General features: G+C 61.8%; 54 protein-coding genes (2 of these 54 cut by a window edge). 27 read left to right on the plus strand and 27 right to left on the minus strand.

Annotation, left to right across the window (positions count from 1 at the left end; all coding sequences use genetic code 11):
* The 3 genes in view from FHT28_RS21845 to FHT28_RS21855 are tightly spaced (at most 53 nt apart) and all read right to left on the minus strand, a layout consistent with a single transcriptional unit that may run on beyond the window.
* Positions 1-628 carry the 5' portion of an ABC transporter permease gene (locus FHT28_RS21845; protein ID WP_037192342.1) on the minus strand. Its footprint begins 236 nt before the window's first position, so only the first 628 of its 864 coding nucleotides appear in the window; it begins with the start codon at positions 626-628; its stop codon lies beyond the left edge, outside the window.
* 4 nt (positions 629-632) lie between these two features.
* A complete protein-coding gene (locus FHT28_RS21850; RefSeq protein WP_051963302.1) occupies positions 633-1448 on the minus strand; it encodes an ABC transporter ATP-binding protein in 816 nt (271 codons plus the stop codon).
* A 53-nt stretch (positions 1449-1501) separates the two neighbouring features.
* Positions 1502-2506: an ABC transporter substrate-binding protein gene (locus FHT28_RS21855; protein WP_037192340.1), complete on the minus strand. Its 1005-nt coding sequence runs from the start codon at positions 2504-2506 to the stop codon at positions 1502-1504.
* A gap of 130 nt (positions 2507-2636) precedes the next feature.
* On the opposite strand from FHT28_RS21855, the gene FHT28_RS21860 reads away from it, so the two are divergent.
* The 5 genes from FHT28_RS21860 to nadC all read left to right on the plus strand — a co-directional run bounded on the left by FHT28_RS21860 (position 2637) and on the right by nadC (position 7784).
* A complete protein-coding gene (locus FHT28_RS21860; RefSeq protein WP_047554718.1) occupies positions 2637-3329 on the plus strand; it encodes a GntR family transcriptional regulator in 693 nt (230 codons plus the stop codon).
* Between the two features lie 114 nt (positions 3330-3443).
* Complete coding sequence (locus FHT28_RS21865) at positions 3444-4346, plus strand: membrane protein (protein WP_037192336.1); 903 nt, start codon at positions 3444-3446, stop codon at positions 4344-4346.
* 69 nt (positions 4347-4415) lie between these two features.
* Positions 4416-5387: a quinolinate synthase NadA gene (gene nadA, locus FHT28_RS21870; RefSeq protein WP_168597343.1), complete on the plus strand. Its 972-nt coding sequence runs from the start codon at positions 4416-4418 to the stop codon at positions 5385-5387.
* Entirely contained in the window at positions 5384-6925 is a 1542-nt protein-coding gene (locus FHT28_RS21875; protein ID WP_168597344.1) for an L-aspartate oxidase, read from the plus strand. The genes nadA and FHT28_RS21875 overlap by 4 nt, the downstream gene beginning before the upstream one ends.
* Before the next feature lies 1 nt (position 6926).
* The gene (gene nadC / locus FHT28_RS21880) at positions 6927-7784 is read left to right on the plus strand and encodes a carboxylating nicotinate-nucleotide diphosphorylase (RefSeq protein WP_210255825.1); all 858 of its coding nucleotides are present in this window, start codon (positions 6927-6929) and stop codon (positions 7782-7784) included.
* A gap of 17 nt (positions 7785-7801) precedes the next feature.
* Here the strand turns inward: nadC and FHT28_RS21885 are convergent, their stop codons facing one another.
* Positions 7802-8578 carry an SDR family oxidoreductase gene (locus FHT28_RS21885; RefSeq protein WP_168597345.1) on the minus strand — a complete coding sequence of 259 codons (777 nt, stop codon included), beginning with the start codon at positions 8576-8578 and terminating at the stop codon, positions 7802-7804.
* Between the two features lie 97 nt (positions 8579-8675).
* Positions 8676-9536 carry a MurR/RpiR family transcriptional regulator gene (locus FHT28_RS21890; protein ID WP_037192326.1) on the minus strand — a complete coding sequence of 287 codons (861 nt, stop codon included), beginning with the start codon at positions 9534-9536 and terminating at the stop codon, positions 8676-8678.
* Between the two features lie 228 nt (positions 9537-9764).
* Here FHT28_RS21890 and murA point away from each other — a divergent pair, with 228 nt between their 5' ends.
* From murA to FHT28_RS21945, 11 genes are all read left to right on the plus strand, one after another.
* Positions 9765-11021, plus strand: a complete 1257-nt coding sequence (gene murA / locus FHT28_RS21895) for a UDP-N-acetylglucosamine 1-carboxyvinyltransferase (RefSeq protein ID WP_168597346.1) — start codon at positions 9765-9767, stop codon at positions 11019-11021.
* Positions 11018-11908 (plus strand): N-acetylglucosamine kinase, encoded by an 891-nt coding sequence (locus FHT28_RS21900; RefSeq protein WP_168597347.1) that lies wholly within the window; start codon positions 11018-11020, stop codon positions 11906-11908. The genes murA and FHT28_RS21900 overlap by 4 nt, the downstream gene beginning before the upstream one ends.
* A gap of 274 nt (positions 11909-12182) precedes the next feature.
* On the plus strand, positions 12183-13106 hold the full coding sequence (murQ, locus tag FHT28_RS21905) for an N-acetylmuramic acid 6-phosphate etherase (protein WP_037192321.1): 924 nt from the start codon (positions 12183-12185) through the stop codon (positions 13104-13106).
* Between the two features lie 80 nt (positions 13107-13186).
* On the plus strand, positions 13187-14707 hold the full coding sequence (locus FHT28_RS21910; RefSeq protein ID WP_168597348.1) for an ABC transporter substrate-binding protein: 1521 nt from the start codon (positions 13187-13189) through the stop codon (positions 14705-14707).
* Between the two features lie 27 nt (positions 14708-14734).
* Entirely contained in the window at positions 14735-15694 is a 960-nt protein-coding gene (locus FHT28_RS21915; RefSeq protein ID WP_168597349.1) for an ABC transporter permease, read from the plus strand.
* Positions 15694-16533 carry an ABC transporter permease gene (locus FHT28_RS21920; protein WP_168597350.1) on the plus strand — a complete coding sequence of 280 codons (840 nt, stop codon included), beginning with the start codon at positions 15694-15696 and terminating at the stop codon, positions 16531-16533. The genes FHT28_RS21915 and FHT28_RS21920 overlap by 1 nt, the downstream gene beginning before the upstream one ends.
* On the plus strand, positions 16530-18269 hold the full coding sequence (locus FHT28_RS21925) for an ABC transporter ATP-binding protein (RefSeq protein ID WP_168597351.1): 1740 nt from the start codon (positions 16530-16532) through the stop codon (positions 18267-18269). The genes FHT28_RS21920 and FHT28_RS21925 overlap by 4 nt, the downstream gene beginning before the upstream one ends.
* A gap of 24 nt (positions 18270-18293) precedes the next feature.
* Complete coding sequence (locus FHT28_RS21930) at positions 18294-19310, plus strand: serine hydrolase domain-containing protein (RefSeq protein ID WP_168597352.1); 1017 nt, start codon at positions 18294-18296, stop codon at positions 19308-19310.
* A gap of 10 nt (positions 19311-19320) precedes the next feature.
* The gene (locus tag FHT28_RS21935) at positions 19321-20436 is read left to right on the plus strand and encodes an anhydro-N-acetylmuramic acid kinase (RefSeq protein WP_168597353.1); all 1116 of its coding nucleotides are present in this window, start codon (positions 19321-19323) and stop codon (positions 20434-20436) included.
* A gap of 106 nt (positions 20437-20542) precedes the next feature.
* Entirely contained in the window at positions 20543-21493 is a 951-nt protein-coding gene (locus FHT28_RS21940; RefSeq protein WP_168597354.1) for a lytic transglycosylase domain-containing protein, read from the plus strand.
* A gap of 176 nt (positions 21494-21669) precedes the next feature.
* On the plus strand, positions 21670-23940 hold the full coding sequence (locus FHT28_RS21945; RefSeq protein WP_168597355.1) for an FdhF/YdeP family oxidoreductase: 2271 nt from the start codon (positions 21670-21672) through the stop codon (positions 23938-23940).
* 22 nt (positions 23941-23962) lie between these two features.
* Here the strand turns inward: FHT28_RS21945 and guaD are convergent, their stop codons facing one another.
* The 6 genes from guaD to FHT28_RS21975 all read right to left on the minus strand — a co-directional run bounded on the left by guaD (position 23963) and on the right by FHT28_RS21975 (position 30992).
* A complete protein-coding gene (guaD, locus tag FHT28_RS21950) occupies positions 23963-25321 on the minus strand; it encodes a guanine deaminase (RefSeq protein WP_047638487.1) in 1359 nt (452 codons plus the stop codon).
* A gap of 14 nt (positions 25322-25335) precedes the next feature.
* Positions 25336-26193, minus strand: a complete 858-nt coding sequence (locus tag FHT28_RS21955; protein ID WP_037192298.1) for an aromatic ring-hydroxylating dioxygenase subunit alpha — start codon at positions 26191-26193, stop codon at positions 25336-25338.
* A gap of 33 nt (positions 26194-26226) precedes the next feature.
* Complete coding sequence (locus tag FHT28_RS21960; protein WP_168597356.1) at positions 26227-27162, minus strand: ABC transporter permease; 936 nt, start codon at positions 27160-27162, stop codon at positions 26227-26229.
* A gap of 14 nt (positions 27163-27176) precedes the next feature.
* Entirely contained in the window at positions 27177-28220 is a 1044-nt protein-coding gene (locus FHT28_RS21965; RefSeq protein ID WP_210255826.1) for an ABC transporter permease, read from the minus strand.
* Position 28221: 1 nt separating this feature from the next.
* A complete protein-coding gene (locus FHT28_RS21970) occupies positions 28222-29796 on the minus strand; it encodes an ABC transporter ATP-binding protein (RefSeq protein ID WP_112440400.1) in 1575 nt (524 codons plus the stop codon).
* 74 nt (positions 29797-29870) lie between these two features.
* Positions 29871-30992, minus strand: a complete 1122-nt coding sequence (locus tag FHT28_RS21975; RefSeq protein WP_047554750.1) for a BMP family ABC transporter substrate-binding protein — start codon at positions 30990-30992, stop codon at positions 29871-29873.
* Between the two features lie 248 nt (positions 30993-31240).
* Between FHT28_RS21975 and FHT28_RS21980 the strand changes: the two genes are divergently transcribed.
* From FHT28_RS21980 to FHT28_RS22005, 6 genes are all read left to right on the plus strand, one after another.
* On the plus strand, positions 31241-31477 hold the full coding sequence (locus FHT28_RS21980) for a hypothetical protein (RefSeq protein WP_244655266.1): 237 nt from the start codon (positions 31241-31243) through the stop codon (positions 31475-31477).
* Positions 31474-32136, plus strand: coding sequence for a Rieske 2Fe-2S domain-containing protein (locus FHT28_RS21985; protein ID WP_168597357.1), 663 nt, complete (start codon positions 31474-31476; stop codon positions 32134-32136). The genes FHT28_RS21980 and FHT28_RS21985 overlap by 4 nt, the downstream gene beginning before the upstream one ends.
* A complete protein-coding gene (locus FHT28_RS21990; RefSeq protein ID WP_168597358.1) occupies positions 32136-32768 on the plus strand; it encodes a glutathione S-transferase family protein in 633 nt (210 codons plus the stop codon). The genes FHT28_RS21985 and FHT28_RS21990 overlap by 1 nt, the downstream gene beginning before the upstream one ends.
* An 18-nt stretch (positions 32769-32786) precedes the next feature.
* Positions 32787-34586, plus strand: a complete 1800-nt coding sequence (locus FHT28_RS21995; protein ID WP_168597359.1) for an adenine deaminase C-terminal domain-containing protein — start codon at positions 32787-32789, stop codon at positions 34584-34586.
* A gap of 89 nt (positions 34587-34675) precedes the next feature.
* Positions 34676-34924: a plasmid stabilization protein gene (locus FHT28_RS22000; RefSeq protein ID WP_168597360.1), complete on the plus strand. Its 249-nt coding sequence runs from the start codon at positions 34676-34678 to the stop codon at positions 34922-34924.
* Complete coding sequence (locus tag FHT28_RS22005; RefSeq protein ID WP_047638493.1) at positions 34921-35334, plus strand: type II toxin-antitoxin system VapC family toxin; 414 nt, start codon at positions 34921-34923, stop codon at positions 35332-35334. Before FHT28_RS22000 ends, FHT28_RS22005 begins: the two co-directional genes overlap by 4 nt.
* Before the next feature lie 13 nt (positions 35335-35347).
* On the opposite strand, the gene FHT28_RS22010 is transcribed toward FHT28_RS22005, so the two are convergent.
* The 8 genes from FHT28_RS22010 to putA form a co-directional block, all read right to left on the minus strand.
* Positions 35348-36964, minus strand: coding sequence for a GMC family oxidoreductase N-terminal domain-containing protein (locus FHT28_RS22010; protein ID WP_168597361.1), 1617 nt, complete (start codon positions 36962-36964; stop codon positions 35348-35350).
* 136 nt (positions 36965-37100) lie between these two features.
* A complete protein-coding gene (gene ugpC, locus FHT28_RS22015) occupies positions 37101-38174 on the minus strand; it encodes a sn-glycerol-3-phosphate ABC transporter ATP-binding protein UgpC (RefSeq protein ID WP_168597362.1) in 1074 nt (357 codons plus the stop codon).
* Position 38175: 1 nt separating this feature from the next.
* Positions 38176-40104, minus strand: a complete 1929-nt coding sequence (locus FHT28_RS22020) for a glycoside hydrolase family 127 protein (protein WP_168597363.1) — start codon at positions 40102-40104, stop codon at positions 38176-38178.
* Between the two features lie 26 nt (positions 40105-40130).
* Entirely contained in the window at positions 40131-40994 is an 864-nt protein-coding gene (locus FHT28_RS22025; RefSeq protein ID WP_168597364.1) for a carbohydrate ABC transporter permease, read from the minus strand.
* On the minus strand, positions 40991-41908 hold the full coding sequence (locus FHT28_RS22030; RefSeq protein WP_168597365.1) for a sugar ABC transporter permease: 918 nt from the start codon (positions 41906-41908) through the stop codon (positions 40991-40993). The genes FHT28_RS22025 and FHT28_RS22030 overlap by 4 nt, the downstream gene beginning before the upstream one ends.
* A 69-nt stretch (positions 41909-41977) precedes the next feature.
* Positions 41978-43213 carry a sugar ABC transporter substrate-binding protein gene (locus FHT28_RS22035; RefSeq protein ID WP_047554765.1) on the minus strand — a complete coding sequence of 412 codons (1236 nt, stop codon included), beginning with the start codon at positions 43211-43213 and terminating at the stop codon, positions 41978-41980.
* Between the two features lie 46 nt (positions 43214-43259).
* Positions 43260-44279: a LacI family DNA-binding transcriptional regulator gene (locus FHT28_RS22040; RefSeq protein WP_168597424.1), complete on the minus strand. Its 1020-nt coding sequence runs from the start codon at positions 44277-44279 to the stop codon at positions 43260-43262.
* 249 nt (positions 44280-44528) lie between these two features.
* Positions 44529-48224: a trifunctional transcriptional regulator/proline dehydrogenase/L-glutamate gamma-semialdehyde dehydrogenase gene (gene putA, locus FHT28_RS22045; RefSeq protein WP_168597366.1), complete on the minus strand. Its 3696-nt coding sequence runs from the start codon at positions 48222-48224 to the stop codon at positions 44529-44531.
* Positions 48225-48408: 184 nt separating this feature from the next.
* Here putA and FHT28_RS22050 point away from each other — a divergent pair, with 184 nt between their 5' ends.
* Together FHT28_RS22050 and FHT28_RS22055 are read left to right on the plus strand one after the other, a co-directional pair.
* Positions 48409-48870: an Lrp/AsnC family transcriptional regulator gene (locus FHT28_RS22050; RefSeq protein WP_034506732.1), complete on the plus strand. Its 462-nt coding sequence runs from the start codon at positions 48409-48411 to the stop codon at positions 48868-48870.
* Between the two features lie 141 nt (positions 48871-49011).
* A complete protein-coding gene (locus FHT28_RS22055) occupies positions 49012-49278 on the plus strand; it encodes a hypothetical protein (RefSeq protein ID WP_037192275.1) in 267 nt (88 codons plus the stop codon).
* 46 nt (positions 49279-49324) lie between these two features.
* On the opposite strand, the gene FHT28_RS22060 is transcribed toward FHT28_RS22055, so the two are convergent.
* Positions 49325-49510 carry a 4-oxalocrotonate tautomerase gene (locus FHT28_RS22060; protein WP_037192273.1) on the minus strand — a complete coding sequence of 62 codons (186 nt, stop codon included), beginning with the start codon at positions 49508-49510 and terminating at the stop codon, positions 49325-49327.
* 115 nt (positions 49511-49625) lie between these two features.
* On the opposite strand from FHT28_RS22060, the gene FHT28_RS22065 reads away from it, so the two are divergent.
* Together FHT28_RS22065 and FHT28_RS22070 are read left to right on the plus strand one after the other, a co-directional pair.
* Positions 49626-50510, plus strand: coding sequence for a LysR family transcriptional regulator (locus FHT28_RS22065; protein WP_037193143.1), 885 nt, complete (start codon positions 49626-49628; stop codon positions 50508-50510).
* Positions 50511-50565: 55 nt separating this feature from the next.
* Entirely contained in the window at positions 50566-51591 is a 1026-nt protein-coding gene (locus FHT28_RS22070) for a LacI family DNA-binding transcriptional regulator (protein ID WP_174157161.1), read from the plus strand.
* 50 nt (positions 51592-51641) lie between these two features.
* Here FHT28_RS22070 and FHT28_RS22075 read toward each other — a convergent pair whose 3' ends face one another.
* Positions 51642-52526, minus strand: coding sequence for a LysR substrate-binding domain-containing protein (locus FHT28_RS22075; RefSeq protein WP_168597367.1), 885 nt, complete (start codon positions 52524-52526; stop codon positions 51642-51644).
* A gap of 159 nt (positions 52527-52685) precedes the next feature.
* On the opposite strand from FHT28_RS22075, the gene FHT28_RS22080 reads away from it, so the two are divergent.
* Positions 52686-53546, plus strand: a complete 861-nt coding sequence (locus FHT28_RS22080; protein WP_168597425.1) for a DUF1989 domain-containing protein — start codon at positions 52686-52688, stop codon at positions 53544-53546.
* A gap of 121 nt (positions 53547-53667) precedes the next feature.
* Here the strand turns inward: FHT28_RS22080 and FHT28_RS22085 are convergent, their stop codons facing one another.
* The 6 genes from FHT28_RS22085 to thiC form a co-directional block, all read right to left on the minus strand.
* On the minus strand, positions 53668-54015 hold the full coding sequence (locus FHT28_RS22085) for a hypothetical protein (protein ID WP_037192265.1): 348 nt from the start codon (positions 54013-54015) through the stop codon (positions 53668-53670).
* 156 nt (positions 54016-54171) lie between these two features.
* Positions 54172-54786: a thiamine phosphate synthase gene (locus tag FHT28_RS22090; RefSeq protein WP_037192263.1), complete on the minus strand. Its 615-nt coding sequence runs from the start codon at positions 54784-54786 to the stop codon at positions 54172-54174.
* A complete protein-coding gene (locus tag FHT28_RS22095) occupies positions 54783-55556 on the minus strand; it encodes a thiazole synthase (RefSeq protein ID WP_168597368.1) in 774 nt (257 codons plus the stop codon). Before FHT28_RS22095 ends, FHT28_RS22090 begins: the two co-directional genes overlap by 4 nt.
* Before the next feature lie 3 nt (positions 55557-55559).
* Positions 55560-55757 (minus strand): sulfur carrier protein ThiS, encoded by a 198-nt coding sequence (thiS, locus tag FHT28_RS22100; RefSeq protein WP_037192258.1) that lies wholly within the window; start codon positions 55755-55757, stop codon positions 55560-55562.
* On the minus strand, positions 55748-56728 hold the full coding sequence (gene thiO, locus FHT28_RS22105) for a glycine oxidase ThiO (RefSeq protein ID WP_168597369.1): 981 nt from the start codon (positions 56726-56728) through the stop codon (positions 55748-55750). Before thiO ends, thiS begins: the two co-directional genes overlap by 10 nt.
* Before the next feature lies 1 nt (position 56729).
* On the minus strand, positions 56730-57671 hold the 3' portion of the coding sequence (gene thiC, locus FHT28_RS22110) for a phosphomethylpyrimidine synthase ThiC (RefSeq protein WP_168597370.1). 885 nt of this gene lie beyond the right edge of the window; the window shows 942 of its 1827 coding nt (coding positions 886-1827); the start codon falls outside the window, past its right edge; it ends in the stop codon at positions 56730-56732.

Here is a 57671-nt window from a genome sequence, read left to right on the forward strand (position 1 = left end):
GTCCGGTCAGGATCGAGGGGAAGGCGGCCGGGATCAATATGCGGAAGACATAGGAAAGTCCGGTCAGCCCATAATTGGCGCCGACCATACGCAGCGTGCGCGAGACGCCGAGGAAACCGGCATGAGTGTTGAGCGCGACAGCCCAAAGTACTGAATGTATGAGTACGAAGACGAGGCTTGCCGGTCCGAGACCGAACCAGATGAGGGCGAGCGGCAGCAGCGAAATTGCCGGCAGCGGGTTGAACATCGCCGTCATGGTTTCAAGAAAATCGGTGCCGATGCGGGTATTGATCGCGACGACCGTGAGGATGGCGGCAAGCACCGTTCCCGAGACGTAACCCGTCACCAGCACCTTCAAGGTGGTCCAGATGCGGGCTGGCAGGACGCCGTCGGCGAACCGATCGTAGAGCGCCGTCAGCGTGTCGCTGAGCGTCGGGAACAGGAGGGGATTGTCGAGATGCCGGGCATAGGTCTCCCAGATGATGGCAAGGGCGACGATCAGCAGTGATTTGCGAAAGAGACCGGATTGCCAGAGGAGCTCCAGCGGGCCGAGCTTCTGTTCGACGGCGGCGATATGGCCGACCGTTTCGGCCGTCTCGGGGGCAAGGATGATCTGCGGTGCGCTCATGGTCTCACTCCCTGTGTCCCTGTTCGGCAAACAGCATGTGATGGATTTCCTGCTCCAGCTTCGCGGCGGCCGCGGCGTCATTGCGGACCGATTCCACATCGCGTACTTCGGCCTTGACGCGGCCCGGATGCGGCGACAGCAGCAGGATGCGGTTGGAAATCTTGATCGCCTCGGCGATCGAATGGGTAACGAAGATGACGGTGAAGCGGGTATCTTCCCAGAGCTGCAGCAGCTCATCCTGCATCTGGCGGCGGGTCAGCGCATCGAGTGCGGCAAAGGGCTCGTCCATCAGCAGGATATCGGGCTGCATGGCCATGCCGCGGGCGATTGCGACACGCTGCTTCATGCCGCCGGAAAGCATATGCGGATAGGTGTCCACAGCGCGTGTCAGTTTCACCTTCTCGATATAGTCGCGGGCGATGGCCTCGGCTTCCCTGCGTGGCAGGCGGCGTGCCGTCGTCAGCGGAAACATGACGTTTTCGAGCACTGTCTTCCACGGCAGCAACTGGTCGAATTCCTGGAAGACCATCATGCGGTCGGCGCCGGGCTTCTTGACCGGCTGTCCCTTGATTTCGATCCGGCCCGCCGTTGGCGTCATATAGCCACCGATGGCCTTCAGCAGGGTCGATTTTCCGCAGCCCGAGGGTCCGAGGAGAACGAAGCGATCGGACTGGGCAACCGAGAAGCTGACGTTTTCCGTCGCGGTGATGAGGAGATTCGGCGTCTTGTAGCGCAGCGTCACCTTATCGACATTCAACAGCGGCTTTGCGGTTGCCGTTTCTGTTGTGGGCTTGTCGGCGGCAATTTTTGTCTGAAGCATGAGGGCTCCTCCACGAAATGGCTTGAAGGCGGCATTCGCGCTGCCCGCAGGCGTCAGTTGCCGTTGAGATCGGCTGCTTCCGGCAGGTAGTAGTCGGTCCAGGCCTTGGGCATCGTCTTCAGTGTGCCGGTCTTGTAGAGATGGGCTGCGAACTTCATGGTTCCCTGTGGGTCCATGCGGAATTCCATCATGTGCGGCTCATTGAGGATCGCCAGCAGGTCGTCGACACCAGTTTTGTCGCCGCTGACCGTCTTATAGGCTTCCACCGCCGATTTCGGGTCCTTTTTGATGAAATCGATCGCTTCCGCCGTCGCCTCGCGCACCGCCTTGATGATCGTCGGGTTGGCGCTGGCAAACTGGGTCGTGGTGAAGAAGGTGCCCTGGGTCAGCTCGCCGCCGATGATGTCGCGGGAATCGATGACCTTATGAACGCCCGGTTGCTTCAGCTCCAGATACTGGAAGGGTGGGGCGGAGAAGTGGTTCTTCACCTCATGCGTCTGGTTGGCAAGCGCTGCCATGGCATCGGGATGGCCGAGCTGTACGGTATTGGCATCGAATTTGTGCACCTGGTCGTCGCCATACATCTGCGCGGCAGCCATCTGCAACAGGATAGCCTGCGTCGAAACGCCGACCGTCGGGACGGCGATCTTGTCGCCCTGCTGAATATCCTTCAGCGACTGAACCCGCGGATCGCGCGAGACCATGATGACCGGCTGGGCCGAATTGGTGACGATGCCCTTGACCTTGCCTCTGGTGCGATCCCAAAGCAGCAGGAGGTTGCCGGTGCCGGTATTGACGATGTCGACGCTGCCGGAAAGCAGTGCATCGGTCTGCGCGCCGCCGCCGCTGAAGGTGCGCCATTCCACCGTGACGCCGGGCAGGCCATCGGCCGCCGCGTGTTTCTCGATCAGCTTCTGCGTCTCCATGACGTGGCTGGCGAGATAAAGAATGCCCGGCTGGCGCGTGATCGAAATGTCGGTCTTTTCAGCGGCGCCGGCTGAAAAAGTGCCGGCAAGCATCACGCCGACCGCGGTCAGACAGCGAAGAAATCCTCTCATCTACTCCTCCCCATTGATCCAACCCTTGAGAAATGGAGTTGGCTTGGTTGGACTAAAGCACTAATGTATCAGTGCATCAAGCCCTAAACTGTGCTTAATGGTTCGACGCTCTCGATCAGAAAGGCTGCCAGTGAAGCTCAACCCGAAAGAATTCGCCCTGGACCGCTCCCGTCAGGTCGCGCCGCAGATCCTGGAAATCCTGCGGTCGCGTATTCTTTCCATGAGCCTGCCACCGACGACGGTGCTATCGCGCATCTCGCTGCAGAGCGAATTTAACGTCAGCCAGACGCCCGTGCGCGATGCCTTGATCCGGTTGGAAGAGGAGGGACTGGTCGAGGTCTATCCGCAATATGCAACCGTCGTTTCGCGGATCGATATTCGTAATGCCACCGAAGCGCATTTCCTGCGACTGTCGATCGAGCTTGAGGCGATCCGCCGGCTGACGCTGGAAGCGCCGGATGAGACGTCAGCGGCTCTGGAGACGGTTCTGTCTCGCCAAAAACGTGTCGTGTCGCCGGAGACCTACGATCTCTTTGACACGCTCGACAAGGATTTTCATCGGGTACTTTACGAGAGGGCAGACATTCTCGGCCTGTGGGCGACAGTTCGGCGTCAGGGCGCACATATCGACCGGCTGCGGATGCTCAATCTGCCGATGCCGGGCAAACTGGAGCAGATCATCGTCGATCATCAGGCTGTCGTCGATGCCGTTCGCTTGGGCGATCCGGAGGCGGCCGTTGCAGCCTTGCGCAAGCATCTCTCCGGCACATTATCGATCATCGATCTGATCTGTGAGCAATATCCGGATTATGTGAGCCGTTAAACGCCATCGGTCATCTCAGGATTGCTTGGACATGTGGAGCGCGCAAGCGCGCGCATTGGCTTGCGCCTCGCTTCATGCGAGAAAGCATGTGATGAAACAGATCATGGAGTTTGCTTGACCATCGGGCTTGCGCATGCCGAGCTGATCGCGGTCCTGACGGCTGTCACGGGCAACGATCCCAGGGTGATGACGGTGCGGTCGGGCGAGGCTTTGCCGTCCGGTCCGTTCGAGCTTGGGCATCGCACGCTGCAAAGCGGGCTTCGTGAGTGGATCAGGGAGCAGACGGCTCATCCCGTCGGCTATCTGGAGCAGCTTTATACCTTCGCCGATCGTGACCGAAACAACGAGATCCTCGGCGGACGAACGATCTCGATCAGCTATCTCGGCCTGGTGCGCGAACAGGCAGCCCCCGGTGGCGGCCTGCCGGGATGGCATGGCTGGTACGAATATTTCCCTTGGGAAGACCATCGCAAAGGTCGGCCGGCGGTCCTCGATGACATCGCCGCCCGCGTTGCGCTCTGGGTCGATGGTGACGCTGCGAGGCGTGATCAACGCCGGCGCCGTATCGATTTCGCCTTTGGATTAAACGGGGCCGCATGGAACGAAGATCTCGTTCTGCAGCGCTACGAGCTGCTCTACGAGGCCGGTATCGTCGCCGAGGCGGGCTGTGAGCAGTCGCGAACTTTCGGACGGCCGATGTTTGCCGATCACCGTCGTATCCTCGCCACCGGCATGGCGCGGCTGCGGGCCAAGATCAAGTACCGCCCGGTCGTCTTCGAGCTCATGCCTGAGAACTTCACGCTTCTGCAATTGCAGCGAACCGTCGAGGCGCTGGCAGGCCTGACGCTGCACAAGCAGAATTTCCGACGGCTGATCGAACAGCAGGACTTGGTGGAGGAGACCGGCGGCTCCGAAAGCGAGACCGGCGGCCGCCCGGCGAAGCTCTTCCGCTTCCGTCACGCCATCCTCGAAGAACGCGAATTCGCCGGAACGAAATTACCGCTCTCCCGCAATTGACATATGCTCATATCGAGAATATCTATTTGCGCATAATATGCTCAAAGTGAGTATAACAAGGAGCCGGTCATGAATCTTCCCGTATCCGCACCCTCCCTCTATGATCGTGTCAGCCGCGTCATCCCGAAAGCCGAATGGCTGACGTTTCAGGATGATGTCGAGGCCATCCTCGAGCTGAAGCGGCGGCACAACGCCGTCATTCTCGCCCACAATTACCAGACGCCGGAGATCTTCCACGGCGTTGCCGATATTGTCGGCGACAGCTTGGCGCTGGCGCGCAAGGCCATCGAGGTCGACGCCGACATCATCGTCCTTGCCGGCGTGCACTTCATGGCGGAGACGGCCAAGCTGCTGAACCCGGAAAAGACGGTGCTGATCCCCGATATGGACGCGGGTTGTTCGCTGGCGGATTCGATCACGCCTGAGGATATCGCCTTGCTGCGACAGGCACATCCGGGCGTTCCCGTCGTCACCTATGTCAACACCTCGGCTGCCGTGAAGGCGGCATCCGATATCTGCTGCACTTCGGGCAATGCCAAACAGGTGGTGGAATCGCTCGGCGTGCCGAAAGTGCTGATGCTTCCGGACGAATATCTGGCGCGCAACGTCGCGCGCGAAACCAATGTTCAGCTCATCGCCTGGCATGGACACTGCGAGGTCCATGAACTCTTCACCGCCGACGACGTGCGCCAACTGCGTGAAAATTATCCCGGCGTCACGGTGCTTGCGCATCCCGAATGTCCGCCGGATGTTGTCATGGAAGCGGATTTTGCCGGCTCGACTGCCGTCATGTCCGACTATGTCGGCAAAAGGCGCCCCGCCCGCGTCGTGCTGCTGACGGAATGTTCGATGAGCGACAATGTCGCCGTGCGTCATCCCGATGTGGAGTTCATCCGGCCCTGCAATCTCTGCCCGCATATGAAGCGCATCACGCTCGGGAATATCCGTAAGGCGTTGGAAGAGGGGCAGCATGAAGTGACGATCGATCCGGCGATCGCGGTCGCCGCCCGCCGCGCGGTGGAAAGGATGCTGGCGATATGAGCGAGATTCTTGAAGAACTGAGCGGTCGCATCGTTATCGTCGGCAGTGGTCTTGCCGGGCTGATGACAGCGCTGACCTTGGCCCCGGAACCCACCGTGATCGTAACGCGCGCCGCGCTCGGCGGGGAAACGTCGAGCGCCTGGGCGCAGGGCGGTATCGCTGCCAGCATGGGTGACGACGACAGTGCTGCGTTGCACCTGGCCGATACGCTTGCCGCCGGCGACGGGCTTTGCGATTTGAAGGTGGCCGCGAGCATCGTCGCTGAAGCGCCCGCTGCCATCGCTGCGCTGGAGCGGGCCGGCGTTCAGTTCGATCGCAATGGCGCCGGCGTACTATCATTGGGCCTCGAGGCGGCTCATTCACGTCGCCGTATCGTGCATGCGAAAGGCGACGGCTCGGGTGCGGCCATAGTCCGTGCGCTTACAGAGGCGGTCGCCCGCGCGCAGTCGATCAGGGTGCTTGAAGGCTATGAGGCGCAACGGCTGTTGCTGGACGGCGACCATATCGCCGGTCTGCTGTGTGCAACGGAGAAGGGGACGGTCATCCTGCCATCCTCCCGCGTCGTGCTCGCGACGGGCGGCATAGGCGGCCTCTACGAGGCCACGACCAATCCTGTCGGCAATTTCGGGCAGGGGATCGCGCTTGCCGCGCGGGCCGGCGCGCTTCTGGCCGACATGGAATTCGTGCAGTTCCATCCGACGGCGCTCGACAGCCGCAGGCGACCGCTGGCGCTCGTCAGCGAGGCGGTTCGTGGCGAGGGTGCCTTGCTCGTCAATGAGAATAACGAGCGCTTCATGGCTGAGGTCGATGGCGCCGAGTTGGCCCCCCGCGATGTCGTCGCGCGCGCCATCAGCGCGGAAATCGCGCGCGGAGGCCGGGTTTTTCTCGATGCCCGTGAGGCGCTCGGCAACCGCTTCGCGGCGCGTTTCCCTGTCATCGACGCGCTTTGCGGCGAGGCCGGCGTCGATCCATCGTGTGATCTCATTCCGGTGCGTCCGGCTGTCCACTATCATATGGGTGGCGTGGCGACGGACGAGAATGGCCGCAGTTCCGTGCCCGGCCTATGGGTCGTTGGCGAGGCGGCATCCACCGGCCTGCACGGGGCCAACCGCCTTGCCAGCAATTCGCTGCTGGAAGCTGCCGTGATGGGCATGCGAGCGGCGCATGATATCGCCGGCATCGATGCAGGCCCGACAAGGCTGCTGCACGATCATGCGCGTCTCGTGGCACCCGATCCGTCGCTTGTTCGGCCTGTTGTCTCGCGCCATCTCGGCGTACTGCGCAATGCCGGCGCGATTCATGGCGCGATCGCAGCCCTCCTGCCGCTGTTCGACAGTGAGGGTCCGGCGGCCGATCCGGCCCTCGTCGCGCTGCTGATCGCCGTTTTCGCCAGCCTCAGGAGGGAATCGCGCGGTGCGCACGCCCGCACGGATTTTCCGCTGAAGCTGCAGCATATGCAGCGTCGTATGATGCGTCTGTCCGATGCCTTGGACATCGCGAGATCCGTCATTCCCTATTCCTTCGTCAGGAGCGCCTGACATGACCCTCGTTCCCCTTCCGCGCCTCATCGTCGAGCCGTTGGTGCGCAATGCCCTGCTTGAGGATCTCGGCCTTGCCGGCGATGTCACGTCCGCTGCCGTGATCCCCGCGACGCATCGGTCCCGCGTGGCAATGGTGACGCGCCAGCCGGGTGTGGTCGCCGGCCTCGATGCGTCCGAACTCGCCTTCCAGCTCGTCGATCCCGGCATCACCATGACCCGCCACATGCCTGACGGCACGAAGGTAGAGGCAGGCGAGGTGATTGCAACGATCGAGGGGCCCTCGCGCGGCCTGCTGACGGCGGAACGCACCGCCTTGAATTTCCTCGGCCATCTCTCGGGTATCGCGTCCGTGACGGGCGGCATCGTCGAGGCGATCGCGGGCACCAAGGCTTTAATCGTCTGCACCCGCAAGACGACGCCGGGCCTGAGGGCGCTGGAGAAATATGCTGTCCGCGCTGGCGGCGGCACGAACCATCGCTTCGCGCTCTATGACGCTGTGCTGATCAAGGACAATCATGTCGCCATTGCGGGCGGTGTCGTCGAGGCGATCCGTCGAGCCAAGGCGGGCGTCGGCCATATGGTCAAGATCGAAGTCGAGGTCGATACGCTGGAACAGCTTCGCGAAGCCATGGCCGAAGGTGTGGATGCCGTGCTGCTCGACAATATGGCGCCGGATCAGTTGCGCAAGGCGGTCGATATTGTCGCCGGACGAGCCATTACCGAAGCGTCGGGCCGCATCACGCCGGCAACCGCTGCAGCAATCGCGGCCTCCGGTGTCGATCTCATTTCCGTCGGATGGCTGACACATAGCGCGCCGACGCTCGATATCGGCCTGGACTGGAAGTCGGCGGCTTAACGCCGCCGATTGCAAGCTCAGACAACGACCGGCACTTGTGCGCCGTCCATGCTGATGACGACGCCGGTAACGTAACTTGCCTTGGTCGAGCTCAGGAAAGCAACGACATTGGCGATATCAGCCGGATCTGCCATGCGGCCGATCGGGATGCGCCGCAGCGCGTCGGCGAGCGCCTCCTCTTCTGTCGAGCCGGTAGCTTTCGCCGCCGCCTTCAGGCCTTCGGCGACGCGATCCGTTTCCGTCAGGCCGGGATTGAGGCCGACGACACGCACGCCCTTGCCGGCATAGGCATTGGCGAGCCCGACGCTTGCGAGCATCAGGGCGGCATTGGCCGACCCGCCGGCCAGATGGAAGGGCGAGGCGATCTTGCCGCCATTGCCGATGATATTGATGACGGCGCCCGAGCCGCGCATGCTCATGCGTTTGATGACGGGATCGATCACGTTGATATAGGAAAAATACTTCGCATCCATCGCGGCGCGCCAGATCTTAGGGGTCAGTTCGTCTGCCGGCGTGCGCGCCGCAGCCCCTGCGCTGTTGACGAGAATATCGATGGGGCCGATTTCGGCCTCGACCTTGTCGACGACCGCGAGGGCCTGCTCATCGGATATCAGGTCGGCGGCATAGCCGTGCGCTCCGGAGAGCTTCGAAAGCGCCTTGTCGATGTTGGCTTGCGCGCGCGAACATATGGCGACACGCGCGCCTTCCGACAGGAAGAGTTCGGCACAGGCATAGCCGATGCCCTTCGAGCCGCCTGTGATCAGAACGACTTTATCCTTGAGGCCAAGGTCCATGAGATTGTCTCCGGGTGCATTGCGAAAGGGCTCGCAAGCTACGTCCGGAAATCCCTGCCGTACAGAGTGGCAGCCGTCACAGCTTGTTTACCGGTCTCTACGAAAGGCGTTTGGCCTTCAGCACGGAAACGGCGGTTTCGCTGTTGTGGACATAGTCGTGGGCATCGGGCTGCTTTTGCACCAGCAGAATGAACAGCAAATCCGTCAACATCAGCTGGGCATCGCGCGCCGTGATCGACGAAGAGCGGACGCGATCCTCGTCGCCGACGGTGTGAAGGCGGATATCGGCAACGCGGGCAAGCGGGTTGTCCTGAAGTCCGGTGACGGCAATGACGGTCGCCTTGCGCTGGCTTGCGAGCTCGGCGATCCGCAGCGTCTCGATGCTGGTGCCGGAATAGGAAAGGGCGAAGAGCAGATCGTCCGGGCCGAGCGTCGACGCATTGGCCATCTGCACGTGGCTGTCGCTGTCATGCAGGACGTTGCGGCCGAGCTTCATCAGCTTGTAGGAAAAGTCGCGGGCGACCAGCGATGAGGCGCCGACGCCGGCCAGATGGATGCGCCGTGCATCGTGAAGGGCTTCGAGCGCCTTGTCGATATCGCCCTCATTGTTGACCGAGATGGTCTGCTGCATGGCTTGCAATTTACTGCCCAACAGCTTCTGCAGGATCGTGAGATAGCCGTCACCCACTTCGATCGTGCCGTGGATCATGCCGGCCGGGGCTGGCCATTCCTGGGCTTTCGCCTCGCTGACGGCAAGCTTCAGTTCCTGGTAGCCGGCATAGCCAAGCTTCTGGCTGAACTTGACGACGCTCGACTGGCTGCGGCCTGTCTCGACCGCAAGCGCCGCCGATGAGAGGCGCAACATCTGGTCGGGATTTTCGACGATGAATTGCCCGATCTGGCGATCGGCAGGCGCCATGGTCTCGAGCTGCGCACTGATTTTCTTCAAGATAGACATCTGTCCCTTCGGGCCGTCGGGGCCGATTCACGCATCATCACGAGCAGACCAAAAATAGCATTCGGATGAAGCCGGGCAACCATGCTTTGAGCGATAGAGGTTACCATAGAGAATTGGAATAAAAAATTCCAATTTCCGTTGACAGGTTGGAATGGTCGAATAATCTTCTGCAGGAAGCAGGCGGCGGAGTCTCTGGGACGTCGCACCTCTCTTCAACGGGTTCTGATCATGGATAGACTTCGCATCTCTGGCGGCAAAAGGTTGCAGGGCGCCGTGACGATTTCGGGCGCCAAGAATGCGGCCCTGCCGCAGATCGCGGCTGCCCTTTTGAGCCCGCATCCGCTGGAGCTGACCAACCTGCCTGTCGTCAGCGATGTCGAGAACATGCTTGGCGTCATTGCCCTTCATGGGGCGAAGATCACGCGTGCGGCGCACGGCACGACGATCGATCCGAGCGCCATCGTCTCGAAGGAGACCTCGTACGATACGGTCCGGCGCATGCGAGCAACCGTCCTGGTGTTGGCGCCGCTGCTTGCCCGTTTCGGTCAAGCGCGCGTCTCCCTTCCCGGTGGTTGCGCCATCGGTGCCCGACCTGTCGATATGCATATCAAGGCGCTTGCGACCCTGGGAGCCGATATCGCGATCGAAAGCGGCCTGATCGTCGCTTCGGCGGCCAATGGGCTGAAGGGTGCCCGCATCGTGCTGAGCTCGCCGTCGGTCGGCGCGACGGAGACGGCCATGATGGCCGCCTGCGCCGCCAAGGGCGAAACGGAGATTTTGAACGCCGCGCGTGAGCCGGAAGTTGCCGATCTCGCCGCCTGCCTCAGCGCCATGGGTGCGCGGATCGAAGGGGCGGGCACGCATCGCATCCTCATCGATGGCGACACCAGCTGGCGTCCCGCCAAACACTACGGCATCCCCGACCGTATCGAGGCGGGAACCTATGCCGTGGCCGCCGCCATAACCGGTGGAGAGCTCGAGCTCATCCATGCCCGGTTGGAAAATCTTGCCTCGGTCGTACAGGCGCTGGAGGCCATGGGCGTCAGTGTCTGGCCGAGCGATCGTGGCTTGGTCGTCTCCAGAGACCGCCCGCTCAAGGGCGCCGACCTCACCACCGAACCCTATCCGGGCTTCCCGACCGATCTGCAGGCGCAATTCATGGCTCTTGCCTGCTGCGCCGAGGGCGCCTCGCTGATCCGCGAGACGGTGTTTGAAAATCGCTTCATGCATGTGCCGGAGCTGATGCGGCTGGGAGCCAACATCACCCTGCAGGGCACAACGGCCCTGGTACGGGGTGGTGTGCCGCTCAAGGGGGCGCAGGTGATGGCGACGGATCTTCGCGCCTCCGTTTCGCTGGTGCTGGCGGCGCTCGTGTCGAAAGGCGAAACCATCGTCAATCGCGTCTATCATCTCGATCGCGGCTATGAGCAGCTTGATCGCAAGCTTCGCCTCTGCGGCGCCAATATCGAACGGCTGACGTCATGACCGCTGCAGCAGAAACCTCTCCTTATTTCCTCGGCGTCGATGGCGGCGGCACCGGTTGCCGCGCCCGCATCGAGGATGCCGCCGGCACGATACTGGGGCAGGGATTGTCCGGTCCCGCGACGACGCGGCTCGGTGTCGAGGAAGCCTGGGCTTCCATCGCCAGGGCCTTCGATGCCGCAATCGAGGAGGCGGGTCTGAGCGCCACGCATATCAAGCGTATCCATGCAGGCGTCGGGCTGGCCGGTATCAGCCGCAAGGGTGCGCTTGAGGCCCTCAGGGCCATAGAACATCCCTTTGCCAGCATCGACTTCGTCAGCGACGGCGAGGGAGCCTGCCTCGGCGCCCATTCCGGCCGGGATGGGGCAATCGTCATTGCCGGCACGGGGTCGATCGGGCTCGGTCTCGTCGAGGGCCGGCAATTGCGGGTCGGTGGTTATGGTTTTCCGATCTCGGACGAGGGCAGTGGCGCTTACCTCGGGCTGAATGCGGTGCAGCTCGCGCTTCGCGCCCATGATGGCCGCGAGCAGAAGACGGCGTTGCTGGCCGAGATCATGCAGCGATTCCAGAACGATCCCATGGAAGCGGTGGCCTGGATGGATCGCGCATCCGCCACCGACTATGCGACACTTGCGCCGATGGTTCTGCGTCACGCCGACCAGGGCGATGCCGTGGCGCGGCGCATCGTGCAAAGCGCGGCAGGGCATATCGACACATTGGTTCGCACCCTTTTCGAGAAGGGTGCGCCGCGCGTCTGCCTGCTTGGCGGCCTGGCGAGTCCGCTCGAGCCCTGGCTTGCGCCGGATGTGCGCCGCAGCCTCAAGCCCATCGATGGCGATGCGGTCTCGGGCGCCATCATCCTTGCCAGAAGGGCAATCCGCCAGCGTTGACGGGAAGGTTGGTGCGGCGGTTTTTCGCGCAACAAAATTGGAATATTTTATTCCTTTTGTGATTGACTGAAGGAATAAATGGACATAGTGTTAATAAAGGTAAACAGGGAATGGGCGCAGAACGAAGCCGAAAAGGCCGGCTGCATCCTGGCTGATTTCAGTCTTCCGTTTTGTTGAAAAACCGAATTTTGCCGGGGCGGGTCCGATGCTTCATTGGTCGGGCTTGTCATCTCCTGACCTATTGATGTCGAAGCGTTAGTTCGAGAACAGACCCATGACAGAGCAGAAGTTGATATCCGAACTGGAGCAGTTGGTTTCCGAAGGCCGCAATCCGAATACGATGCATATCGATCTGCTGCCGACCTTCGATATCCTGCGCGAGATCAATTATGAGGATCAGACGGTGCCGGTCGCCGTCGAAAAGGTCATTCCGGCCATCGCCGCCGCCGTCAACCAGATCGTCGCCGCCTTCCAGAAGGGTGGCCGGCTGATCTACATGGGGGCAGGGACCAGCGGCCGGCTCGGCGTGCTCGACGCCTCCGAATGCCCGCCGACCTTCAGCGTGCCGCCGGAGATGGTCATCGGCCTGATTGCCGGCGGGCCGGATGCGCTGCGGCGCTCGATCGAGGGGGCCGAGGATGATCCCGAGCAGGGACGCCAGGCGCTGCGAGACATCAATCTGACGGCAGCCGATGTCGTTGTCGGCATCGCCGTCAGCGGTCGCACGCCCTATGTCATCGGCGGCTTGAACTATGCGAAGAGCATCGGCGCCTTTACGGTCGCCCTGTCCTGCAATCCCAATTCCATTATTGCCGGCATCGCCGATCTGGCGATTTCTCCGGTTGTCGGTCCGGAAATCCTGACAGGCTCGACGCGCCTGAAGTCCGGCACAGCGCAGAAGCTCATTCTTAACATGCTGACGACGGCAAGCATGATCCGCATCGGCAAGAGCTATCAGAATCTGATGGTCGACGTCAGCGCGAGCAACAAGAAGCTGGTGGCGCGCGCCGCGCGCATCGTCATGCAGGCGACCGGCTGCTCGCAGCAGGAGGCACGCCGCGTTCTCGATCTGACAGGCAATGACGTCAAGCTTGCCATTCTCATGGAAATAACCGGGATGGGCATTGAAGAAGCCCGCGCGGCATTGCAAAACGCTGACGGATTCCTGCGCAAGGCCATCAACGCTAGGACTGCTTAAGGGAAGATCGCGGCGCGCCGCGATAGCAATCAATTGGCCAAAATCGGCCGGGGACATTTGAAAAAATCGGAGGGCTGGGAATGGAAGGGCATTTTGCAAGGAAACTGATTTCGGGGGTCGTGCTGGCGGCGGGGCTTGGCATGGCGGTGGTCGCGATGCCGGTTGAGGCAGCGACGCTGCGCATGGCGTGGTCGCAGGATGCGACCGGGCTCGACCCGCACAAGCAGACGGCCTTTTCCTCCATCCGGCTGCTGGAACTGATCTATGAGCCGCTCGTTCGCCTCGATGGCAGTCTGCAGATCGTGCCCGGCATTGCCGACAGCTGGCAGTTTTCACCCGACGGCAAGCAGCTGACTTTCAAGCTCAACGCCAAGGCGAAGTTCCAGAATGGCGCCCCGGTGACCTCGGCCGACGTGAAGGCTTCCTTCCAGCGCATCCTCGACCAGGCGACCGGCGCCGTCGCCCGCGCCAACTTCTTGTCGATCGCGAGCATCGATACGCCCGACGCCAATACCGTTGTGTTCAACCTGTCGCAGCCTGACGTTCCGATCCTGACGGCGATGACCAGCCTCAATGCGGCGGTTGTTCCGGCGAGCGAAATTACCGCCGGCACCATCGGCACGAAGGCGATCGGTTCCGGCCCCTTCAAGCTCGACAGCTGGGTTCCGAACTCCAAGGAAGTGCTGAGCGCCAACAAGGATTGGGCAGGCGGCGCCATCGGCGTCGACGGCATCAACATCAGCGTACTGCCCGATGAAACGGCCATCCTCGCCTCGCTGCGCACCGGCCAAATCGATTTCGCGCTCCTGAACGATCCGCTCGTGGCGACACTGGTGCCTAAGGAGCCGAAGCTGCAGCTCACCCGCACGCCGGTGCTTTCCTACAATGTCCTGCAGCTCAATCCCTCCCGCAAGCCGATGGATCAGCTTGCGGTGCGCCAGGCGATCTCCTGCGCCATCGACCGCAAGGACGTGATGGATACGGCCGCGCTCGGCGAGGGCAAGGTGACCGGGCCTCTGACGATGCCGCTCTACGCCACCGATCCCGGCCAGCTTTTCTGCTATACACGCGACGTAGCGAAGGCAAAGAAGCTGATGGCCGATGCCGGTTTTGCCAATGGCTTCTCCGCGACCGTGATCGCCGCCACCGGCGAGCCGCCGACGGCGACAGCCGAAGCGCAGGTCATCCAGTCGCAGCTCGCCGAAATCGGTATCAAGCTCGATATCAAGGTGATGGAGCTCAACGTCTATGTCGATACCTGGCTGAAGGGCAATTTCGACATGGCGGTCGCGCTCAACGGCGGCAGCGCCGATCCTTACTCCATGTACAACCGGTACTGGACGAAGACCGGCAATCTCCAGAAGGTTGCCAATTACATCGACGACACGCTCGATAGCCTGATGCAGAAGGGGCGCGTCGAAACCGACCCGGCCAAGCGCAAGGCGATCTTTGCCGAATTCGAGAAGCACATCGCCGAAGTCTCGCCCTGGATCTGGCTCTACACGGCTTATGGCTACACGGCTGAGCAGAAGAATGTTCAGGGCTTTGTGCCGACGCCGACGGGCTCGCTGTTCGGCCTCGCCAAAGTCTCGATCAAGTGACGGCAGTCGAGATTTAGAGGAAGTGCCATGGGATACCTGACGCGCCGGCTCATGACATTCCCGCTGATCATGCTGGGCGTATCCATCCTCGTCTTCGTCGCCATCCGGCTGGTGCCGGGTGACGCGATCACGGCGATGCTCGGAACCAATGCGGGCCTGCTGACGCCGGAGCAGCGGCAGGCCCTTGCCACCTATTTCGGCATCGACCAGTCCTGGCCTGTTCAGTATTGGCATTGGCTCCTGGGCATATTCCAGGGCAATCTCGGCATTTCCGTCACCTACGGCAAGCCGGTGCTCGACATCATCCTCGAGCGCTTCCCGCTGACGCTCGAACTTGCGTTGCTCTCCATGGTGATCGCGCTTGCCATCGGCCTGCCGGCGGGCGTCTTTGCCGCGACACGAAACGAGAGGTTCTCCGATCTTGCCGTGCGCATCGTCGCCATGATCGGGCAATCGACGCCGAATTTCGTTCTCGGGCTTCTGCTGATCTATGCCTTGTCGGCCGGTTTCGGTGTCTTGCCGACCATGGGGGAGTTTACGCCCATCTGGCGGGATCCGCTCGGCAATCTCGGCCAGATGATCCTGCCGGCATTGACGCTTGGCTTCGCCTTCGCCGCCTCGGTCACGCGCGTCGTACGCTCGGCCATGCTCGATGTTCTGAGTGACGATTATGTCCGCACGGCCCGCAGTCGCGGCGTGCCGGCGCGTGGCGTCATCTGGCGGCATGCGTTGCCGAATGCGCTGATCCCGGTGGTGACGCTCAGTGGCGTCGAGTTCGGCTATCTTCTCGGCGGCGCGGTTCTCGTCGAGCAGATCTATGCTCTGCCCGGACTCGGCCGCATGGTGCTCGACGCCATCCTGCAGCGCGATTATGCCCTGGTGCAGGGTAGCGTGCTGTTCATCGCCTTCAACTTCATGATCGTCAACCTGCTCGTCGATCTCGCCTATGTCGCGCTCGATCCGCGCGTCCGTCTGGGAGAGGGTTGATGCGGATCGTCAAGGCCATTTTGGGACATATGAGCGGCCGGATCGGCGGCATCATCGTTCTCATCTATATCGTGCTTGCCATTCTCGGCATGCTGGGGCTTACCCCACACGATCCATTGATGCAGAACCGGATCGACCGCCTGCATGCCCCCAATCTCACCTATTGGATGGGCACCGATCTCTTCGGCCGCGATGTCGCAAGCCGGCTGATGAACGGCATCGGAGAATCCTTCACCGTCGCCTTCCTGTCCGTGGCCGGCGCAAGCCTGATCGGCACCGTGCTCGGTTTGACCGCAGCCTGGTCCGGAAAGCGCTGGGACGGCGTGATTATGCGCACGATGGACGTGCTTCTGGCCTTCCCGGCGATCCTTCTAGCGCTCCTGATTATCGCCATCGTCGGGCCGGGCACCTGGACCAGCGTCGCGGCGATCGCGATCGTCTACACGCCTATCTTTACCCGCGTCGTGCGCGGTCCGGCGCTGTCTTTGAAGGGACGCGACTTCGTCGATGCCGCCCGCACCTTCGGCAGTAGCAGGTCTTACATCCTGACGCGGCATTTGTTGCTCAATCTTGTTGCGCCGCTGACGGTGCAGGTGACGCTGGCGCTCGCCTGGTCGCTGTTGACCGAAGCGGGCCTGAGCTTTCTCGGTTTGGGAACGCAGCCGCCGGCCTCCTCGCTCGGGCTGATGCTGAGTGACAGCCGCAACCTTATGGAAACGGCGCCCTGGCTGCTGATCTTCCCCGGCATAACCATCATGATCTCTATTCTCGGCTTCAACCTGCTCGGCGATGCCCTGCGCGATATTCTCGATCCGAAAATGCGGAGGTCCACCGTATGAGCCCACTGCTGTCGGTCTCGGATCTGCGCGTCGGTTTCGGACGCAATCCGGAAGCAAATCCCATCGTTCGCGGAGTCAGCTTCGAGCTCGAAGCCGGCGAGACGCTGGCGATCGTCGGTGAGAGTGGGTCGGGCAAATCCGTCACGGCGCTTTCGATCAATCGCCTCGTCGATTTCGGCGGCGGTCGCATTACTGGCGGCTCGATCCGGCTGAAACGTGCGGATAACAGCGTTCTCGACCTGACCACGGCCGGCGAGGCACAGCTGACGAAGATCCGCGGCGCCGAGATCGGCATGATCTTCCAGGAACCGATGACCTCGCTTAATCCGGTGCTGACGATCGGCACGCAGATCGAGGAATCGTTTCGGCTGCATCGCGGTCTGACCGGCCGCCAAGCGACGGCCGCCGCCAAGGATGCCTTGGATCGTGTGCGCATTCCCGATGCCGCTCGACGCCTGACCTATTGTCCGAACCAGCTTTCCGGCGGCATGCTTCAGCGTGTGATGATCGCGACGGCACTTGCCTGCAATCCGCGCCTGCTGATCGCCGACGAGCCGACGACCGCGCTCGACGTGACCGTGCAGGCGCAGATCATGGCGTTGCTCGCCGAGTTGAAGCGCGAGACCGGCATGTCGATGATCTTCATCACCCACGATATCGGCCTCGTCGCCGGCATTGCCGACAAGGTCATGGTTATGCAGGCCGGAGAGGCGGTCGAGCAGGGCGAACTCAACCAGATCCTCGATAATCCCATCCATCCCTATACACAGCATCTGCTGCATTCGGTTCCGCATTTCGCTGCCGGGAGTGCCGCGCGCACGGATTTTCAGCGCGATGAATCTCAGACCAAACCGGCGCTGAAGGTCGATGGCTTGACCGTCCGTTTCGCGGTGTCGAGCAGCTTCCTGCGTCGTGCGACCGGCGCGGTTCATGCCGTGGAAGGGGTCGGCTTCGATCTGATGCCGCGCGAGACGCTGGCGATCGTCGGCGAGAGCGGCTCCGGCAAATCCACGACCGCGCGGGCGATCCTTGGATTGGTCAAGTCGACGCGCGGCACGTTCACGACTAGTGGCGGCAAGGCCGCCGACCGCACGAGCGCGGTGCAGATGGTCTTCCAGAATCCTTACGCCTCGCTCAACCCGAGACTTCGGGTCGACAGCATTCTCGCCGAACCGGTGATCGCGGCCGGTGGCCGCCTGTCGGGAGGCACGCATGAGCGGATGGTCATGCTGCTGAAGCGCGTAGGCTTGCCGGAAAATGCCCTTGAACGCTACCCGCACGAGTTTTCCGGTGGCCAGCGCCAGAGACTGTGCATCGCGCGCGCTTTGATGCTGAACCCGTCCGTGCTGGTGCTCGACGAGGCGGTTTCCGCACTTGACGTCTCCGTTCAGGCGCAGGTCTTGAACCTGTTGATAGAGCTCCAGCGCGAATATGGGCTCGCCTATCTGTTCATCTCGCATGACATGGCAGTGGTGGAGCGGATCGCTCATCGCATCGCCGTGCTCTATGCCGGCCAGATCGTCGAGATCGGCGATGCGGCCTCGATCTTGTCGCAGCCCAAGCATTCCTATACCAGGCGGTTGATCTCGGCAGTCCCGACGGTCGCGCGGCGAAAGGAGAATTTCGCGCTCGACACGCGTCAGGTTCCTTCGTTGGTGCGTCCTCTCGGTTTCGAGCCGGCAGCACCGGAATGGCGCCGGTTCGCGCCGGATCACATCGCTCTGGCGGAAGCCTGAAGCAAGCCGGCGGGAAGGCGAGATATGGCGGGAGAGGGTATGCAGTTTGAGGAGCGTTTCGATCGGGCCTTTGCGCCGCTCGAACAGGCCGTCGCGTCAACGCGCATTCCGGGCGGCGTTCTGGGCATGGTCGATCTCGACGGTAACCGGCTGGTACGTGCCGTCGGTTCGGCGCAGAAGGTCCCGAGCGTCAGGCCCATGCTGGTCGATACATGGTTCGATCTCGCATCGCTCACCAAGGTCATTTTCACCACATCGCGCATCCTGGCGCTGGCGGAGGCCGGCACCATCGATCTCGATGCGCCGCTGACGACACTTCTGCCCGATCTGCGTCAGTACAGCGCCGAGGCATGGGAGCGAAAGGTGACCTTTCGCCAATGCCTCGGTCATCAGACGCCTTTTCCGGCAGTCGAGCCGATCTATACCTACGGCCGCGATCCGGACCTATTGCGCGCTTTCATCCTGCAGCGCGAATGGCGGGCCGGCCCACCCGTCTATTCCGATATCAATTTCATTCTTCTCGGCTTCGCGCTCGAACGCCTGACCGGCCAGACGATCCGCGCCATGGACCCGGGGCGGGGCTTTGCCTTTTCCGCCGAGCCCGATCAGGCGGCCGCGACGGAAGACTGCACGTGGCGTCATCGCGTCTTGTCGGGCGAAGTCCATGACGATAATTGCTCTGCTCTTCAGGGTGCGGGCCATGCCGGGCTATTCGGAACGGCAGCGGCAATCCTCGATTTTGCCGGGGGCTTGCTCGATGGCAGCGGCGCATCAGCCCGCTCGATCGCACTGATGCGCGCACCGCTTTCGGCCACACGCACGCATGGCTGGGAGCGCGCCCATGACTGTTGGTCCGGCGGGACGCTGTGCTCGCCGGAGACGATCGGCCACACAGGGTTCACCGGCACCGGCCTCTGGATCGATTTCGACAAGGGCAGGGCCTGGACCTTGCTCACCAACCGCATTCATCCGACACGCCATTTCGACAGTGGCATCCTGACGCTTCGTCAAACTGTCGGCGATCGCGTCAACGCAGCTTAGGAGCCTGATCATGGAACCAATCTGGGCAGTCGGTCTGATGACCGGAACCGTTCTCGACGGCAATATCGATGTTGCCATGCTGAAGACGGATGGCGAGCGGATCGAGGAATTCGGCCCCTATGTTCTGGCTCCCTATCCCGACTGGATCCGGGCGCTTCTGGAGGAGACGCTGCGGCAGGCGCGGGCATGGAATTTCGACGGCCCCGAGCCGGCGATCTTCAAGGAGGCGGAAGAGGCCCTGACGCGGGCTCAGTCGGAGGCTGTCAGGCAATTGGTCGAGAACCAAGGCATGACCATGGCCGACATCGGCATCGTCGGCTTCCACGGCCAGACCGTGCTGCACCGGGCGCCGCAAAAGGACCGGCTGGGGCAGACGCGCCAGCTCGGGGATGGCGAGTTGATGAGTTCCATCCTCGGCACCAAGGTCGCCTATGATTTCCGCTCGGCCGATATGCGCGCCGGTGGCCAGGGTGCGCCGCTTGCCGCCGCCTACCACACCGCCTTGCTGCGCGGCGCGGGCGCGGCTGGCGAGACCGCTATCCTCAATCTTGGCGGCGTCGCCAATATCACGTGGTGGGACGGCGAGGGCAATTTCGTCGCCTTCGACACCGGCCCTGCCAATGCACCGCTCAATGATTTCATCAAGTCCCATGGTCTCGGCGAGATGGACCGCGACGGTGCGCTCGGTCGGGCCGGCAAAGTGGACGAGGCGCGGCTCGAGAAGTTGCTGCAGCACCCCTATCTCAGCAAGCCCTATCCGAAGTCGCTGGATCGTTTCGATTTCGGTGCTTCGATGGCGGATGGGCTCAGCCCTGAAGATGGTGCTGCGACGCTTTCGGCCTTCACGGCGGGCGCCGTGGGCAAGGCGCTCGATCTGTTGCCACACCGACCGAAGAAGGTTGTCGTCAGCGGCGGCGGCCGTCACAATCCGACGATCATGTCGATGCTGCAAAGCCGCGCCGGTGTAGAGCCGATCTTTGCCGAAGACCTCGGGTGGCGTGGCGATGCCGTTGAAGCGGAATGTTTTGCATTTCTGGCCGTGCGTGTGCTGCGCGGCTTGCCGATCAGCTTCCCCGGCACGACGGGTGCGCCGGAGCCCATGCGCGGCGGACGTCTCGCCGGATAATCGCCGGCAGCAACATCACGCCGTCAAAGGTTTTCGCTGCAGCCCATCGATGCTATGAAGAGATCGCAATTATGCGATCGAACTGGCTTGGACGGATATCGCACGGATGGCAGGCAGGCAGCATCGAGCAGGCTTTGTCGGCGGCGTGGTCGCCTTTGCCATTATATGTGTCGTCGTGGCTTCGGCCCTTCGCCCTGCGAGCGCGCAGCCGGAATGGAGCGTTGCGCCACCGGCCTGCGTCTCCGGCCCGATGATCACGCGCACGGGCGAGACGCTCTGCATTCGCAAGGAAAGTTATAACAGGGATCTCTGTGCGGCTATCGATTACTTCGCCCGCATCAACCGTCTGCCGCCGGATTATCTGGCTCGGCTGGTCTGGCGCGAGAGCACGTTTCGGCCGGATGCCGTCAGCCCGAAAGGCGCTCAAGGTATTGCCCAGTTCATGCCTGGGACTGCAAAGCTTCGCGGCGTCCGCGACAGCTATGATGCGCTCGAAGCGCTGGGCAAGGCAGCTTCCTATCTCGACGAATTGCGCAACCGGTTCGGCAATCTCGGGCTGGCCGCCGCCGCCTACAATGCCGGCGAGGCGGGCTTGGCGAATTTTCTGAATTCCGGCGATCTTCCCTATGAGACGCGCAGCTATGTGAGCGCGATCACCGCGCATACGGTCGAGGAGTGGCGCGATGGACCGCCCGACGCCGCCGCGCCGGCCTTGGAGAAGGGCAAGCCCTTTGTCCAATCCTGTGTTGCCCTTGCTGGAAGTCGGCGGCTGAAGCAGGTCGCCTTGGAGCAAGAGCGGCCCTGGGCGCCCTGGGGCGCTCAATTAGCAGAGCATTTCCAGGTCAATGCCGCCCGCAACCTGTTCGCGACAAATGTCCGAAAGTTGCAGTCTCCCTTGAATGCGGAAAAGCCGCTGATCGTGCGTCAGCGTAATGCGGATTTCGGCCGGCGCATCCGCTTTGCCGCGCGTATCGGCAGGCAGACGCGTGCCGAGGCGGATGCCGTTTGCACGCAGGTCCGGCAACAGGGCGGCACTTGCCTGGTGTTCAAGAATTGAGTTTCTTGCTGACCTCAGATGCCGATCTCGAATGCCGGAGGCATGCCATCGTCGCATCGCGTCGCGCTTGTTTGATCGAGTGCCCACTGATTGGACTTTACTCCCTCTTGGCTCGCGCTTATTCGTTAAGGCCCGACCTTTGGGAGGAAGCCGCGGGATAACCAAAGGAGCGTGCAATGGCGCATAAGCGTGAAGTCCCTGGGATCCGTGCCTACAACAGCCCGGCCGGCGGCTGGGGAGCGCTCAAGGCCACCGCCAAGGCGGTCCGTGACCAGATGGAAGTCACCGAGGCGCCCGGCCTGCTCCTGCGCACCAACAAGCCGACGGGTTTCGATTGCCCCGGCTGTGCATGGCCCGACAAGGAGCATACCTCCACCTTCCAATTCTGCGAAAATGGTGCGAAAGCAGTCACTTGGGAAGCGACAAACAAGCGCGTGACGCCGGATTTCTTCGCCGAGCATACGGTCAGCGAACTCCTGACTTGGAGCGACTATGATCTGGAGAATTCCGGTCGGCTGACGCATCCGATGGTCTACGATCGCGCAAGCGACACTTATAAGCCGATTGCTTGGGAAGATGCCTTTACCCGCATCGGCGAAGTCATGCGCAGCATGCCCAATCCGGATATGGTCGAATTCTACACGTCGGGCCGCGCCTCCAACGAGGCGGCTTTCCTCTTCCAGATCTTCGCGAGGGAATACGGCACCAACAATTTCCCCGATTGTTCGAACATGTGCCATGAGGCCACCAGTGTCGGTCTGCCGCAATCGATCGGCATGGGCAAGGGCACGGTATCGCTCGACGATTTCGATCTCTGCGACCTGATCATTTCGATGGGGCACAATCCCGGCACCAACCATCCGCGTATGATGGGCACACTGCACGAGTGCTCGCGCCGCGGCGTGCCGATCATCGTGTTCAATCCGCTGAAGGAGCGGGCGCTGGAGCGCTTCGCGGACCCGCAGAGCCCGATCGAAATGGGAACCTTCGGATCGACCCGGATCGCCTCCTCCTATTACCAGGTGAAGATCGGCGGCGATGCCGCTGCGCTCAAGGGTATCATGAAGGGCGTTCTGGCACTTGCCGAGACTTCGGAAGACGTGCTCGATCATGCGTTCATTGCCGAGCATACCAGCGGTTTCGACGCGCTGGTTGCCGATATCAAGCAGACGGAATGGGCTGATATAGAACGCGTATCGGGTCTTTCCCGCGCCGATCTGGAACAGGTCGCCGCCGCCTATGCCAAATCCAAGGCAACGATCGTCGCCTACGGCATGGGTATCACCCAGCATGCCAAGGGCACTGCGAATGTGCAGCAGATCGCCAATCTTCTGCTGCTGCGCGGCAATTTCGGCAAGCCTGGCGCCGGCATCTGCCCGCTGCGCGGACACTCCAACGTGCAGGGCAATCGTACCGTCGGGATCACCGAGAAGCCGGATGCCGCGCTGATTGAGGGCATCGAGCGCGCCTTCGGTTTCAAGTCCCCGGCCCATCACGGCCATGATGCGGTTGCCGCCATGCAGGCGATGGCCGAAGGTCGCTCGAAGGTGCTGCTCAGCCTCGGCGGCAATTTTTCGATCGCGCTTCCGGATCCCGAGATGTGCGCCGAGGGTATGCGCAGGCTGGACCTTGCTGTTCACATGAACACCAAGCTCAACCGTTCCAATCTTCTGATCGGCAAGGAATCCTTCCTGCTGCCAGTGCTTGGCCGCACCGAAGAGGACGTTCAGGCCACCGGCCCGCAATCGGTGACCATCGAGGACTCGATGTCGATGGTACATGCCTCGCGCGGCAGGCTGAAGCCGGCATCGGGGGAGCTACGTTCAGAGCCAGCCATCGTTGCGGCCATGGCGCAGGCGACCTTGCCGGAAAGCAAGGTCGCGTGGATGGAACTGGTCACCGACTATGACCTGATCCGCGACAAGATCGAAATCGTTTATCCTGATTTCGCCCGTTACAATGAGCGCATCCGCGTGCCCGGCGGCTTTCGCCTGCCGCTCCCGGCGACGGAGCGCGTCTGGAAGACGCCTTCCGGCAAGGCCGAGTTCAAGCTGTTTTCCGGCCTTAATGAGGACATCTCGCTTTCGGATTCAAGTATCCTCAAGCTCGCGACGATCCGCAGCCATGATCAGTACAACACCACGATCTACGGCCTCGACGACCGTTATCGCGGCGTGTTCGGCCGTCGTGATGTCCTGTTCATGAACGACAAGGACCTTGAGGCCAAGGGATTGGAGCATGGCGATCTCGTCGAGATCGAGACGGCGCTGCCTTCCGGCGGCAAGCGGCTGTTGAAGCTGACGGCGATTTCCTACGATATCTCGGAGGGTTCCGTCGCTGCCTATTATCCGGAAGCCAATTGCCTGATCCCGCTCGACTATCAGGACAAGGAAAGCGGCACGCCTTCCTACAAATCCATTCCAGTGCGCATCAGCAAGGCTGCTTGAGCAAGGCTGTGCGTAAACCGGGCTAGACGCTGCGGCCGCCGACCCAGGTGGCCGCAATATTCGGCCGCGAGGCGGTGTAAATGATCTTCTGCAGGATGCCTTCTCCGGCATCGCGATCCTCGAACAGCCGCACCGTGCCCTTCTCGTGGGCGGTGTCGATGACGATGGCATCGAACTGATAGCCGGGCGTAAACTGCCCGACCGGCAGATCGAGTGCCGCGCCGCCGCCGGCCGTTGCGACATGAAAGGCATCGCGGAAATCGATCTGCGCCGGTCCGAATGTGGAGCGGCTTTCGGCCGGCACGTTCGGATCGACACCGCTTTGCAGCATCCTCGAGACGAGGATTGCGCCGCGGGCATTCTCCAGCATCGACGCGCTGGGCCCGCCGGAAATATCCGTGCCGAGGCCGACATGCAGGCCCTTTTCCAGCGCTGCCCGCAACGGAAAGACCGCATTGGCAAAATAGGCGTTCGAAAGCGGACAATGCGCAACGGCGGCTTCGCGCGCCTTGATCGTCTCCATATCCCCAGCGGTTAGGAAGTTCGCATGCGCCAATACCGTGCCGCGCCGAAGCAGGCCGAAGCGGTCCAGGCTCTCGGTATCCGTCATGCCGTGCCGGGTAAGCACGTAGCCATGCTCCCAATCGCTCTCCGAACAATGGGTCTGCACATGGCAGCCGCATTCCCGGGCAATCGCGCCGAGCCCTTCGAGCGTTGCATCCGTGCAGGAGGGAATGAAGCGCGGCGTTACCACAGGCAGGACGCGGCTTTCGCCATTGTCGGGATGGCCGCGCACATAATCGATGAGTGCGCGAGTGCCTTCCAGCGCCGCATCGCTCGAGGCGTCGCGATAGTAGTCGGGGCATTCCTGCGGATTGTCCATGGCCACCTTGCCGATCAGGGCGCGCTGGCCCCTTTCGAGGCATATATCGACCAGCGCCCGGGTCGCCTGCTGGTGTATGGTCGCGAAATACAGCGCCGTCGTCGTGCCGTTGGCAAGGAGGTCGTCGACCAGCAGACCATAAACATGGCGTGCGAAGACAAGGTCCTCATAGCGCGCCTCCAGCGGGAACGTGTGTTTCTGCAGCCATACTTCCAGCGGAACGTCAAGCGCGTCGCCAAGCTGCGGGTATTGCGGCGCATGCACATGCAGGTCGACGAAACCTGGCAGAAGATAGGAGCCGTTCGGCAGCGTCACCAATTCACCGGTGGCTTCGCGGGCGTCGCGAATGGTCCGATAGTTGGGGTCACCGTAACGATGGATCGCTTTAATCGCGCCGGCTGCATCGATCTCGATCAGCACATCATCCAGAATGTCGATCTTGCCGCGCACGGGTGAATGAAAGCCCGATGCGCTCAGGGTCTTGCCACGCAAATCCATCGCTGTTCTCTATTTCAGGCAGCCATCATGGTGGTGCCGTAGGTAATGCCCTTTTCCTTCAGCCAGCGCCGATAGGCGATCGACGTGGCGTCGGCGCGAGTCGGGATTTCCGCCCGCGGCTCCAGCGGTAGCAGCACCGGGCGCTGGTTTTCAAGAATGATGCGGTCCTGCAGGAAGATAAGTTGCTGGAAATGTACCAGTTCCGTCGTCGTCGAGACGTCGTCGATCAGGAACATGACCGGATGGGCGCGGCAACGATCCGGATCCAGCGGCTGCACGAAAAGGCAGATGACGTCCCAACGATTGGCGGCGTTCGGGCAGGTCTTGTAGAGCAGCGTCGCAAACGGCGTCATCACCCGATAGATATAATCCGTCATGATGCCTTCGCTGGCCGAAAGTGCCGCCTGCGGCTGGAAGAACTGGCAATTGGTCGCCCAGACCTCGTCGACGTCGCGGCGGATCTCGACATTGTACTGCGCCACTTCGGTGTGCGGCTCGGCGCCGAGAATATCGGTGTGCACGAAGGGGAAATGCGCCAGGTCGAGGAAATTTTCCACGATCCGGAGCCCCGAGGCCCGCACCGCCACCGTGCCGCAATTGACCACGCGGCGATCCGGCTCATCGGCTTCGGGCAAGTCGAACAACCCGCCGGCCGGCGTGCCGAGCGTCGTCCAGACGAGGCCGAAGCGGTGGATCAGCGGCAATGGCTCGGCGCGTCCCTCGGCATTTACGACCAGTGTCCCGTCATTCGATCGCGTCACGGTAAGGTCGGTGCCGAGAAGACGGTTCACCGAGGTTCCGAAGGGAATCTCGTTTTCCGTTTCCAGCGCATACCATTGATCGAGGGCTGCCTTGTCCAAACATTGGCTCATGCGAGGCTCCTTTTTCTTGTCCGTCGATGCACCTTAGCGGACATCGCGATAATAGGGCAGGCCGATGGCGGCCGGGGCGGCCATGATACGGCGCATGCGCTGCCATGCCAGCAACGGCACGATGATGAAGGCCATCGTGCCGAGATAGGGCAACATGGACAGGAAGGCGGGTGTGATCGGCCAGCCGCGCGCCTGGCCGACGAAGCCGAGCGCGGTGATGAGGCCGAACAGCAAGCCCGACAGAACGGCCGGGATCGGCCGGTAGCCGGCAAAGATCACCAGCGCCACCGCGATCCAGCCGCGACCGGCGACCACCCCGTCGGACCAGGACGGCACGAAAGCGAGCGTCAGGTAGGCACCCGCGCCGGCGGCAAGGGCTGAGCCGGCCATGACGTAGGCGCAGCGGATGAGGTTGACCGAAATGCCGGCCGCATCCGCCGCCGCCGGATTTTCGCCGACGGCGCGCAAATTGAGGCCGTGGCGGGTGCGAAACATGATGTAGCTCAGCGCTACGGGCAAGATGATATAGATCAGATAGACGAGGATGTTCTGCGAGAAGAAGGCCTTGCCGAGGATAGGGAGATCGCTGAGGAGGGGAATTTCGATACCGGAAAAGGTGGCGCGCACCGGCATGCCGGAATAGGCGCGGCCGATGCTGGAGGCAATGCCGTTGCCCATCAAAGTCAGCGCCAGGCCGCAGAGCACCTGGTTGGCACGCAGGAGAACGGTGGCTACGGCGAAGATCGCGCCGAAGAATGCGCCGACGATCAGGGCCGCGAGAAAACCGAGCGTCGGCGAGGGATAGATCGTCGTTGCGGCAACACCCGTCAGCGCCCCCATTGCCATCAGTCCCTCGACGCCGAGATTGACGACGCCGACCCGTTCGGCCAGCACTTCGCCGAGAGCAGCCAGCGCCAGCACGCCGCCTGCTAGAAAGGCTGTGGTCAGGAGGCCGGTGAGAAGATCCATGGTCTCTTGTCCTTTCAAGCCTTGTCGCGGGCGATGTGATAATGGGCGAGCTCATCGCCGATCGCCGTCAGGAACAGGATGAGCCCGGTGATCGCGAGCACCGCCGACGTCGTCAGCCCCTGGGTTTGCAGGACGATGCCGGAATTCAGGATGAAGGCCATCAACGCCGCTGAAAAGATAACGCCAATGGCGGAGTTGCGCGCCAGCACCGCGACCATGATGCCGAGATAGCCGTAATTGTTGGAAATACCGCCCTGCAGGCGATGCACCGTGCCGGCGATCTCCAGCATGCCGGCAAGCCCCGCTATGGCACCGGACAGAAGCATGACCGTGATCAGGTGGCGCCGCGCCGGTATGCCGGCATAATGGGCCGCAGCCGGGTTGGAGCCGACGAGGCGCACTTCGTAGCCCCAGCGCGAGAAAGCCAGCAGGCCGGCGACGATGATGGCGGCAAGGATGGCGACAGGAAAGCCCCAATGGATGGAGCCCCAAAGCTCCGGTATTTCGGCCGACAATCGCGCAGTTGCCGAATTCGCCGAGCGGTCGCGCCAGGCGCCGGTCGAGACGTAGAATACCAGAAGCACAGCGACGAAATTGAGCAGCAGCGTGGTGATCAGCTCATTGACGCCGGCATAGGCGCGCGCCAGCGTCGGGATAAGGATCCAGACAAGGCCGCCGAGGAGGCCGCCAAGAAACATCAACGGCAGGATCACGACAGGCGGGCCGGGCACGAAGAGGCCGACCACGGCAGCACCGAATGCGCCGGCATAGAATTGTCCCTCGGCACCGATATTCCAGATGCCAATTTGCTGGCCGACGGCGACGGACAGTCCCGTCAGGATGAGAGGGACCAGCAGAACACCGAGATCCTGAAGGCCGAAACTGGAGCCGAGGCTCGAATCGATCACCTCGGAAGCCAGCTCGAGCGGCTTTGCGCCGGAGACGGCCAAAACCAGCCCGGCAAACACGAGCGCCAACAGGATAGCGACGATGCGGGCGGCAAATGCCTTGGTGGGCGAGGCCGAGGGTAGGCGGTGAAGACGCCAGGACATGCTCATGTCAGGCAACCTCGCGCGCAAGGGCGCGTCCACCCATCAGCAGGCCGATCTGGTCGATGTCGGTCCTGTCGTTGTCGACTATTCCCATGATCCTGCCTTCGTAGAGCACGGCGATGCGGTCGGAGAGATTGAGGAGTTCTTCCAGTTCCTCCGAGATCAGCACGATCCCTGCGCCGGCATCGCGTAGCTCCACGATATAGCGCAGCATGGTGTTGATGGCGCCGACGTCGAGGCCGCGGCTTGGATAGGCAGCGATCAGAACCTTATTGGCGATACGCATCTCACGTCGGGCGACGAGGCGCTGCTGGTTGCCGCCGGAAAGATTGCGGACCGGCATGTTGAAGTCGGGAATGGTCACATCCGCCGCCGCCGCAATCTCCTTGGCAAGTGCGGTCGCTCCGCCCGGACGATAGACCGCGCCGGCTGATACCGGCGGCTTCTTGTACTCGCGCATCACGGCGTTGACAGTGATGCTGAGCGCAGGGGCAAGGCCGCTATGCAGCCTGTCTTCCGGTATATGGCCGATGCCATTGTCAGCGAAAACAGCCGCATTGCTGTGCTCGACTGGACGCCCATCGATAAGGATGCGCCCGCTGCCGATCTGCCGCATGCCTGATAGCACCTGGCTCAATTCGCGCTGGCCGTTTCCGGCGACACCGGCAATGCCGAGGATTTCCCCGGCATGAACCGCAAGCGAAACATCATGCAGCGCCTCGGTACCGGCGTCATTCTGTGCAGATACGCTTTCCAGGCTCAGCACGGGTTTCGCAGAGATCGGCGCGGCGCCGGCGGCGCGCTGGCGCATGTCGGCAAGCACGATATCGCGGCCGACCATCAGCTTGGCAAGCATGCGGGCATTGCAATCGGCCGTCCTTTCGGTCGCGACCTTGCGTCCGCCGCGCAGAACACTGATGCGATCGGAAATCTCCATGACCTCATCAAGCTTGTGGCTGATGAAGATGACGGCGTTGCCATGGGAGACGAATTCGCGCAGTGCCCTGAAGAGTTCGCGGGCTTCTGCCGGCGTCAGCACGGCGGTCGGCTCGTCGAGAATGAGAACACGCGCCTGACGCGCGAGCACTCTCAGGATCTCGACACGCTGCTGCTCACCCGTTGAAAGATCGCTGATGCGCGCGCCGGGGCGGGTTTGAAGATTGAATTTTTCCGCGAGGGATGCCGTGCGCGCTTCCAGCACCTGTGCGGAGGCGCGCCGCGGCGTCTCCGACCAGCCGAGATGGATGTTCTCGGCGACGGTGAAGGCCTGCACCAGCTTGAAATGCTGATGCACCATGCCGATGCCGGCGGCGATCGCCTGAAGGGGCGTCGCAAAATGCTTGGCATAGCCATCGATGATGATCTCGCCGGCGTCGGGCTGATAGATGCCGGTGAGGATGTTCATCAGCGTCGACTTGCCGGCGCCGTTTTCGCCAAGCAGCGCATGGATCTCGCCAGGTAAAACCTCGAGATCGACATTCTCGTTGGCGATGACGCCTGGAAAATACTTGGCGATGCCCTTGAGCTGGACCAGTGGCGGTGTGCCCGCGGGAGCGGAAAAGGGTGTCGCGGTTTCGGTCATCAAATGCATACCAGACAGTCATGGGATAGGCCTCGGCCGCAGATCGGCCGAGGCGTAGTTCGCAATTGGCTTGTTCAGGCGCTGAGCCCGGTAACGCCCTCGACGGACCAATCCCAATTATAGAGGTCGTTATCGGTCATCGTCTGCCCGGCGGCGATGCGGACCTTGCCGGTCGAATCCTTGATTTCGCCGGCAAAGGGCGACCAGCCGCCGACGATCTTGTCGCGCACCGCATCGGCAGCGGCGGCAACATCGGCCGGAACCTTTTCGCCCCATTTGTCGCGGTCGACGCCGGAACCCATGGCAAAGAGCGTATTGGTCGGAGTCCAGGTGCCGGCTAGCCGCTTGCCGACCTGATCGACATAATACTTGCTGAAATCGATGAGGACGGACGAGACGTAGGAGTTCGGGCCGTAACGGCGGATGTCGGTGTTCCACATGGCCGCCCAGACGCCGCGTTTTTCGGCGACCTGCAGGTAGCCGGCTTCGTCCATGATGCCGAAGAGGAAATCGCAGCCATTGTCGATCAGCGCCGTGCCGGCCTGCGTTGCCGCCTGCGGATCAAACCAGGAATTGATGGCGATGGTCTGCAGCGTCGCATTCGGATTGACCGAGCGCGCGCCCATCAGAAAGGCGTTGGTCGAGGCAAACACCGAGGCGACCGGGAAGGAGGCGACATAGCCGAGCTTGCCGGATTTCGACAGATGACCGGCGGCAACGCCGATGACGTAGGTCGGATACCAATGGGCCAGATAGTACCAGCCGAGATTATCCATATCGACGCGGCCGTCGCATTCGAGGAAGGCGACGGCGGGCGCCTGCTTGACGACGGCATGCAGGAAGTCGCCGTTCGAGGAGGTATCGAAAATGATGTTGGCGCCTTCGCTGACGAACTGACGATAGGTGCGGGTCGCATCGGCGGAGTAGGGGATGTTTTCGACTTCGAGGATCTTTTTCAGCTTCGGATAGGCCGCCTTTACCGCGAGCAGGCCCTGGTGATGCGCCCAGGTCCAGCCTTCGTCCGAAATCGGGCCGACATGACCGAAGCCGACGACCGCATCTTCTTCCTTGATCGCCGGGAAAGAGGCTGCGGCATAGGCCTGGCCGGCAAGGCCTGCAGGCAGCATCAAGGACGCCGCACCAGCGGCGCTCATATTTAAAAATCCGCGACGGGAAAGCGAACGCAAGTCGATCATGGGACCCCTCTTTTGATTAGGTGCGCAACGGCGCCCGGGTGTAATCGACGCAACAATTATGCCAGTTGCCGCGCGGTGATCTGTCCGATGTCTGTTGGTCGATATCGATCCGCTCCGCAAAGCCTCTTGAATTTCAAAAGGCAGCGCGGCTAGAATGCCTAAAACTGAAGCATGTTTATTTTTTATGCAAAGTGGGCATTTTTGATGCGTAATGTGGGCATGGATAGAACGAGCGGACTGTCTGCGGCATGATCGAGGCGGCGCGTTTTGTCTTTCGGGGGCGGATGGTGTGCGACAGTTTCGTCGAGTTTGCCCGGCATCGTGCGCGCCGGCTGGATCTGGACATCGAGGTCGGGGCCTGCGATGCGCGATCCGCGACGCTTGCCGTAAGGGGCCAGAATGATCTTGTCGACGCTTTCGAAATGGCCTGCAGCCTCGGGCCCTACGATTGCATTATTCTCGATATCGAGCGGAGTGGCTTATGAAACTGGAAGCAGGATGGGTGCCGGTGGCGCTTTCGGCGTCGATCGAGGCTGGAACCTCGGCCGGCGCCGTGGTCGATGGCAGCGAGATCGTCGTCTGGCGCGACAATAGCGGCAAGGCGCATGTCTGGGAGGATCGCTGTCCGCATCGCGGTATGCGCATGAGCTTCGGTTTCGTTCGCGGCGATCACATCGCCTGCCTCTATCACGGCTGGCAGTACGATACCGCCGGGCAATGTCGTTATATCCCGGCGCATCCGACCCTTGAGGTGCCGCAGACCATCAAGGTGCCGACCTATGCGGCCGAGGAGAAATACGGGATCGTCTGGGCGACAGCCGCACGGGAGGCTGCGCTGCCTGACATCGACGGCGTAACCGAGGTGACCCCGGTGCGCAGCCTCTATATCGAACGCTGCCCGGACGGTGTCGCTGCTGCATTGCCCAGGAGCGGCTTCAGCGATCTGGGCGCCAATCTCGGCCTGCTCGAGGTGGGCGATGATCGCTTACTGGTGGCGCTGCAAGACATCTCGCCGAACAAGACCGCCCTGCATATCGTTATTGCCGGTGCGCCTGCCGTGCATGCCGGCGCAAAGCAGAAACACTATACTGTCTGGGCCGAAAGGCTGCGTTTCGACCTCGAGCAGAAAGCGGAGGTCGCCTGATGGCCGGCATCACGCTCTATAATTACGAGATGGACGAGGGAAGCTATCGCGTCCGCCTGCTGCTTTCGATACTGAAGCTCACCTATACGACGGTCGCCGTCGATATGTTTCCCGGGCACGAAGAGACGAAGCCGGCCATGCTGGCGCTCAATCCCCTGGGAACGATGCCTGTCCTGAGCGATGGCGACCTCGTGCTGCATGGTACTGAGGCGATCCTTGCCTATCTCGCCAAGGCCTACGATCCCTCGCGCCTCTGGCTGCCGGAGGATGCGCCCGCCTTCGGCGCGACCGTGATGTGGCTGCATTTTTCGGCGACAGCACTTGCGGCCGCCGCGGCCGCGCGGCTGAAATCCCTGTTCGATACGCCCGGCGATGAAGCAGCCCTTTATGCCGGCGCGCGCAAGGCCTTCCGCATCATGGACGACCATATGACGCTGCGCCAGTTCGATGGCTGCGAATGGTTCGTCGGCGACGGCCCGACGCTTGCGGATCTGACGTTGTTTCCATCCTTCGCGCTCAGCCGCGACTATGGTATCGATCACGACGACTATCCGGCCCTGCGCCGTTGGGTGCGGCGTTTCCGTGCCATCGAAGGCTTCCGCACCATGCCGGGCATACCCGATTATCACTGATCTCGAATTGGATATCCGATGACGCTCACACGTTTTTCCGTCAAGCCGCTTTCGACCATGACGCGTACGCTTGCCGATGTTGCCTCGGCCCGCCGCGAGCCCGATCTGGTGATCGAGGGTGCGCGCGTATTGTCGACCTATTCGGAGCGCATCCTGCCCGGCAAGGAAATCTGGGTTGCGGGCGGCCGTATCGCCGCCGTCAAGCCGGCCGGCAGCTACCGGGGCAGCGGCGCCAAGCTCTATGACGCCAGGGGAGGGATCATCGCGCCCGGCCTGGTCGATCCGCATATCCATATCGAGTCCAGCATGGTGACGGCCTGCGCCTATGCCGAGGCCGCTCTCTTGAACGGGACGACGACCATCTTCTGCGACAGCCATGAGATCGGCAATGTGATGGATGTCGCCGGTGTCGAGGCGATGCTGGAGGATGCACGCCATGCGCCCCTGTCGATCTTCCTGACGGTGCCGAGCACGGTGCCCGCGACCTCGCCGCAGCTGGAGACGGCGGGCGGCGATCTGACACCGCAAAAGATCGCCGATCTCTTCGACAAATGGCCGGAAGCCTTGGCGCTCGGCGAAAAGATGGATTTCGTGCAGGTGGCGATGGGCGACGAGCGCAGCCATGCGATCCTGGCGGCGGCGCTCGAGCGAGGACGGCCGGTCTCGGGTCATGTCTATGGCCGCGAATTCGTCGCCGCCTATGCGGCATCCGGCGTGACGGATACGCACGAAGCCATCGACCGGGAAATCGCCGACGACCTGCTGGAGGCCGGCATCTGGCTGTTCCTGCGCGGCGGTCCGCCGACAACGCCCTGGCACAGCCTGCCGCATGCCATCAAGACCATCACCGAGCTCGGCGCGTCGCATAAGCGCATCGCCGTCTGCACCGACGACCGCGATGCCGAAGACCTTCTGCTCTTCGGCCTTGATTGGGTAACGCGAGAGGCCGTCAAGGCCGGCATGACGCCGGAGCAGGCCTGGGCGATGGGCTCCCTGCACGGCGCGACCCGCTTCGGCATGGAAAGCGAAATCGGCGGTCTCGGCGGCGGCCGCCGCGCCGATCTGGTGCTGTTGACCGATGACCTGAAGCCGGTCAGCACCTGGTATGGCGGCGAGCTGGTGGTCGAAGACCGCAAGATCACCCCGGTCCTTGATGCGGCGCTGTCCAATCCCTACCGCTATCCGGAAGCGGCCTATCACACGGTGAAGCTGCCGAAGGCATTGAAGCTGACGCCGGAGCTGCCGACCGAGCCGGTGATTGCCCACACGATCAAGACCGAGTTGCCGGGCATCACACTCGGGCATGTCACGGTCGAGCTCGAGCCGGCAAACGACTGGCAGACGCATTTCGACCGTCACGGGCTCTGCTTCGTGACGGTGGTCGAGCGTCACGGCAAGTCCTCGGGCAATGTGGCCCATGGTCTCCTGAACAGCTTTGGCCTGAAGAAGGGGGCGGTTGCCTCCTCCGTCGGCCATGACAGCCACAACATCATCATCGCCGGCACCAACGAGGCGGATATGAAGGTCGCTCTCGATGCGATCGAGGCCGTGCAGGGCGGCGTCTGCGTCGTCATGGACGGCAAGGTAACGGCGATGGTGCCGCTGCCGATCGCCGGGCTGCTCTCCGACAAGCGCGTGCATGAGGTTGCGGAAGAGGTGAAGGCGCTGAAGGTCGAATGGGAGAAGGCCGGCTGCACCATCGCCTATATGGGCTTCAACCTGATCCCGCTCTCCGTCATTCCGGAAATCCGCATCACCGACAAAGGTCTCGTTCTTGTGCCGGAAATGGTGATCGAGCCGTTGTTCGAGCCGGCATGACACATCATTTAGATGTTGCCATCTAGCCATCGGATGCCATCTTGATGGCTAGATAAGGGGGGCTTATATTGGTGGGATAGGAGACCAATATGGCTGAACCTCAACTATCTGTTCGTAGCGCCAAGGCACGGGACCTCGCTCATCGGCTTGCCCGGCGCGAAAACCGCACCATTGCCGATATCGTCGAACGCGCGCTGGAATCCTACGAAATTCGCGAGGCCGGCCGTGAACCCGCATCGTCTTTTTATGCTCGTATGGCTATGAGCGATGGCGAGGATATCGATCTGGAGGCCGTCATCCACGAAGGACGGCAAGCTAATCACGGAATAGATCTGTGATATTTCTCGACACCAATGTCGTCTCGGAAACGTTCCGAAAGCTGCCCGATGCGGCTGTTATCTCGTGGCTTGGTCGGTATGATGCGGAGGTTGCGCTCTCAACCGTGGTTATCGGCGAAATCGCCTTCGGTATTCAGAAGATCTTACCGGATCAACGTGCGGCACGGCTGGAGCAACGATTGTCCGAATGGCGCCGCCGGTTTGCCGATCGGCTTTTCGGCCTCACCGAAGAGGCTGCGTTGGCTTATGGAGAGATCATGGGAGTCGCGAAACGACAAGGGCGGCCGATGTCGACGGCGGATGGCATGATCGCTGCCATAGCGCGCGTAAATGGCGGACGCCTGGCGACTCGCAATTTATCTGATTTTGAGACTGCAGGCCTTGAACTGATATCGCCGTGGGAATTCTAGTATCGCGCCAAGTTCAATAACCCCTCGCGATCATCCCAGCTGCCTTCGAGCCAATCGCCATTGCAGGTGCATTGGTATTGCCCGAGGGGATAAAAGGAATGATCGAGCAATCGATGACCCTGAGACCTTCGATGCCGCGCACGCGCAGCGTTCCGTCGACCACTGACATCGGATCGCTCTCCGGCCCCATGCGCAGGCTGCCGGAGGGATGGTAGTTGGTTTTGACCGTCTGGCCGGCGAATTTGGCCAGCGACTCTTCGTCCTGTAGCGCCCGTCCGGGCAGGATCTCATCTGATATCTTCGATTTGAACGGTTCGGTTTCCAATAGCTGACGGGCGACCTTCAGCGAGGCGAGCGTCAGCCGCAGATCGTCGGGATCGCCGAAGAAATTGCAGTCGACCAAGGGCTGATCCGCCGGATCGGCCGAGCGCAGCCTGACGCTGCCGCGCGCTTTCGGCCGCAGCAGACACGAGGTGAAGGTGACGCCGTGGGTCGGCTTTGCCGAGGAGACATCGCGGTCGAGATAGACGATCGGCGCGCAATAGAGCTGGATCGTCGGCCGTTCGCCGCCATCGGGGTCGTAGAACAGGCAGGATTCGATGCCCGTCGTCGTCACCGGGCCGGAGTTGAACAGGAGATATTGCAGGCCGTTGCGCAACATCGGCCAGCCCTTGTCCTCGCCGAAATAACCGGATTTGCCCTTGGTGGTGGCAATGACCGGGACCTCGTGATGATCCTGCAGATTGGCGCCGACGCCCGGAAGATCACGCACGACGTCGATACCATGGTTGCGGAGGTGATCGGCCGGTCCGATGCCGGAGAGCATCATCAGCTTGGCGCTGTTATAGGTGCCGGCTGCGACGAGAACTTCGCGGGCGGCCCTGACCGTGTGCGTTTGGCCATTCTGCGTGTAACTGAAGCCGGTCGCGCGGCCGCTTTCGATGACGATGCGATCGACGCGGGCGTCGGTGACGATATCCAGCCGCTCATCGCCGGCAAGCGGATCGAGGAAGGCCCTCTTGGCATCGGAACGTTCCGTCTTGCCGCCCCATAATCCATAGGTGTGCTGCATGATGCCGACGCCGTTTTGCCTGGCGCCGTTGAAATCCGGATTGTAGGGATGGCCGAGGCCCTGGGCTGCGAGCAGGAAATCCTGGGTCGTATCGCACGTATAGCCGGGTTCAGAGACGCGCAGGTTGCCTGCAATACCGTGATAGTCGTCGTTGAAGCGGGTATTGCCCTCGATGCCTTTGAAATGCGGCAGCATGTCCGCATAGGACCATTCCGTACCGTTACCGAGATGGGCGGCCCAGTGGTCGTAGTCTTCCTTTTGGCCGCGCATGTAGACCATGGCGTTGACGGCACTGCCGCCGCCGAGCGCCTTGGCGACGGGAACGATCGGGCCGCGTCCGCCAAGCTGCGGCTGGGCGACCGTATGATGCATTTCGAGGAAATCGTCGCGGGCGAGATATTTCATGTAGCCGGCGGGAAAGGCCATCAGCTTGGCAGTGTTGCGCGGGCCGCGTTCGATGATGAGCACGGAGAAGCCGAAATCGCGTACAAGCCGCATGGCTGCGATGCAGGCAGCCGAACCGCCGCCGGCAATGATGAAATCATATGTCTTCGCCATAAGACCCTTCCGGCTTGATATCGCGCATCGCCCTAGACAAGATAGGCGCACGGCATGAAATCTCCATCAGCAACTCTCCTCAAATCATCCTTGTTCGTCAAATGATTAGCGTGCCGATACGATGGAAATACGCGGCTTAGCGAAGTCGCCCGCCCTGCTTGTCGAAATAGCGCCGCCGCTCGGGCGGGCAGCGCAGATAGAGCGTATCGCCGCGCTCGATATCAGGCCCTTCACGATACTCGGCGATCAATGATTGGCCATCTTCCGTCTGGCAATAGAGATAGCGGGTGCCGCCCAGATATTCGGTGACGTCGACCGTGACCCGTACGGCATCCTCCCGATCGGATGCCACGATCAAATGTTCCGGGCGCATGCCGAGCAGCAGGCTTTCGCCGGGCGCCGGCCTGTGCTGTGCGAGATCGACCTTGATGTTGCCGTTGCCGACCTTCGCCATCCCTTCGCCAGACCATATGGCTTCGATCATGTTCATGCGTGGCGAACCGATGAAGCCGGCGACGAAGCTGTTGGCGGGATCCTCATAGATCTCGCGCGGACTGCCCACCTGTTCGATCCGGCCGTCCTTCAAGACGACGATCTTGTCGGCGAGCGTCATGGCCTCGGTCTGATCGTGGGTAACATAGATCATCGTATTGCCGAGCTCGCGGTGCAGCCGGGCAATCTCGATGCGCATGGATACCCGCAGTTCGGCATCGAGATTGGACAGCGGTTCATCGAACAGGAAGACCTCCGGCTTGCGCACGATCGCCCGGCCAATGGCGACACGCTGACGCTGGCCGCCCGAGAGCTGGCCCGGACGTCGATCGAGCAGATGGTCGATCTTGAGGATCGCGGCGGCGGAGCCCACACGCTGCTCGATCTCGGCGGCATCGGCCCGGGCCATTTTCAACCCAAAACCGAGATTGTCGCGCACGCTCATATGCGGATAGAGCGCGTAGGACTGGAAAACCATGGCGATGCCGCGCTCAGAGGGATCGAGATCGGTGACATCGCGACCCTTGATGGCGATCTCGCCGTCGGTGACTTCCTCCAGCCCGGCAATCATCCGCAGCAGGGTGGACTTGCCGCAGCCCGACGGTCCGACGAAGACCACGAAGGCGCCCTCCGGCACATCGAGATCGATGCCGTGAATGACCTCCAGCCCGCCGAAGCTCTTGCGGACGCCGGTGAGCCTCATGCCGTTCTTTGTCATGTCAGGTCCCATGGCTCTGACCGGCGCGGATCCAGACCAGCATTTCGCCCGGCTCACGATTGTCCCAGAGATGATAGGGAACGAAGCGCGCAGTGGCGGCGCGGCTCTTCGGCGGTGTCGTCCGATAAAGATCCGATCCCCAGTCAGCCTCATCACGCGTGACCGGAATATCGAGCGCAACGGCGCCTTCGAGGGCGGCGATTTCCGCCGTCTTTGCCGACGCCGGATCGCCGGCGAGCGAAATGCCGTTGAGATCGTGACCGTTATCCGTGGTCTCGACGCAATAGACGAGTGGGCCGCGCATCAGGGCAGCGCGCCCGGCATCCTGGCGAACCCTCGGATTGGCGAACAGGGTACGCGGGATCAGCGGAATGTTGAGGTCGACCTTGTCGCCCGCCTGCCATTCGCCTTCGATACGGGCGTAGCCGTCGATGATAACGGCCGGGAGATCGACGGATTTGCCGTTGACGGCAAGCGTTGCGCCTTCGGCCCATTCCGGTATGCGCAGCGATAGTGCGAAATCTGCGTTGCGATCGGGATTGACCTCGAAATGGATGGCTCCATCCCAAGGATAGCGCGTCGTCTGGGCAAGCGTCACTGTCACGCCGCTCGCCAGCGGCACGCGGGCCTTGCTCTCGCCATAAAGATGCACTGCGATCTCGTTGTCTGCTGCGGCATACATGTAGGAGCCGACCGAAGCGAGCAGGCGGGCGATGTTCGGCGGGCAGCAGGGGCAATGATGCCAGGTCCAGCGGTGATGCTTGCCGGCGCTCTCCAGCGGGTTTTCATAGAAGAAGGTCTTGCCGTCGAGCGACAATCCCGCCATCGCGCCGTTATAGAGCGCCTGCTCCATGATGTCTGCATAGCGGCGGTTCGGGCCGCGCCCGAGCATGCGGTTGGCCCAGAAGACCAGCCCGACGGAGGCGCAGGTCTCGGCATAGGCGCTCTCGTTCGGCAGGTCGTAATAGTCGGTGAAGCCTTCGTTGGCGGCGGCCGGGCCGATGCCGCCGGTGACATACATCTGCTTGGTCGTCAGATCGTCCCACAGCGTTTCCAGCGCCGAGGTCAGCGTGTCATCGTTATACTCCGTGGCGATATCGGCCATGCCGGAATAGAGATACATGGCGCGCACGGCATGCCCCACAACCTTGGTCTGGTTGCGGACCGGCTGATGGGCCTGATTGTACTCATAGGTCTTCTGTACGAATTTCTTGGGGTCGCGCCCGTCGCGCAGCGCTTCCTCGGTGAAGAAATGCGGTTCCTGACCGCGCTCGTCGATGAAGTATTTGGCAAGATCGAGATACTTCTTCTCAGCCGTGACGCGGGCGAGCTTGACGAGCGCGAGCTCCACCTCCTCATGGCCGCAATAGCCGCGCAGCTTCCCTTCGTCGTGGCCGAAGACCGTGAGCATGTAGTCGGCAAAGCGGCTCATGATGTCGAGCAGCTTGCGCTTGCCCGTCGCCTGATAGTAGGCGACGGCCGCTTCGATCAGATGGCCGGCGCAATAGAGCTCGTGATGATCGCGCAGATTGGTCCAGCGGCGACCGGGCTGGACGCGCTGGAACCAGGCATTCAGATAGCCGTCCTCGTCCTGCATCTTGCCATACATGTCGATGATGGCATCCGCGCGCGCCTCCAGTTCCGGATTGGGCCGGCGGTAGAGCGAATAGGCGATGGTCTCGATCGATTTGCCGAGATCGCTGTCCCAGAACATCTGCGTCGAGCCCGACCATGTCTGTAAGGGAATGATGATGCCCGGGCTCGGCTGGTCGACATCGATGGCGCGGAGCATGCCGGCCTCGACGCAGCGGTCGAGTAGCGTGGCGGCAGTCGAATTGCAGATTGCATCCTGGCGTTCACCGAACAGACCGGCGAGCTCGACATTTGGAACGGGCAGGGGGCGGAACTGGCGGCTTTGCTTGTCTGACATGGCTTTCATCCGTTTGTTTGAAGGGGTCATTTCACCGCGCCGGCCATCAGGCCGCGCATGTAGTAGCGTTGCAGAAGCAGGAAGACGATGACGCAGGGGATGGTCATGACAGCGATGCCGGCCTGGACCGCCCCCCAATTGACGGCGCCGAGGCGCCCGGTTCTGACGGCGATCATCAGCACCGGCAGGGTGAATTTCTCGTTGCTGGAGAGAAGGATCAGCGCTGCCAGGAACTCGTTCCAGGCGTTCAGGAAGGCGAAGATCGCAACCGTTGCCGCGCCCGGCAGCACCAGCGGAAACAGCACGCGGAAGAGAAGCCTGAGGTCACGCGCGCCGTCGATGCGGGCTGCCTCTTCGATTTCCTTAGGCACCGCGTCAAAGGCGTTGCGCATCATGAAGACCGAGAAGGGCAGTTGCAGCGTCACGTAGACCAGCGTCAGCCCGATCAGCGAATTGTTGAGGCCAAGCTTCGCCAGGATGATGAAGAGCGGCGTCAGGATCGACTGAAAGGGGATCATCAGCGTTGCGATGACCAATATGAACAGCGCACCCTTGAAGGGGAATTGATAGCGCGAGAAGCCATAGCCGGCGAGCAGGCTGACGATGACGGTCAGCAGTACCGTGCCGAGCGAGACGAAGAGCGAATTCAGCGTGTGCTGCACGATGCCGGCGCCGAAGCCATCGAGCGAACGATAGGCATCGAAGCTGAAGCCCGTCGTCGGCCAGGGCGGCAGCGGCGGAAGGCTCGCCTCGCTACCGTGCCGGAACGAAGACAGGAGCGCGATCGCAAAGGGTGCGAAGAAGAAGATGACGATGATGACGCCGATGCCGTGATAGCCGACACCGCCCCAAAGCTTGCGCCTTGCGCGGCGCTCCTTTGCGCTGATCATGGCCGATCCTTCCCGACGCGCAGCAGCCAGAGCTGGACGATGCTGATCAGCACGAGAATGACGAGCAGTGCGATGGAGAGTGCGGCGCCATAGCCGAGATTGAAGGACACGAAGGACTGGTTGAAGATGTAGTAAACAACGGAAATCATTCGGTTTTGCGGCCCGCCGCTGGTCATGATGTAGAACTGGTCGAAGGCGAGCACCGAGCCGGTGATGGAAATGATCAGCGCGAGCGCGATGGTGCGGCGCATCAGCGGCAGGGTCAGATGCCGGAAGCGCTGCCAGCGTTTTGCGCCATCGATGCGGGCGGCTTCGGTGAGTTCGGAGGGGATTGCCTGCAGGCCGGTGAGAAGGATGATCATGGTGAAACCGGCGATTTTCCAAACGACCATGACGATGATCGTGGCGAAGGCCATGTCGAAGTCGGCCAGCAGGTTCGGCCTCTTGTCGGCTAGACCGAGCGCCAGCGCCACCGGCGCGAAAAAGCCGCTGTCGACATTGGCGAGCCAGACCCAGAGCAGCGAGGCCGTCGCAAGCCCGACAACGACGGGAAGGAAGATGATGGTGCGGTAGAAGCCGACGAAGGGCCGCTGCTTCTCCACATAGAGCGCCAGCGGAAAGGCTATGGCGAAAATCGCGATGGTGACGATGACGGTGTAATAGGCGGTAAAGCGTAGCGCCGCCATGAAACGTATGTCGGAGACCATGCGCGTATAGTTGCCGAAGCCGATCCAGCGGGGATTGCCGAGCAGCGGCCAGTTATACAGGCTCATCCAAACGGTGAAGATGACGGGCAGAATGAAGAAGACGATGACGAGCGCCATGGCCGGCGCGATGTAGAGAAATCCGTGCCAGCCGGCACGCCTTCGCCGCTTGCGAAGCCGCGCGGTTGCTGTAGCTCCAGGACCAGCCATGGAATGCTCCCGATGTTGCGATGGAAGGACCGGGAAGCCTCAAGGCTTCCCGGTGTTCACGCGTTTATGTTACTGGGCGTTGTCGATGATCGACTGCATCTCCGATTGGGCGCTGGAAAAGGCGCCGTCGACGTCGCTTCCGAAGATGGCGGCATTGGTGAAGCCAGCCCAGGGTCCGTTGGCGCTGTTGATCAGATCGTTGAACTGCAGCGTATAGGGCGTCTTGGCGACCGATATGGCCTTTAGGCCCACCTGCATGCGCGGATCGAGGCCTTGCAGCACCTGATCGGCGATATCGCCACGCGTCGGCAGGCTGCCGTACTTCGCCATGATCTTCTGTCCCTCGAGCGAATAGGTGTATTCGAGGAATTTTTTCACCGCATCGAGCTTCTTGGTACCCTTGGAGATGACGAAATTGTCGCCGCCGGCAAAGGAAGACGGCTTGCCGTCGACGCCGGGGATCAGCGTCACGCCGAAATGGATATCGGGATATTGCGTGATCAGCGTGCCGATCGAAAAGGCGCCGATGCTTTGCTGGCCGATCCTGCCGTTGCTGATGCTGAGGAAATTGGCGCCGTTGTCGCTGGCGGCTCCCGCCGGCACCAGATCCTTCTTGACCATGTCGCGGTAGATGCCGACCGCCTTGCGCATTTGCGGCGTGTCAAGCGTGGCGGTCTTGCCGTCTGCCGAAAGAATGTCGGCGCCCGCACCCCAGACGAGGGGGGTGAAAGTGAAGATCATGCAGCCGCCACAACCGCCGCCGGAGAAATAGAAGCCGTAGGTATCGCCACCGAGCGCGCGGATCTTTTCGGCATTCTGCTCGATCTCCTCCCAGGTGGCCGGCGCCTTTTCCGGGTCGAGGCCGGCCTTCTTGTAGAGATCCTTGTTCCAGGCGAAGACCGAGGTCTCGACCGACAGCGGCAGGCCGTAGACATGGCCGTCATAGGTGCCGAGCTTCACATGTGAGGGCGAGAGCGAGTTGAAGTAGGGCAGGCTCTTGGCCCAATCGGTGAGGTCCGCGAGCTGGCCTGCGGCAGCAAAGGCCGGCGTATAGATCAGGTCCATCGACAACGCGTCAGGGGCCTGGCCGCCGGCGATGGCGGTTGCGTATTTCTGCACGAGTTCCGAGAACGGCACTTCCGTCAGCGCGACCTTGTCGTCGTGGCCGGCATTATAGGCCTCGACGACCTTCTTGAAGGAATCGCCGATGCCGCTGCGCACCCACATGGAGATGTTTTCGGCGGATGCGGCGGATGCAAGGCATAGGGATATGAGGCCGGTTGCGGCCAGAAAGCGCTTCATCATGTTTCTCCTCCCATGGGGCAACTCCCGTGCGCCCCTTTTTCCTCAATTAAAGATCGGGGTCTCCCCCGCACGACTGCCGCACGACGAGTTCGCAGGGCAATGTTCTGATCCCCGGTTCGACGGTGCGTCCCTCCGCCAGCGCCAGAACCGTCAGTCCGGCTTCTCTGCCGAGCGCCTTGAGATTCATGTCGACCGTCGTCAGCGGCGGCCGCGTTTGCGCCGCGACGATCTCCCAATTGTCGAAGCCGACCACCGAGACATCCTCCGGCACCCGCACGCTGCGCTCGCGCAGCGCATCCACGACCGCGCGGGCGATCTGGTCGTTGCCGCAAAAAATACCATCCGGCTTTGCGCCGGCTGTGCTCCACAGTTGCTCCACCGCCTCATGTCCCCACGCCTCCGACCAGGAGCCGTACATGACCGGCAGCGTGTCGCCGGCAAGCTCGCGATAGGCCCGGGCACGCTCGCGCACCGAGACGAAGCTCTCCGGGCCGGTCACATGGGCGATCCGGTGGCGGCCAAGACCCTTCAGCCACTCGACGGCAAGGGCCGCGCCCTGAAAGTCATCGGCGCAGAAGGTGACGCTATCAGGCGCACCCTCGGTAAAGGCATAGACGACGGGCACGGGCAGGTTGGAAAGATCCACCGGCAGGCGGCGGTCGATGCGCTTTCCCGAGGCGATGATGCCGTCGACGTGCTTGTCCAGCATGGCGTCCACATGAACCTTTCCGAGCGCCGGATCGTCCTCGATCGTGCAGAGGAAGACCGAAACCCCGTGATCGACGAGCGCTTCCGTGATGCCGGCCATAACAGGCAGCGTGAAGCGGCCATATGTATCGTTGGTCAGTAGACCGATCGTGAAGGTGCGATTGCTGAGCAGTCCCTTTGCCAATGCGTTCGGGCGAAAGCCGATCTCGGCGGCGATGCGTTTGACCCGCTCGCGAGTGTCGTCACCCATGCGACCGGTATTGTTCAGGGCTTTCGATGCCGTGGAAATGCTCACGCCCGCAGCCGCCGCAACATCGTGAATCGTTGCCCGGCCGCTTCTCGCACGCTGGTTTTCCAGATGTTTTCTCCCATTCGATTTTTCATGAGAAAAGCTTTTCTCACTATGAGAGTCAAGATGAGAAAAGCTTTTCTCAAATATTTTTGAGCGTACCGGTTCATGGCGCTCGAGGCGCAAGAAGAGCGCGTGGCGGCGATTGCGCTGGGCGAATTTGGGAGGGTTTACGATCGACGACAGATCAATAAAAATGGCGGCAGCCGACCCTCGGCAAGGGTTCGACTGCCGCATGCATCAAGGTTACGAAAGACGTTATCCGATGGTCATCAGGCTTGCATTGCCGCCGGCTGCGGCGGTGTTGATCGAGGTCGTCACTTCTTCCAATAGCCAGTTCAGGCAATAAGCGTCCGTGCTGTTGGCGATTTCCTCGCTCGAGGCGCCCTGCGTCAGCACCAGCGGGCCGGGCAGTGTGGCGATGGTCTTGACGGCCTGTGCGATGCGCTCGGCATTACCTTCGATCAGCGCGCCGGCGAAAGGTCCGTCCGCAGCCCAGTCCTTTGTCCAGGAGATGCGGCTCGCGACGGCGGCCGGCAAGTTCTGAAGCTCGTCCTGCAGGCCGGATAAAGCGTCGATGGCGATCGAATTGCCAGTCGCAAGCGCGGCGGCGATCTGGACATGCAGGCCAAGTGCGGTCTGGGGAATAAGCAGGATCCTGCCGCGGGGATGCAGCGCATAGAGGTTCAATTCGCCGACGGGACCTGTCAGCTCGGCGTTGAAGCCCAATGATGATTGGCCGGCGACGGCGCGCGCCTGCTTTGCTGCTCCCTTGCTCTCAAGCCAGGCGAGAAATTCCTGGGCGGCCGGATCGACTTGTACCGTGGCGTTGCGCAACGGCTCTGTCGAAGAGGCGACGAGCCTGCGCAGATACATAGGTCCACCCGCTTTCGGGCCCGTGCCGGAAAGGCCGCGGCCGCCAAAGGGCTGGACGCCGACAACGGCGCCGATGATGTTGCGGTTGACATAGAGATTGCCCGCCCGCACGCGCCCGGTGACATGGGCGATCATGTCGTCGAGCCGCGTATGCAGGCCGAAAGTCAGGCCGTAGCCGGATGCATTGACATCGTCGATCAGCTTGTCGAGCCCCTTGCGCTTGTAGCGAATGATGTGGAGGACAGGTCCGAACACCTCTTTCTTGAGATCGCTCAGCTTCTTCAGCTCGATGATCGTCGGGGCGACGAATGTGCCCTTGTCGGCACTTGCGGGAAGATCGAGTTGCTCGACGGCGCAGCCGAGCTTGCGCATGCGTTCGATATGTTCATCGATGCCGCGCTTGGCGCTGTCGTCGATGACAGGGCCGATATCGATGGCAAGCCTGTCGGTTCGGCCGACGGACAGTTCGCGGAGCGCGCCTCGCAGCATGGTCAGCGTGCGATCTGCGATTTCCTCCTGCAGGCACAGCACGCGCAGAGCCGAGCAGCGCTGTCCGGCGCTGTCGAAGGCAGAAGCAATCACATCGCCGACCACCTGTTCGGCGAGCGCCGAGGAGTCGACGATCATGCCGTTCTGGCCGCCGGTCTCGGCGATCAGCGGGATCGGCTTGTTGAATTTCGACAGCCGTTCGGAAAGCTGCGCCTGAATGAGCCGGGCGACTTCAGTCGAACCGGTGAACATGACGCCGGCAGTCTCCGGCGCACCGACGAGAGCCGAGCCCATCCTGCCGCTGCCCGGCGCGAATTGAAGAACGTCGTGCGGAATACCGGCTTCGTGCAGGATGCGAATACCCTGGGCGGCAATCAGCGGTGTATTGCCGGCCGGCTTGGCGACGACCGGGTTGCCGGCGACCAGTGCAGCAGCAACCTGGCCGGTGAAGATCGCCAGCGGGAAGTTCCAGGGGCTGATGCAGACGACCGGACCGAGCGGGACGCTGTCGGGCTTCAACACCTCGCGCGCTTGCGCGGCATAATAGCGAAGGAAGTCGATGGCTTCCCGGACTTCGCCGACGGCGTTCGCAGCCGACTTGCCCGCCTCGCGGATCGCCAAGCCTACAAGCAACGGCATCTCGCCTTGCATCAGCTCGGCGGCACGCTCCAGCATCGTTGCCCGCGCATCCGGGCTGACGGCGGCCCATGAGGCAGCAGCGCCGGCTGCAAGGCGCATCACCTCGGCCGCGTCCTCAGGATTAAGCTCGGCAACCTGACCGACGATATCGGAATGGTCGGCGGGGTTGAGGATTGGGCGCTTCTCGCCGCGTTCAGAGCCATCAGCGAGCAACGGCTTTGCAATCCATTCCCTGGCAGCGGAGGAGTGCAGTTCAATAGACAGATCGGAAAGCGCCGCTTCGTTTGAAAGATCTATGCCGACAGAATTCTTTCGAGCACCGTCAAACAGGTCGGCGGGCAGGGCGATCTTGTCGTGCTGGGCGCCCATGATGGGCATTGCGCGCACGCGTTCGACAGGATCGGCGATCAGTTCGGAGACGGGAACGGCGGGATCGGCGATCTTGTTGACGAAGGAGGAGTTGGCGCCGTTTTCCAGCAGGCGCCGGACAAGGTAGGCGAGCAGCGTTTCATGCGTGCCGACGGGCGCGTAGATCCGGCACGGGCGGCCGAGGTTTTCGGCGCCGACCACTTCCTCATAGAGCGGTTCACCCATGCCATGCAGGCATTGGAACTCATATTTGCCGACGGAGAAATCGTTTCCGGCCATCTGATAGATCGTCGCCAGCGTCTGCGCATTATGCGTGGCGAATTGCGGGAAGACTACATCGGTTGCCGCGAGCAGCTTCTTGGCGCAGGCGATGTAGGAGACGTCGGTGTAGACCTTGCGGGTGTAGACCGGGAAGCCTTCGAGGCCATCCAGCTGGGCACGCTTGATCTCGGCGTCCCAATAGGCGCCCTTGACGAGGCGGACCATCAGCCGATGGCCTGAGCGGCGGGCGAGATCGATGATGAAATCGAGGACGAAGGGGCAGCGCTTGCCATAGGCCTGCACGACGAAGCCCATTCCATCCCAGCCAGCAAGATCGGGATCAAGGCAAAGCGCCTCCAGCAGATCGAGCGATAGCTCCAGCCGGTCGGCCTCTTCGGCATCGATATTCAAGCCGATATTGTATCGCTTGGAGAGGAGGGCGAGCGCTTTCACCTTCGGCAGCAGCTCGCCCATGACCCTGTCGGCCTGCGAGCGCGAATAGCGGGGATGCAGGGCTGAAAGCTTGATGGAGATGCCCGGCCCTTCGTAAATGCCGCGGCCGGCCGAAGCCTTGCCGATCGCATGGATCGCGGTTTCATAGTCGCGATAATAGCGCTCGGCATCGGCATGCGTCGTCGCGGCCTCACCGAGCATGTCGTAGGAGTAGCGGAAGCCCTTCGCCTCCAGCGTGCGGGCGCGCCGCAGCGCCTCGTCGATCGTTTCGCCGGTGACGAATTGCTCGCCCATCATACGCATGGCCATGTCGACGCCGCGCCGGATGACAGGCTCGCCGCAGCGCGCGATCAGCCGCGTCAGCGATGCCGATAGCCCGCCGTCGTTGACTGTCGACGTGAGCTTGCCGGTCACCACCAGGCCCCAGGTCGCGGCATTGACGAAAATGGAGCGACCGCCGCCCAGATGCGACTTCCAGTTACCCCCGGCAATCTTGTCGCGGATCAGGGCGTCACGCGTCGCGGTATCGGGAATGCGCAACAGCGCCTCGGCAAGGCACATCAGCGCCACGCCTTCCTGGCTCGATAGCGAATATTCATGCACCAGGCCTTCGACGCCATCGCCCTTGTGCTTGGCGCGGAGCGCTTCGATCAGTGTCCTGGCCGTCTTCTTCGCAGCCTCGCGGACGGACTCCGGCAAAGTGGCCGCCTCGACCAGCATAGGGAGGCATTCCGTTTCCGGGCGGCGGTAGGCGGCCGTGATCGCCTTTCGAAGCGGGCTTTGCTGCTGGATAGGGGGTGCGAACTGCGCGAATGGGGCGGCGTCTGGCGATGGTTTTTCGGCGGCGAGTGCGGCAGTGACAGTCATGATAACCTCAAGGTGCAAGGGTCCCGGTAGCCTGGCAGGCGCGAGCAATTTCGCCTTCTGCAGCTCTCCCGTTGCTTCGATGCAAACATACTTCATTCTGGAAAGGCGTTCCGCCTTGAAACTGCGGCTTTCTAGTCATATTGGACTTCAATAGCCCGTATTTCAAATAGGAATGCCTGCGAAAATGATCAAATCCAGTGAAATAGACCAGTTCGATCAAAAGATACTCGATGCACTGGTCGAAGACGGCCGCATGTCGATCACCGAGCTTTCCGAGCGGGTCGGTCTTTCCAAGACCCCTTGCCAGGCACGATTGAAGAAACTGATCGATTCCGGCTATATCGATGGCTTCAAGGCGGTGCTCAATCCAATCAAGCTCGGCCTCGACCATGTCGCCTTTGCCGAAGTGAAGCTGACGGATACGCGCGAGCAAGCTTTGCTCAGCTTCAACAATGCAGTCAAGAAGATCAAGGAAATCGAGGAGTGCCATATGATCGCCGGCCGCTTCGATTATCTTCTGAAAGTGCGGACGTCAGATATTCGTCGCTACCGTATCGTCTTGGGCGAGAAGATTTCCAGCCTGCCTTTCGTGGCGAGCACATCGACCAATGTGGTGATGCAGTCGGTCAAGGAAAACTGGTCGTAGTTCGCACCGCAATTCCGCTGCTTGCCGCGCTGCGATCCTGCCTCATCCATCGCAACCATCTTGCCGGCTAAACAAGGATCTAGATTTCGCCACTCGAATCGGATCATTGCGAAGGGCTAAAATTAGTAAGGTGGAGTATGCATGGAAATGAATGCAAGCGACCGCGACCTCATTGAGGTCATGAAGCGGTACTTTGCGGTGAAGGCCGAAGTGGAGGAAGTAAAGTCCCGCCTGGAGGCTGCAAGACGGGACAGCGGCGAGGAGATCGGCGCATTTTACAATCCGCGCACCAATATCGACCACGCCGCCGATATCATCCGTTCGCATGCCCTCAAGCAGGAATTGGCCCGTCTGATGGATTGGGCCGAGGGCTGGGGGCGTCGGAGCTTGACGACGAACGAGGCCTGACGGCCGATTTGGTCGTCAGGCCCAATGATGATCAGATCGGATCTTCTCAGCCATCCGATTTCAGTTTGCCCGCCGTCGCCCAGGATTCCTTCGAAATCTCGGTAATGATGATTTCCACCGATTCCGGCGGGCAAACGAGCGTTTCGACGACGACCTTGGTCGCTTCGCGAACGAAGGCACGCTTCTGGTCCTGTGTGCGTCCGGGATGCATTTCCAAGCGCAAGATGGGCATGACGGCTCCTTGATAGAACATAGCCTGAGATTAGGCATCTCCGACTATCTTGCAAAACCAGAAATCGATAAATACGCTGCCATTCGCTTCATTCCGAACCTATAGGTATGTAATCGTGGATAAGTTGGCTGGTATGGCGATGTTCGTCAGGGTCGTCGAGCATGGGAGCTTCGCAGCCGCGGCGGAGACCAGCCAGGTATCGGCCACCATGGTCGCCAAGCATATCAGGACGATCGAACAGCGCCTCGGCGCACGATTGCTCCATCGCACCACGCGCCGCCACCAGCTGACCGAGGTCGGCAAGCTCTATTATGAGCGATGCAAGACGGTGTTGACGGAGGTCGATCTGGCCGAGGCATCGGCGTCGGAATTGCAATCGGCGCCGCGTGGCCGGTTGCGGCTCGTCGCGCCGGTCAGTTTCGGGACCCAAAGTCTCGTCCCGGCTCTCGTCGAGTACCTGCGTCAGAATCTTGAAGTCAGCGTCGATCTGGCGCTCGACAACAACCCTCATGATTTGATCGGCGAGGGTTATGAACTTGGCATTCATATCGGAGCCCTGACGAATACCAATCTGGTCGCACGCCCGCTAAAACCCTATCGTCGGATTCTCGCGGCATCGCCCGACTATCTCGACCGCTGCGGCAGGCCGGAAAGGCCCGAGGAGCTCGCCAACCATATGTGCCTTGGCCATTCCTATTGGCGCACCCAAGGTCGATGGCATTTGGTCGGTCCCGGGGGCGAAACGCGCGAGATCGCTACCAGCAGCAGGTTCACCACGAACCAGGGGGCGGCTCTCCGCATCGCCGCCCTGCATGGCGCCGGCATCGCCCTGCAGCCGGAGCTGCTCCTGGCCGCCGATCTCGATGCGGGAAGGCTGGAGCCTGTGCTGCCGCAATGGTCGTACAAGCCGACACCGATGCATCTGGTCTATGCGCCGGATCGCCGTCCCACAGCGATGTTGCGGAGCGCGATCGATTTCCTTGTGGCCCGCTTTGGCTGAAGCCGAAGCCCTCTTTCGGCGGCTGCGAATCTATGATCAGATCTGATCATGGACTATGGGAGAAGATGGGGGAGACGTGGCGAAAGTTACGCTGAAGGATGTGGCTGCCGCTGCCGGTGTCGGTGCTGCCACGGTGGAGCGAGCGCTGAACGGGCGCGGCAATGTGCTGCCTGAGACGGCGGAGAAAATATTCATTGCAGCCAAGCGGCTTGGCTATCGCACACCGCCTGCCGGCACAAGGCACGGGCTGGTGCGCATCGAAGTTGTGCTGCTTCGGCCGGAAACCTATTTCTACTCCAGGCTCAATCGCGCCTTCGAACGCATCGCCGCCTTGCTCGACAAGGATATTCTCATCCAGCGGACCTTTGCGCGTGAAAATGACCCAGCCGATTTTTCACGCCATATCGCCACCCCGCAAGCCCGCCGTTCGGCGCTCATCGTCGTCGCGCCCGATCACCCCGATGTGGTCGGCAGCGTCCGCAAGGCGGCCGCCGGCGGCATCCCTGTCGTGCAGATCATGACGCGGCCGGCACCGGAACTTGCCTATGTCGGCATCGACAACGAGGCGGCCGGACGCACCGCCGCCTTTTATATGGCGCGCATGCAGGCCGGGTGCGCGGGCACCTTCGTCGCCCTCTGTCACAGCGGGGCCTATGAGAACCACAAGGCGCGCATCCGCGGCTTTTCCGACTATCTGCTTGCGAATGCGAACCCGTCCCATTGCTTTGCCGAAGTCATGTTCGACGAGGATGACGAGATGAAGACGATGGAGCTCTTGTCCAGCGCCCTCGATCGCTATCCCGATATTGCCGGTCTTTACAGCGCCGGCGGCGACAACGCCGCAATCGCGACGGTTCTTCGCCGCCACCGCAAGCAATCGGTCTTCTGGGTCGGCCATGAACTTTCGGATGCGACGCGCGGCTACCTGAAGGAAGGCTTGATGACGATCGTTCTCGATCAGGCCCCGGAAGTGCAGGCGCGCCGCGCCATCGACCTGACGTTGAAGCGCCTCGGCCTGATCGATACCGATATCGATGCCGAGCCGGTACGCTTTCTGACCGTCACGGCGGAAAGCCTTTGAACGGCAAGGGCGCCTCGTCGATCGCTTCGCTGCCCCGTTGTGCACGAGCCTCAGATGCCCTGACTGTTTCGGGATGTCGGGCTTACTGCAATGAGCCAGTCGCGAAAGATTTGTGCTTCAGCGGAAAGGCGGTTGGCTTCGATGAGCCAATAGGATTTGTCCATGTCCGAAGGTGTGTCGAAGAGCGTGACCAGTGTTCCATTGGCCAGTTCGTCGGTAATCAGCGCGGTCGGGCAGAGGCCGATGCCCTGCCCACCGATGACCGATCCGATCATCAGGCTGAAATCGGCAAAGATTGGTCCGGGTTTCGGAGGCGCGCGGATACCGGCAAGCGCGAACCAGCGCGCCCAGGAGCTTGTGGTTTCGTCATGTAGAAGGTCCGCGTCGATCAGGTCGGTTGGTGCCGTGATCGGCCCATGACGAAGCTCGAACTCTGCCGAGCAGGTCGGCCGCGTCTCGCCGCTCAATAGCGCGATAGCGGCCGCTCCTGGTCTCGTCCCGTGGCGGATCAGCAGATCGACGCTTGCAGCCTCCGGCGTCATTGCATCAAGCGCATAGACGATGTTGATGCGAATATCCGGATGCTCTCTCCTGAATGCCGGCAATTGCGGGATCAGCCAGCGGGTGGCGACGGACGCGATGCAGGCGACGCTGACCGGCCGGTCATGGGCCTCGAGCTTCAATTGCCTGGCGGCGATATCGATATGTCCAAGGCCGTTTGCCACCGCCGCTCCGAATTCGCGGCCCGCTGCCGTCAGCGTCACGCCGCGGGCATGACGCATGAACAGCGAAACGCCGAGCCAGTTCTCCATCGACCGCACATGCTGGCTGACGCCGGCCGCCGTCAGATTGAGCTCTGCGGCCGCCTTGACGAAACTCTCATGACGCACGGCCGCCTCTAAGGCGCGAAGGGAGGCGAGAGGGATATGACGCATAGGTTATGGCTAAGTAAAACTTAGCCGGAGCGCAAGGACAATCGACGTTGTGCAATGGGCTGATCTCGCTAGAGTGCAGCCGAAACCGTTGCCTCGCTCGCGGAATGAAGCAGGTAGGTGAATCGGTAAAGGATGAAGGATGAAGGATGAAGGATTGTGATGCACAGGATTATCGACATGCCCGCTCCCTCCGACGCCGAAGAACGGCGCAGCAAGCCGCCGGTTGTCGTCTATCCGAATGAAACGCTGCCGCCGGCTGGTCTGGATGTGCTGCATGCCGCAAGGCGAACCATGAGCAAGATCGCGGAAATCATCGTGCCGCCGCGCGAAGCCGGCAGCTTCCGCGTGCCGAAAGGGCATTTCTTTCGCATCGTCAGCACGGAGGGTTCGCAGGTCGGCGACCTCAATCTCTGGAACGCCGCCGACCTCTCCGAACGCTTCTTCAGCGGCAAGACCCGCGCGCTTCATGCCACGCATGTCGGCGTTGGCGACCGGCTGTGGAGCACTCTGCCCTATCTGCGGCCGATGGCGACGATCACCTATGACACGCTCGGCTGGTATGGTTGGGACGCCGATGGCGCCGGCATCCACGATGTCATCGGCACGCGCTGCGATCCCTATACCAACCGTCTGCTGAAAGGCGACGACTATCACCACTGCTGCCATTCAAACCTGTCACGAGCGCTCGCCTCTGAAATGAACATTCCTGTCCGCGAGGCGGAGGCCCATGTCCATGACGTGCTGAACGTCTTCATGTGCACGGGCTTTACGCGCGACACGCACCAATATTTTATGAAGGCGAGCCCGGTGCGTCCGGGCGATTTCATCGAATTCTTTGCAGAGATCGATCTTCTCGGCGCACTGTCGGCCTGCCCGGGCGGCGATTGCGGCAGCGGCCATTCGAGCGATTTGGCGCCGTGTTATCCGCTTCGCGTGGAAATCTGGCAGCCTGATCCGGAAAGTCTTGCCGGCCGCGCCTTTCCCGAGCGCAGCCCCTATCCGGGAACACATGGCCTTTAGGTCTGCAAACGGCTTGCGTCCGTGAGGCTAAGAAACAGTTTGCCGGCGGTTTCGGCCGCCGGCAATCCAAGTTGGTTTATCAAGCCGGGCACCAGCCTGGAGCCGATACCCAGTTGATTGCTCAATTGCAGACGCGGACGCGCTCGTAGTGCCAACCGTCGTCATACTGGTTTTGAACCTCGCGGTTCTCCAGCCAGCATCTCGGCGGAGGTGCCTCGTAAACCGGGCCGCGGTTGGCAAGTGCGCCACCGACGATCAGGCCGCCGAGGAGACCTGCGGCGACGCCGCCGGCGATTGCACCACCATTGCCATGGTGATGATGGCGGCGCCAATCGTCATGTCCACGCCAGTCGCCCCGATAGGGCGGGCGCCCGTCATAATACTGCGCCTGTGCGTTGCTGACGGGCGCGAGTGCGCCGCCTACGACCGTAGCGGCCAGCAAAACCGTAAGAATTGTTTTCTTTATCATGACTACCTCCAAAGCAGTCTTCATGCTCAGCGAATGCGCGAGTCATTTATCTAACGTTCTAAGCATGATTATGTTCACCTGAATGTTTTATGAATGCGCCGTTCATCGGCGCTAAGCCTTTGAAAACCGGTCTCGGCGCTTTGATCTCGCGCCGCATTAATTGGTTGGAATGCGATCGTGCGTTGCCCTAATCCATTCGAGCGTCCGTGATTCGGGATCGGGATTGCGTGTGATGTCGGTGACGACGGCGGCGCTATCGGCGCCATTTTCGAATACGCCGGCAATGCGCGCGACGGTCAGCCCGCCGATCGCGACAAGAGGGATCTCGCGCAATTTGGCCTTCCATTGGCCGATGCGTTCCAGACCTTGCGGCGCCCAGGCCATCGCCTTGAGCACGGTGGGATAGATCGGACCGAGCGCGATGTAATCGGGATGCGCCGCAAGTGCTGTCGCCAGCTCCGCCTCGTCATGCGTCGAAAGGCCAAGTTTCAAGCCGGCCGCGCGGATCGCGCCAAGATCGGCCGCCGCCAGATCCTCTTGACCCAGATGGATGAAATCACAGCCTTCCTCGATGGCGAGTTTCCAATAGTCGTTGACGATCAATTGGCATCCATGTGCCGCGCAGACGGCCTTTGCCTGCCGGATGTCGGCGCGTATCTCCGCCGGCGGACGATCCTTTATGCGCAGTTGCACCAGCTTGACGCCGAGCGGCACCAGCCTTTCGATCCAGGCGGCACTATCGACGATCAGGTAGAACGGATCGAGCGTCATGCGAAAACCGCCTTTCCGATCACGGGCGTCGACGGCACCGCCATGTCGCGCGGCTCCAGCATGCCTGCGTCGAATGCTTGCCTGCCGGCATCGATCGCCTTCGCAAAGGCTTCCGCCATTGCAGCGGGATCGCCGGCGCCGGCAACTGCTGTGTTCAGCAGCACGGCATCGAAGCCGAGCTCCATGACGATGGCAGCGTGGGAGGGCCGGCCGATACCGGCGTCCACGATCAATGGAATATCGGGGAAATGCGCCCGCATCGAGCGAAGGGCGGAAAGATTGAGCGGTCCCGCCGCCGTTCCGATCGGCGCGCACCAGGGCATCAGCACCTTGCATCCAGCTTCGAGCAGCCGTTCGGCCACCACCAGATCGTCCGTCGTGTAGGGAAAGACCTCGAAACCTTCGCCGGAGAGAATGCGAGCTGCTTCGACGAGCGCAAACACGTCCGGCTGCAGCGTGTCGTGGTTGCCGATCACCTCCAGCTTGATCCAGTTGGTCTGAAACACCTCGCGCGCCATCTTCGCCGTCAGCACGGCCTCGGATACGCCATGACAGCCGGCGGTATTGGGAAGAACGCGAGTGCCGAGCTCACGGATCATGTCGAAGAAAGCGCCGCCATTGCGCCCGCCGGCCGTTTCGCGGCGCAGCGACACGGTGAGGATCCCTGTCCCCGATCGCTTGACCGCTTCTGCGAGGACGATGGGCGAGGGATAACGCGCGGTGCCGAGAAGAAGGCGTGACTCTATTGGGGTTCCATAAAGATCAAGCATGGTTCAGCCTCCCTGCATTGGCGTCAGGATCTCGATCCTGTCGTTGTCGTTCAATGCATGGTCATCGCGGTCCTCTCGATGGACGACTTCGCCGTTGACGGCGGTCGCCAGCCAGTCGCCCTCATAGTCGAGCGCAGCCAGAAGTTGCGAAAGTGTGGCTGCGGCGATCGTCTGGGCTTCGCCATTGATGATCAGGCGCATCGGGAGCTCCTTTGCTTAGTCTGTTCGGAAAGGACGAGATCGGCAGCCTCCGCCGCCATTGCCGGCGCCAGCAGGAAACCGTGGCGATAGAAACCGTTGATCACGACGACCTTGCCTTGCCGCGTCATGCGCGGAAGATTGTCGGGGAAGGCGGGGCGGATACCGGCGCCGGTTTCGATGACGGCGGCGTCCGCAAAGGCAGGGTGCAGCGCGTAGGCAGCATTCAGCAGTTCCATCAGCGAGCGTGCGCTGATCGGCCCATCGAATTCGGTCTCGATCATGGTCGCGCCGAGCATGAAAAGGCCGTTGCCGCGAGGAACGATATAGACGGGAAAGCGTGGATGCAGCAGGCGGATAGGCCGGGCAAGCGCGATTTCTTCCGTGCGCAGATAGAGCATTTCGCCGCGTACGCCGCGCAGATCCGGGGTGTGTCCGATACGGGCGGCGCCAGTGCAATCGACGATCTCGGAGAACTCGTCCTCGTTCACATCGTCACAGGTAAAGGCGACGCCCTTCGCCAATAATCCTTCTTTCAACGAATGCAACGCCCGGCGCGGATCGAGATGGGCTTCCTCAGGAAAGAACAGCCCCTGTCTGAAACGTCCGGCAAGGGCTGGCTCGAGTGTCGCGATATCGCTCTCCTCCACCCAGCGATAGCCGGCCGTGCGGCTGGCGAATCGCTTTAGTTCGCCGTGATCGCGCGTCGGCGCGACGACGAGCGTCCCATTGCGCACGACGTTACCCGGCAGGACCGCATTCCATCGGTCGGCGGCATCGCGGCCGAGCGTAAGCACGGCCTCATCGGCGCTTTCCCGCTCGCACCATGGCGCCAGCATGCCGCCGGCGAGCCAGGAAGCGGCATGATCGAAGTTCGGGCGGGGGTCGAAGATCGTCACTTCTGCGCCGCGAACGCGCAATTCATGCGCGACCGTGAGGCCGGCGACGCCGGCCCCTTTGACAAGGATACGCATCTCATTCGGCCGGATGCGCTGGCTTATCGATCGGCATGTAGAGATCGCCGCCTTCGCGATACTTTGCCGCCATCGCGTCCAGTCCCTCCTTCTGGGCCTCGGCGCGGATGTCGTGCGAGATCCGCATGGAGCAGAATTTCGGGCCGCACATCGAGCAGAAATGCGCCACCTTGTGGGCTTCCTTCGGCAAGGTCTCGTCGTGGAAGCTGCGGGCGGTGTCGGGATCGAGCGAAAGGTTGAACTGGTCTTCCCAGCGGAATTCGAATCGCGCCCGCGACAGGGCATCGTCGCGCAGTTGCGCCGCTGGATGTCCCTTGGCGAGATCGGCGGCATGAGCGGCGATCTTGTAGGTGATGACGCCGGTCTTGACGTCGTTGCGATCCGGCAGGCCGAGATGCTCTTTCGGCGTGACGTAGCAGAGCATCGCCGTGCCGAACCAGCCGATCATCGCAGCGCCTATCCCAGAGGTGATGTGGTCGTAACCCGGCGCGATATCGGTCGTCAGCGGCCCGAGCGTGTAGAAGGGCGCCTCGCCGCAGACCGCGAGCTGCTTGTCCATGTTTTCCTTGATCTTGTGCATCGGCACATGGCCGGGCCCTTCGATCATCACCTGGCAATCCTTGGCCCAGGCGATCTTCGTCAGCTCACCGAGCGTCTCGAGCTCGGCAAATTGCGCCGCATCGTTGGCATCGGCGATCGAGCCGGGGCGAAGGCCGTCACCCAGCGAGAAGGAGACGTCATAGGCGCGGCAGATATCGCAGATCTCCTCGAAATGCTCGTAGAGGAAGCTCTCGCGGTGATGATGGAGACACCACTTGGCCATGATCGAGCCGCCGCGCGAGACGATGCCGGTGACGCGATTGACTGTCAGCGGGATGTAATGCAGGCGCACGCCGGCATGGATGGTGAAATAATCGACGCCCTGTTCGGCCTGTTCGATCAA

It is taken from the genome of Rhizobium sp. SG570, assembly GCF_012275345.1.
Classification (GTDB): Bacteria; Pseudomonadota; Alphaproteobacteria; order Rhizobiales; family Rhizobiaceae; genus Rhizobium; species Rhizobium lusitanum.

Coding starts and splice junctions, on each gene's coding strand:
- FHT28_RS22090 (WP_037192263.1), bottom strand. CDS start 54,786: ATGACGCTCGATCCGTTCTACCTGATCGTCGATAGTGCCGCCTGGATC.
- FHT28_RS22010 (WP_168597361.1), bottom strand. CDS start 36,964: ATGGCGAAGACATATGATTTCATCATTGCCGGCGGCGGTTCGGCTGCC.
- FHT28_RS21965 (WP_210255826.1), bottom strand. CDS start 28,220: ATGAGCATGTCCTGGCGTCTTCACCGCCTACCCTCGGCCTCGCCCACC.
- FHT28_RS21855 (WP_037192340.1), bottom strand. CDS start 2,506: ATGAGAGGATTTCTTCGCTGTCTGACCGCGGTCGGCGTGATGCTTGCC.
- thiS (WP_037192258.1), bottom strand. CDS start 55,757: ATGCGCCTGATCATCAATGGCGAAGCCCAGACGATCGCCGCAGCCACA.
- FHT28_RS22060 (WP_037192273.1), bottom strand. CDS start 49,510: ATGCCCATCTTGCGCTTGGAAATGCATCCCGGACGCACACAGGACCAG.
- FHT28_RS22055 (WP_037192275.1), top strand. CDS start 49,012: ATGGAAATGAATGCAAGCGACCGCGACCTCATTGAGGTCATGAAGCGG.
- putA (WP_168597366.1), bottom strand. CDS start 48,224: ATGACTGTCACTGCCGCACTCGCCGCCGAAAAACCATCGCCAGACGCC.
- FHT28_RS22085 (WP_037192265.1), bottom strand. CDS start 54,015: ATGATAAAGAAAACAATTCTTACGGTTTTGCTGGCCGCTACGGTCGTA.
- FHT28_RS21945 (WP_168597355.1), top strand. CDS start 21,670: ATGGCGCATAAGCGTGAAGTCCCTGGGATCCGTGCCTACAACAGCCCG.
- guaD (WP_047638487.1), bottom strand. CDS start 25,321: ATGGATTTGCGTGGCAAGACCCTGAGCGCATCGGGCTTTCATTCACCC.
- FHT28_RS22070 (WP_174157161.1), top strand. CDS start 50,566: ATGGGAGAAGATGGGGGAGACGTGGCGAAAGTTACGCTGAAGGATGTG.
- FHT28_RS21890 (WP_037192326.1), bottom strand. CDS start 9,536: ATGTCTATCTTGAAGAAAATCAGTGCGCAGCTCGAGACCATGGCGCCT.
- nadA (WP_168597343.1), top strand. CDS start 4,416: ATGAATCTTCCCGTATCCGCACCCTCCCTCTATGATCGTGTCAGCCGC.
- FHT28_RS22050 (WP_034506732.1), top strand. CDS start 48,409: ATGATCAAATCCAGTGAAATAGACCAGTTCGATCAAAAGATACTCGAT.
- FHT28_RS21915 (WP_168597349.1), top strand. CDS start 14,735: ATGGGATACCTGACGCGCCGGCTCATGACATTCCCGCTGATCATGCTG.
- FHT28_RS22035 (WP_047554765.1), bottom strand. CDS start 43,213: ATGATGAAGCGCTTTCTGGCCGCAACCGGCCTCATATCCCTATGCCTT.
- murQ (WP_037192321.1), top strand. CDS start 12,183: ATGACAGAGCAGAAGTTGATATCCGAACTGGAGCAGTTGGTTTCCGAA.
- FHT28_RS21930 (WP_168597352.1), top strand. CDS start 18,294: ATGGCGGGAGAGGGTATGCAGTTTGAGGAGCGTTTCGATCGGGCCTTT.
- FHT28_RS21940 (WP_168597354.1), top strand. CDS start 20,543: ATGGCAGGCAGGCAGCATCGAGCAGGCTTTGTCGGCGGCGTGGTCGCC.
- FHT28_RS21900 (WP_168597347.1), top strand. CDS start 11,018: ATGACCGCTGCAGCAGAAACCTCTCCTTATTTCCTCGGCGTCGATGGC.
- FHT28_RS22080 (WP_168597425.1), top strand. CDS start 52,686: ATGCACAGGATTATCGACATGCCCGCTCCCTCCGACGCCGAAGAACGG.
- FHT28_RS21990 (WP_168597358.1), top strand. CDS start 32,136: ATGGCCGGCATCACGCTCTATAATTACGAGATGGACGAGGGAAGCTAT.
- thiO (WP_168597369.1), bottom strand. CDS start 56,728: ATGCGTATCCTTGTCAAAGGGGCCGGCGTCGCCGGCCTCACGGTCGCG.
- FHT28_RS21875 (WP_168597344.1), top strand. CDS start 5,384: ATGAGCGAGATTCTTGAAGAACTGAGCGGTCGCATCGTTATCGTCGGC.
- FHT28_RS22075 (WP_168597367.1), bottom strand. CDS start 52,526: ATGCGTCATATCCCTCTCGCCTCCCTTCGCGCCTTAGAGGCGGCCGTG.
- FHT28_RS22000 (WP_168597360.1), top strand. CDS start 34,676: ATGGCTGAACCTCAACTATCTGTTCGTAGCGCCAAGGCACGGGACCTC.
- nadC (WP_210255825.1), top strand. CDS start 6,927: ATGACCCTCGTTCCCCTTCCGCGCCTCATCGTCGAGCCGTTGGTGCGC.
- FHT28_RS21995 (WP_168597359.1), top strand. CDS start 32,787: ATGACGCTCACACGTTTTTCCGTCAAGCCGCTTTCGACCATGACGCGT.
- FHT28_RS22020 (WP_168597363.1), bottom strand. CDS start 40,104: ATGTCAGACAAGCAAAGCCGCCAGTTCCGCCCCCTGCCCGTTCCAAAT.
- FHT28_RS21925 (WP_168597351.1), top strand. CDS start 16,530: ATGAGCCCACTGCTGTCGGTCTCGGATCTGCGCGTCGGTTTCGGACGC.
- FHT28_RS22025 (WP_168597364.1), bottom strand. CDS start 40,994: ATGATCAGCGCAAAGGAGCGCCGCGCAAGGCGCAAGCTTTGGGGCGGT.
- FHT28_RS21980 (WP_244655266.1), top strand. CDS start 31,241: ATGATCGAGGCGGCGCGTTTTGTCTTTCGGGGGCGGATGGTGTGCGAC.
- FHT28_RS21960 (WP_168597356.1), bottom strand. CDS start 27,162: ATGGATCTTCTCACCGGCCTCCTGACCACAGCCTTTCTAGCAGGCGGC.
- FHT28_RS22030 (WP_168597365.1), bottom strand. CDS start 41,908: ATGGCTGGTCCTGGAGCTACAGCAACCGCGCGGCTTCGCAAGCGGCGA.
- FHT28_RS21850 (WP_051963302.1), bottom strand. CDS start 1,448: ATGCTTCAGACAAAAATTGCCGCCGACAAGCCCACAACAGAAACGGCA.
- FHT28_RS21955 (WP_037192298.1), bottom strand. CDS start 26,193: ATGAGCCAATGTTTGGACAAGGCAGCCCTCGATCAATGGTATGCGCTG.
- FHT28_RS21985 (WP_168597357.1), top strand. CDS start 31,474: ATGAAACTGGAAGCAGGATGGGTGCCGGTGGCGCTTTCGGCGTCGATC.
- FHT28_RS21970 (WP_112440400.1), bottom strand. CDS start 29,796: ATGACCGAAACCGCGACACCCTTTTCCGCTCCCGCGGGCACACCGCCA.
- FHT28_RS21910 (WP_168597348.1), top strand. CDS start 13,187: ATGGAAGGGCATTTTGCAAGGAAACTGATTTCGGGGGTCGTGCTGGCG.
- ugpC (WP_168597362.1), bottom strand. CDS start 38,174: ATGACAAAGAACGGCATGAGGCTCACCGGCGTCCGCAAGAGCTTCGGC.
- FHT28_RS21920 (WP_168597350.1), top strand. CDS start 15,694: ATGCGGATCGTCAAGGCCATTTTGGGACATATGAGCGGCCGGATCGGC.
- FHT28_RS21935 (WP_168597353.1), top strand. CDS start 19,321: ATGGAACCAATCTGGGCAGTCGGTCTGATGACCGGAACCGTTCTCGAC.
- murA (WP_168597346.1), top strand. CDS start 9,765: ATGGATAGACTTCGCATCTCTGGCGGCAAAAGGTTGCAGGGCGCCGTG.
- FHT28_RS21885 (WP_168597345.1), bottom strand. CDS start 8,578: ATGGACCTTGGCCTCAAGGATAAAGTCGTTCTGATCACAGGCGGCTCG.
- FHT28_RS22095 (WP_168597368.1), bottom strand. CDS start 55,556: ATGCTTGATCTTTATGGAACCCCAATAGAGTCACGCCTTCTTCTCGGC.
- FHT28_RS21975 (WP_047554750.1), bottom strand. CDS start 30,992: ATGATCGACTTGCGTTCGCTTTCCCGTCGCGGATTTTTAAATATGAGC.